This window comes from Caulobacter sp. 1776 (assembly GCF_040545685.1).
Lineage (GTDB): Bacteria > Pseudomonadota > Alphaproteobacteria > Caulobacterales > Caulobacteraceae > Caulobacter.
The window spans coordinates 109,821-163,120 of the sequence record NZ_JBEPMI010000009.1 but is presented as its reverse complement, the minus strand read 5'-3'; the positions used below and the strand labels follow the sequence as shown (position 1 = coordinate 163,120).

The window sequence follows — 53,300 nt, the reverse complement described above, 5'->3', positions numbered from 1 at the left end:
GCGTCGCGCCGGATCCGGCGCTCGCGCACGTCTACATCACGGACGAACTGGCGTCCCGTCCGGTCAAGCCGGCCGACCACCTGCGCGAGAAGCACGCCGTCCAGGAACTGGCCATGCGCATGGCCGATCAGCCCGAGCAGGTGTTGCCCCGCTTCGTCGACCTGGCCATGGAATTGACGGGCGGCGTCTCGGCGGGCCTCAGCCTCTACGAGCCCGACCCGCCGGGCCCCGGCGTCTTTCGCTGGCGCTATCTGCGCGGCAGCCTGGCCGCCTTCGAGCACGCCACGACGCCCCGCGAGTCCAGTCCCTGCGGCGTCACGCTGGACCTCAACGGCCCGGTGCTGGCCCGCCATCCCGAGCGGGTCTATGGCTGGATCGATGAGGCGGGGATCGTCGTGCCCGAGGTGCTGCTGGTGCCGCTGCGCTTCGGCGGCGAGCTGCCGATCGGCACGCTGTGGATCGTCTCGGACAAGGAAGGCTGGTTCGATGGCGGTCACGCCCGCTCGATGACCGAACTGGCGGCCTTTGTCGGCATCGCCCTGCGGATGCTGCACGGCGAGCGCCAGCTCCAGGACGCCCTGGAGGAACAGGAGCTGCTGACCAAGGAGATGAGCCACCGGGTCAAGAACCTGTTCGCCATCACCGACGGCATGATCCGCGGCACGGCCCGCGGCGCCGTCGACAAGGCGGACATGGCCCGGTCCCTGTCGGGCCGGCTGCACGCCCTGGCCAGCGCCCACACCCTGGTCAGCCGCAAGCTGCACGAGGTGGGGCGCGCGCCGCGCACCGGCGACATCGGCGCCCTGATCGCGGCGGTGGTCGCCCCGCACGAGCATACCGATCTCGCGCTCCCGACGCGATTCGTGATCGAGGGACCGCACGTGCCCTGCGGCGACCACGCGATCACGGGCGTGGCTCTGGTCTTCCACGAGTTGACCACCAACGCGCTCAAGTACGGCGCGCTGTCCGACGAGCATGGCCGCGTCGCGATCAGCTGGACCGCCGACGACGAAATCCTGAGCTTGCGATGGGTCGAGCAGGGCGGTCCGCGAGTCGTCGCGGCGCCTGAGACCAAGGGCTTTGGCAGCACCCTGGTGCGCAACACCGTCGTCAGCCAGTTCGGCGGCGCGCTGGACTATGACTGGGCCCCCGAGGGCCTGCGCGTGGACATGCGCCTGCCGATGGCCAAGGTGGCGCTGTAGGCGCCGAGTGGCGCCCCTGAATTCCCCGGGAGTGGCGCCTGACGCCGCGAAGTTCTACCTCCCATCTGCAAGCTGCTGACAGAATCCGGTCGCCGATCCGCAAGTTTCGGGCGGCGTCGCGTCTGAACGCGGCCTATGGCGCAAAGACGTCACCCGGGGAGAGATCATGAGTTCGACCATTCGCCGCGCCGCCCTGATGGCGGCGGCCGCCTCGGCCCTGGCCGCGCCCGCCTTCGCCAGCTCCGAGGCGCCGCGGCGCCAGAGCCTGGACGAGGCCTGGTGGACCGGTCCTCTGCTGGCCTCGGGCGCTGGCACCCTGCCCACGGGTCACATTCTGTTCGAACCCTATCTCTATGACGCCAAGCCGTACGGAAGCTTCGACGCCGACGGCAAGCGCCACAGCGCCCCGGACGCCGACAACATCGGCTCGTCGGCCTACATGCTGTACGGCGTCACCGACACCCTGACGGCCGGCTTCATCCCGCATCTGGGCTATCGCCGGGCCGGCGGGCGCTGGAGCCAGGGGCTGGGGATCGGCGACCTGACCGCCCAGGCCCAGTACCGCCTGATGCAGTACGAGGAAGGCAAGCGGCCGACCCTCTCGGTGATGCTGCAGGAGAACCTGCCGATCGGCCGCCACGACCATCTGGAAGGCCGCCCCAACGACGGCTTCGGCAGCGGGGCCTACGCCACGACCGTCGGCCTCAATTCGCAGTACCTGTTCTGGATGCCGAACGGCCGGATTCTGCGCACCCGCCTGAACGCGCAGTACACCCGGTCCGACAACGCCAAGGTTCGCGGCGCCAGCGTCTACGGCACGCCCACCGGCTTTACCGGCAAGGCCCAGCCGGGCGACAGCTTCCTGGTCAACCTGGCCTTCGAGTACAGCATCACCAGGAACTGGGTGGCGGCCATGGACCTGGCCTGGCAGCGCGACGACTCGACCAAGGTGACCGGCAGGTTGGGCGGCGGCGGCTTCGAGCGCCGCTATCCGGTCAGCAAGGCGCTGATCCTGGCGCCGGCGGTGGAGTACAACTTCAATTCCAGCGTCGGCGTGATCGTCGGGGCGCGGATCGTGCCGGCCGGCCGCAACGTGACGGCCTCGGTGACGCCGGCGATCGCGGTGAACTACGTGCGGTGACGCTCCCTCCGGCCCTCCGGGCCACCTCCCCCGCGGGCGGGGGAGGAGGGGCGGATTTCCTCCTCCCTCGTGAAACGGGGGAGGTGGCGCGATGCGAATACGCATCGTGACGGAGGGGGCGCTGCGTTCGCCGGGCCTTGATCCTCCGACCATGATCCCCCCACACTCCGCCCCATGGCCGGCAACCCGCTTCGCACGCTCGATTCCTTCGAACTCCTGAAGCTGGGCAAGGCGTCGGTGACGGTCGGCGGGCTGGCGGCCGGGATCCTGATCGTCGTCGTCGCCATCGTCGCCGCGCGCCTGACCTCCACCGGCCTGCGCAAGCTGCGCGAGAAGGCGGCTGGCAACGCGGCCTCGCTGTACATCGTCGAGAAGGTCGTCACCTACGGCCTGGTGGTCATCGGGGTGGTGGCGGGCCTGTCGACCATGGGCGTCGACCTGACCTCGCTGACCGTGTTCGCCGGCGCCCTGGGCGTCGGCGTGGGTCTGGGCCTGCAGGGCATCATCAAGGACTTCGCGTCGGGCGTCAGCCTGGTGTTCGAGCGGCTGGTGGCGGTGGGCGACTTCGTCGAGCTGCCCAATGGCGGCCGGGGCGTGGTCCACGAGATCGGTCCCCGCGCGACCCGCATCCGCACCAACGACAGCACCGACATCATCGTGCCCAACTCGGTGCTGGTGAACGACCAGGTGATCAACTGGACCCTGCGCAACACCAACCGCCGCATCCGGGTGCCGTTCGTCACCGCCTTCGGCGCGGACAAGGACCGGGTGCGCGAGGCGGTGCTGAAGGCCGCCAAGGCCGCGCCCTACACCTCGCCCGACGACGCCACCCGCCGGGCCCAGGTCTGGCTGGTCGGCTATGGCGAGAGTTCGCTCAAGTTCGAGCTGATCGTCTGGCCGACCGTCGAGGCCGTGCGCCGGCCGGCGGCGATCTTCGCGGCCTATACCTGGCTGATCGACGACGCCCTGCGCGGGGCCGGCATCGAGATCCCCTATCCGCAGCGCGACATCCGCGTGCGCGCCCTGTTCGGCGAGGAGGGCGAGGACGCCCTGACCAGCCTCAAGCTGGAACCCGCCGCCCGTCGCCGCAAGGCCAAGGCGGTCCGGGCCGGCTCCAGCAACGACGCCGCCGCCGATCTGGAACGCGAGGATCCGGAAGAGATGCCTAACCCGCCGCCTTCGCCTTCCCCGCCCAAGACTGAACGTTGATAACCTTGGCGGGTTGACGAGATTGCTGCGTCGCCGCAATGTTCTCGCAAGTGCAAAAGCGCACCCCTCTATCGCTCATCCCCGCGAAAGCGGGGACCCAAGCTGAATCAGCAGTTTCGCGGACGGCTTCGCCAGATTCCGAGCCTCTGCTTGGGTCCCCGCTTTCGCGGGGATGAGCGGGGGGAGGGAGGTCAAAAACGGGGAGATAGCGGATGAAAACCGCGCGCGGCTTTTTCAAACCCTTGGCCATCGGCGCGCCGACGCCCTGGCGCGAGCCGCCGGCCCGGGTCGAGCGGATGATCCACTTCGTGCCGCCGCACCTGGACAAGGTCCGCGCCAAGGTCGCCGAGATCGCCCCGACCGTCGACGTCATCCTGGCCAATCTGGAGGACGCCATCCCCGCCGACGCCAAGGGCGCGGCCCTGGCCGGCCTGGTGGCGATGTCGCGCGAGGTCGACTTCAAGAAACTGGGCGTCGGCTTCTGGACGCGGATCAACTGCCTGAACTCGCCCTGGCACCTGGACGAGGTTGCGACCATCGTCGAGAAGGCCGGCGACAAGATCGACGTGATCATGGTCCCCAAGGTCGAGGGGCCGTGGGACATCTTCTACATGGACCAGCTCCTGGCCTCGCTGGAGGCCAAGCACGGCGTCACCCGGCCGATCCTGCTGCACGCCATCCTGGAGACGGCCGAGGGCGTGATGAACGTCGAGCAGATCGCCGGCGCCAGCCCGCGCATGCAGGGGATTTCGCTGGGCCCGGCCGACCTGGCGGCCAGCCGCGCCATGAAGACCACCCGGGTCGGCGGCGGCCATCCGGGCTACCGCGTCATCGAGGATCCGCATGCGGACGGTTCGGCCCGCGCCTCGGTGCAGCAGGATCTGTGGCACTACACCTTCGCCAAGATGGTCGACGCCTGCGCCGCCCACGGCATCAAGCCGTTCTACGGCCCGTTCGGGGCGATCGACGACCCGGTGGCCTGCGAGCAGCAGTTCCGCAACGCCTTCCTGATGGGCTGCGCCGGCGCCTGGAGCCTGCACCCCAGCCAGATCGCCATCGCCAAGGCGGTGTTCAGCCCGGCTCCGGACGAGGTCGCCTTCGCGCGCAAGATCCTCGAAGCCATGCCGGACGGCACGGGCGTGGCGATGATCGACGGCAAGATGCAGGACGACGCCACCTGGAAACAGGCCAAGGTGATGGTCGACTGCGCCCGCCAGATCGCGGGCAAGGACGCGGAATATAGGGCGCTGTATGGGCTCTAGTCACTTGCCCCCTCCGCGCCTTCGGCGCTCCTCCCCCGGAGGGGGAAGAAGGATCCTTCCGCCCCCTCCGGGGGCGGACGACCTCGCGGAGTGAGGTCAGGTGGGGGCCTGCTGAGGTGGAAGGCTTGGCTCAGTTCCCGCCCACCGTCGTCACCACCCGCGCCCCCGCCGTCAGCAGCTTGTGGATCGGGCACTTCTCGGCGATTTCGAACAGGCGCTCGATCTGCTCGTCATTCAGGTCGCCCTCGATGGTGATCACGCGCTCGAAGCGGTCGTGCGGGGTCTGGTCGGGGTCGGCGTGGTGGAAGACCTCGACATGCATGGCCGCGATGTTCCAGCCCTTGCGGTTGGCGTAGAGCCGCACGGTCATGCTGGTGCAGGCCGCCAGGCCCGCGCAGACCAGCTCGTGCGGGTCGGGGCCCAGGTCCAGCCCGCCTTGGGCCACCGAGACGTCGGCGACGATCGTCGACGGGCCGGCCGTGACGAAGGTCTGCAGGCCGCCGTGGCCGCTGTCGTCGGCGGTGGCGAACGGGCGGGTGTGGACGGCGTCGGTCATGGAAGAGGTCCTTGAGTCGGTCGGCGGAAGCTGGCGCTTCCTACCACCCCCCTCAAGGGCGCGCTTGCACGATCGGGCTCAGCCGGAAGTCCGGCTCGTGGTCGGGCCCCAGGGTGATCGAGGCCTTGGGCAGCACCGGTCGATCGCCGGCCATCGTCAGCTGGAACCGGTCCAGCAGGCTGGCCAGGATGATCTGCGCCTCGGCCAGGGCGAAGCCGGCGCCGATGCAGACCCGCGGGCCGGCCCCGAACGGCAGGAACGCCTCGACGCCCCATGGATGCGGTTGATCCAGGAACCGCTCGGGCCGGAAGGCGGTCGGGGCGTCCCACAGCTTGCGGTGCCGATGGATCAGCCAGGGACTGATGGTGACCATGCAGCCGGGGACTACCTCGTGGCCCAGCACGGCGTCGGCGCCCTGCGCCTGACGGGCGATCATCGGGGCGGCGGGATAGAGCCGCGGAGTCTCGAACAGCACCGCGCGCAGCAGCGGCCAGGCCTTCAAGTCGTCGAGGCTGGTCACGCGTTCGGCCGGAAAGGCGTGGACCTCGGCGCGGACGCGCGCCTGGGCGGCGGGATCCAGGGCCAGCAGATAGGCGGCCCAGAACAGCAGGCGCGAAGTGGTCTCGAACCCCGCCGCCAGCATCGAGCCGCACTGGTCGCGGATCTCCTGGTCGGCCAGCGGCGCGCCGGCCTCGTCGCGCGCGGCCAGCAGGCGGTCGAGCATGTCGAGCACATCGGCGTGAGGCTGCGCCCGGCGCTCGGCGATCAGCGCATCGACCGCCGCCAGCCAGCGCGCGCCCAGCCGCCGCCGGTCGCCGTCCGCGAACGTCAGGTCGTCGGCGCCCTTGGCCATGAAGTCGAACAGCTTGAAGTGGGCCGGCCCCTCCATGTAGCGGCGGACCAGCTCCGCCAGCAGCGCGCCTTCTGTGTCGGCGCGGCGCGAGAACAGGGCGCGCAGCACGGCGTCCAGGGTGGCGTGATGGAAGGCCTGGGCCAGATTGGCGTGGCTTCCGCCGTCCAGCGTCTCGGTCAGGCCCGCGCCGGCGGCGACGAAGTGAGGCAGCAGGCCGCCCGTCGCGGCCGGGGTGAAGACCGGGGCCAGGCTCTTGCGCTGGCGCCTCCAGGTCTCGCCTTCGCTGAGCAGCACGCCCTCGCCGACCAGCGGCCGCAGCGGCCGGCGGGCCTTCACGGGGCGAAGATAGTTGAGCGAGGTCAGGATCTGGCGCGCGGCGGCCGGATCGCTGACCACCAGGCCCGGCTGGCCCATGAAGACGTAGGGCGTGACCAGGCTGTCGAAGTCGTCCTCGCAATAGGTCCCGACCAGGTTGCGGCCCATCTCCCAGGCGACGCGCAGCTCACCCAGCGCCGAACCGCCGAGCGGACGGGCGTGGACCTTGGGCGCGGGCGGAATGAGGGGAGGCGCGGGGCGGACGTCTTCAACGAGGTCCATGGAGGGCGGCCTTCCGGCAAGCGGGACCCGTTTTGGATCCCATCCGGAAGCAGAGGCTATAGCCGCTCAGATCGCCGCGCAATAATTCATCGAGTCAGGAATTTCAGACTCAGGCGGCGACGGCGTGGGCGGTCACGTCGAAGACGCGTTGCGAACCGCGCCACACTTCGACGAAGTCGCAGCGATTGTGCATGTCCAGCAGTTCGAAAGCTCTGGCGCGCGCCGCATGATCGTCCGCGCAGGGCGTGACGTCGAAACGCGGGACCGAGCCGTCGGACTCGACACAGAAGAAGGTGAACACCTGCATGGGAACTGTGCGCTCTCATCAGGCGGGGCCGCGCATATTCGATGCCGGGGCCCGCGGGGGCGCAAGTCGGCTTCCGCGACCTGCTACAAATTCAACATAGGACTCTATGTCGCGATTCACCAGAGGAGAGAGTCTCGATTCGAGACTCACCTGGGGATCGCCACATCGCAGCCTGTGGATAAAACACGTCCGATTCGGGGCGGTTCCGCGCCGGAATCTCGCCTCTTTCCCTCGACGGATTCCGCCACTAGGTTCGCACCCTTTCATTAACGGCGACGTTTAAGAGTCCATGGCCGCCCATTATCTCGATTTCGAACGCCCAATCGCTGACCTGGAAAGCAAAATCGAAGAGCTGTCCCGGCTCTCCGAAACGGCTGGACCGGGGGCGTTCGACGCCGAGATCCAAGCTCTTCGTGACAGAGCCCAGGACCTCCGCAAGGAGGCCTACGCCAATCTGGACGCCTGGCAGAAGACGATGGTCGCCCGGCACCCCCAGCGGCCGCACCTGCGCGATTATGTCGCGGGCCTGATCGACGAGTTCGTCGAGCTGCGCGGCGACCGCAAGTTCGCCGACGACCAGGCCATCGTCGGCGGCCTCGGCCGCTTCCGGGGCCAGCCGGTCGTGGTCATGGGCCACGAGAAGGGCCACGACACCACCACGCGCTTGAAGCACAACTTCGGCATGGCCCGCCCCGAGGGCTACCGCAAGGCCGTCCGCCTGATGGACATGGCCGAGCGCTTCAGCCTGCCGGTCCTGACCTTCGTCGACACCGCTGGCGCCTATCCGGGCCTGGGCGCCGAGGAGCGCGGTCAGGCCGAGGCCATCGCCCGCTCGACCGAGCGCTGCCTGACGCTGGAAGTGCCGATGGTCGCCACGATCGTCGGCGAGGGCGGCAGCGGCGGGGCCATCGCCCTGGCCGGCGCCAACCGCGTGCTGATCCTGGAGCACTCGATCTATTCGGTGATCTCGCCGGAAGGCGCGGCCTCGATCCTGTGGCGCGACGGCGCCCGGGCCAAGGACGCGGCGACGCAGATGCGCATCACCGCCCAGGACCTGATCAAGCTGGGCATCGTCGATCGGATCATCGAGGAACCGGCCGGCGGCGCTCATTCCGACACCGAGACGGCGATCCAGGCGGTCGGCGACGCGGTCGAGGATGAGCTGAAGGCCATGGCCGCCATGAGCGCGGCCGAGCTGAAGAAACAGCGCGCCGAGCGCTTCTACGCCATCGGCCGCGCCGGCCTGCAGTAGGATTTTCTGGTCGCCGACGTCACAACGGCGGCGTTAGCCTCGTCCTGTTCCCGAAGGGCCGATCGCGGCCCGACAGCAAGGAGCAAGACCATGGGCGACACCGCCGCCTTCCGCCACGACCTGAACGTTCCCGAGATCTACAAGGCCTTCATCGCCGCCGAGGGCGCGGTGGTCGCCTCTGGCCTGCCGGCTGGCCTGATCCATCTGGTCAAGCTGCGCGCCTCGCAGATCAACGGCTGCGCCTTCTGCGTGAAGATGCACTCGAAAGAGGCCCGCGACGACGGCGAGACCAACGAGCGCCTCGACCGCCTGACGGTCTGGAGCCACGTCAGCGACTACACCGCCGCCGAGAAGGCGGCCCTGGCCTGGACCGAGACCCTGACCCAGCTGCCGACCCATTCCGACCTGGCGCCGCTGCGCGCGGCCCTGCGCGATCACTTCGACGACCAGCAGGCCAGCGCCCTGACGGCCTGTATCGGAATGATCAACCTCTGGAACCGCCTGGGCGTTTCGGCGCATTAGACGACTAGAGCGTGGCGGCCGCCACGCTCTGAATGTTTGAAAAAGAGCGGCGGCGAAGGGCCCCGTCTTGCTGGAGCCTCAGATGACCCGTCTCTTCGCCGCCGTGCTGCTGTTGACCGCCGCCGTCGCCCCAGCGGCCCATGCCGAGGACCCAAAGTACTCGCCGGCCTACGACCGCTGCCTGGCCGCGCCGAGCGGGCAGAGCACCATGGGCATGATCGAGTGCATCGGGATCGAGTTCGAAGCCCAGGACGCCCGGCTGAACCGCGCCTATCGGACGGCGATGAAGCGGATGGAGCTGCCGCGCCAGAAGGCGGCGCTGCAGAAGGCCCAGCGCGCCTGGATCGCCTTCCGCGACGCCGACTGCGCCAGCCTTTACGACCAGGACTGGGGCACGATCAGCCGGGTCGAGGCCGCCAACTGCCGGCTGGACCGCACCGCGCGCCGCGCCGATGCGCTGGAAGACTTCCGCAAGCAGGGCTGAGAACGGCGTTCGCTGGCGTTCGGCGGCGGACACGCTAAGGTGGCGCTCCAAGGTGGAGCTTGCCCGATGATCCGATCCCTCGCCGTCGTCGCGGCCGTCCTGGCGGTCGCGCCCGCCCAGGCGGCTCAGCCGGCCAAGGCGCCGCTGTCCGCCTATGACCGCTGTCTGGCCGGGCCGGCGGCGCGCGCCCAGGCCGGCGCCATCGCCTGCGTGGACGCGGAGATCCGACGCCAGGACGCCGCGCTGGAGCGCGACTACCAGGCGGTCCTCAAGGACATGATCGATCTCGAGAAGGATCGCGACCCGCCCGAAGCCATCGCCTCGGACCCCGTGCGCGCGGCCCAGCGGGCCTGGGCCGCGTTCCGGGACGCCGATTGCCGCCTCGCCGCCAGCCCGACCTGGGGCGCGCGGGCCGAACTCGACGCGCGCCAGTGCGTGCTGGAGAACACCATCGACCGCGCCGAGTCGCTCGCTGCAGAGGCCAATCCGTCGGCGGAGCCACCCCCTGGGGCCGTGATCGCTCCGCCGTCTCCCTGCGAGAAGCGGGCACATACCGCCCGGGACATGGGGGTGTGCGCGCTGAACGACCTCGCGCGCTCGGACGCCCGGTTGAACCGGACCTACAAGGCCCTCCTGGCGCAACTGGTCCCGGGGGACAAGGACACCCTGCGCGCGGCGCAGCGCCTGTGGATCGCCTACCGGGACGCCGCGTGCGACCGGTATATGGACGACCGGCTGTGGGGGCGGGACGGGGGCTACCAGGCCACGACGTGCGCCGACGCGATGACGTCCGCCCGCGCCGACCAGCTGGAGGCGTTCTTCAAGTCCCATGGTCCGCGCGCCGCACGCTGACGACCTCCCGGCTCACCGCCCCGTCCCGATCGCCCGCGCCAGGGCCGTCAACCGTGTGCGGATCGGGCCCGGCGGCAGGTTCAGGAACGCTTCGGCCAAGGCGGGGCCCTCGGGCGCGGCGACCATCTCGGCGACCAGGTCGCGACCGCGGCCGTCGTCGGGGTTCTCCGGCTCGGCCAGGCCGTCGAAGAACCGCGCCACCGGCAGGTCCAGCACCAGCGACAGGCTGTGCAGCGCCGAGGCGCTGATCCGGTTGGTCCCGCGCTCGTACTTCCGCAGCTGCTGGAAGCTGACGCCCAGCGTCCGGGCGACGGCCGACTGGCTCAGCTGCAGGGCCCGGCGGCGGGCGCGGAGCACCTGGCCGACATGGCGGTCGACGGGGTGGACACCGCCACCCGAACTGGCTGTTTGACGACCCATACGTGCACCCCTCCACCTCGGCGCGAAAAATACACACTGAAGGTGTGTAGATGCGCGGAGCGACCAAGGCAAGGGTCGCGCGTGTCCGATGATCCCGACCTGACCGCCCTGGGGCGAGAAATCCGCGACCGCCGCAAGGCCCGCAATCTCAGCCAGGAAGCCCTGGCCGAACTGGCGGGGCTGCACCGCAACTATGTCGGCCTGCTGGAGCGCGGCGAGCGCAACCCCAGCGCCACCACCCTGTTCCAGCTGGCGCGAGCCCTGGAGATCCGCTTGGCCGAGCTGGTCGGGCGGCTGTGAGCCAACACCGCTCATCCCCGCGAAAGCGGGGACCCAAGCCGAGTCTAATATTCTAGCTTGGCGCTCCACGCTCCACCGCCGCTTGGGTCCCCGCTTTCGCGGGGATGAGCGGAGAGGGGGCGAGCCCTAAGCTTCTCCGTCCTCCATCGCCGCCAGCAGGGCCCCGACCGAAACCCCCAGCGCCCGGGCCAGCCGCGTCAGGGTCAGGTAGTCGGGGTCGCGCCGCCCCGCCTCGATCGCCGCCAGGGCCTCCTCGTCCAAAGCCGCCGCCCGCGCCAGGGCGGCCAGCGTCCATCCCGCCGCCTCCCGCCGCGCGCGGATCCCTCCGCCCAGCTTTCGCAGTGGAGACGGCGTGTTCATGGATTGTTCTAGCCATGGTGGAGCCGCGCCGTCAACTCGCGCGATGGGCGGCGCGGCCCGGAACCGGCGAATGACCGCGAATTCACGGGACAGCGGGGGCCGGCCGACGCGACAGTCGTTCCGCCGCACCGGAGCCCCCGATGATCCTGCCTGTCCTGCTCGCCGCCCTGGCCCTGCCGCCGATCCCGTCCGGCCCCGCCCTGGAGCAGGCCATAGCGGCGCGCGACGCGGCCCTGTTCGGCGTGATGTTCGAGCAGTGCGACCCGGCCGCCCTGACCGACCTGGTGACCGGCGACATGGAGTTCTACCACGACAAGGGCGGCCTGATGGCCCACGACGCCTTCCTGGCCGACTACGCCAAGACCTGCGCGGCCAAGCGCGCGCCCGACGCCTGGCGCTCGCGCCGCGCGCTGGTCGCCGGGACGATGAAGGTCTACGCCATCCCCGGCTTCGGCGCGGTCGAGGAAGGCGCCCACCTCTTCTACGAGCGCAAGGGCGAGGGCCCCGAGCGCCTGGCGGGCCGGGCGCGGTTCTCCATCCTGTGGAAGCTGGACGCCGACGGCCGCTGGCGCATGGCCCGCGCCTTCAGCATCGACCACGCCCCCGTCCCCTGAGCGCCGCCTACAGCGTCACCCGGAAGTGGAAGGCGTCCACCGCCAGGCCCTCGCGGAAATAGAACCGGTGGGCGCCTTCGCGGACGACGTTGGAGATCAGCTCCAGATGCCCGCAGCCCTCGCGCTGGGCCTCGGCCTTCAGCCAGTCCAGCAGCGCCTTGCCGTGGCCCCGCGAGCGCGCGGCCGGGTCCGAGACCAGGTCGTCGACGCTGAGGAACCGGCCGCAATACAGCATGTCCAGCAGCCGCCACCCGGCCACGGCCCGGACTTGGCCGTCCTCGACGATGGCGGTGAGCCGGTAGCCGTCCGAGGCCATCAACTGACGGATCCGCGCGACATAGGCGTCGCGGGTCAGCATGGGACGCAGGTGGGCCATGACCTCGAAGGTGGCGAGGATCTCGGCGTCGGTGGCGGGGTGGAGGATCACTCGTTAGGCTAATCAAACTTTGGTAGAGGTTGAGGAGTTTTCACAGCGGAAAGCTCCCTATAAAGGGCCTTCGCACTATGCATATTCTCGGCGCTTGCCTTTTCTGATTTCAGAGCGCTTACGCGCTCCCAAGGCATTTCCTCGCCTCCGGCAGCAAGGAACGCGGCTGTAACTGCCAATTCCAGTACAACAGAGTTTGCGTTTGCCGCTCGCAAGATAAGCGCCTCCTTGAGGGGGTCGGGATTTCCAATCTTTGCGGCGTGGAAAATAGAATAGCGCCCGCCCCAGGTCGCAACTTTCTCATCCTCTTCAATAAGTCCGAGCAGAATGGCCCTATCAACAGCAGAGCTCAATTCCTCGCTATAGGGACCGAAGAGATGGTACGAAAATGTGAAGCCAGCGCCCAATCCAGCGAGTTCGAGTATGGCAGCTGTCTTTTGGAGTTTGGTTCGGCCAACAAAATCGCCAACGTACCCCACTATTTCTGCGGCGTCTTTCGCGGTTGGATTGCTCATTTTGTGACTTCCCCCACAATCTGATCTATCAGTTTTTTTCCAGCTTCATCTCTATAGTACAGGCGGTAGGCGTGGTATTGGCCGAGCTCATCGACTGCGCTCGATATGTTCGCCAGGTCGTGCAATTTTTCGTCTGCGCCCATTAGATATATTGAAGAAATCTTTCCATCTCTCTTATAGGCGTCGCGTTTCGCTTCGTCTTCAAGAATTAGAGGAATGCCTTGATCTCGCCTTTGAAGTAATTTCCGCTCTTTAATCAGTTCAATCGCCTCGGCTGTTTTGACGCGAGCGGTTTTGCGCGCTTCTGCGCGTTTCGCGGAATCGGGATCGTCGGGTGCTTCATACGTGGCGGCCATATACTTCGAAACGTCAAAGCATCTATATGGTTTCCTGTCGCGAATCCGGCAAGAAAGCTCAGAAAGAGCGTGGTCTTTACTGTCGCAAAGCTGGGAAAGGGCCCCGTACACAACTGTGTCGTCGAGGCGGAGGAATTCTTCGACTCCGTCAGGATTTCTCAGATATCGAACGATAGGGTGATTCGCCGGGAGGCCGCAGGTTTTGCCGCCAATTACCCTGTGCGCGATATTCTCCATGAGGGCTGTGAATAACTTCTCGAATCCTCTGGTAGTTTTGTGAAAATAAACGTTTATGTATAAGTAGAATAAACTTAAGGCGTACCCTTCTGCAGCGACGGATGCTTTTCGATCTAAAACGAATGTTTCGACCTTCTTGATGTTTGTATCATCGACGCCGACGTCTATTTTTCCGACCTTTAGGTTCTTTAAGAGCCACTCATAGTCTATTGCTGATTGTTGTGTGCCAGACATAATTCTGTCGCGCCGCATGTAGTCGAGCCGGTCTGCGTCGAACTGGCTGGAAACCATTGAGGCATAGATATCGGCAGGGTATCTACTAAGTATTATATTTGATACTTCGTCCGGAAAGTCTGAATCAAAAGCATCTTCGAAGATTTTTGATATCTCCGTTCCATTTATGATAGCTTGTGTTCTAGTTTCGTGCTTTCTCGATAGTTTAACCCCATCCAGCGCATGTTCGAATGCGTGACTAAATGGTCCGTGTCCGATATCGTGAATCAGTGCGGCAGCTATAGCAACGTGAGCTTTTCGGGTGTTAAATCGACCTGATGGGCCGCCTACTCGATCGGATATAACTTCCGACAATTGCCGAGCGGTGTGAAACACTCCTACGCTATGCACTAATCGCGAATGTGCTGCGCCCGGATACACGTAATCGGAAAACCCAAGTTGCTTAACTCTTCTCAAGCGTTGAAGAGGGCGGGTGTTCAGAACATTCCAGCATGTCTGGTCTATATCGTTGTCACCAAACTGGATTAGGTTATGTAAAGGATCGCGTACTCGCTGAACCTTGCGCGTCATCCGATTCCCCCCTTTGTTGTGGGTAATCATCATGCGCCCTGTAGGGTTGAGCAAGCGGCAGAAGGTTCCTCAATGCGAACAAAGCATGAACCTCTGTCGACATCAAGACGATTTTACCGCCCCACCCACCTCACCGCCGCCGCATCGCTATCATCCGGCCGCGTGTTGAACGCGATCCGCGCCCCCGGCGCCCCTCGGTGCACCGCGTTCACCACCGTCTCGAACAGCCCAAGACTGGGCGGCGGGTTCCTGATCCCCGCGCCGATCACCACCACGTCGTAGGTCGCGCCGGCCAGCTGGGCCTCGATCTCGGCCTCGGCGACGACCGGGTCGGGCTGGACCTGCAGCATGTCGACGTGATGGCCGAGGGCCTCCAGGGCGGCCTCGGCCTGGGCGAGGCCGGCCAGGACCTTCTCGGCGGTCATGCCGGGCGGCAGGGCCGGGCTCGTATAGTCGACGGTGTTGACGTCCTGGCCCAGGACCAGGATCCGCTTCGAACTGTTCATGGTCGGCGCTCCCTTCGGGTCGGCGGCGCTCTCGCCTGGATTGCGCGCGCGGACCGACGCCCTCTAAGCTGCGCCATGACCCAAGGCGTGTCCATGCCCCGTTCCCCGTCTCGTCGCGTCCCCCGCCTGCTGGTCGCCGTCCTGGCCGCGTCCCTGAGCCTGGCATTCATGAGCCTGGCGCCGCTGGCGACCGCTCGGGCGGCCGAGCCGTCCGAGCCGCTGCCCGCGCCGGCCCAGGCCAAGGTCGACGCCTTCCTGGCCCAGCTGAAGGCTGGCAAGGTCAAGGAGGCCTATGACGGCGCGTTCGCCGGCACGCTGATGAGCAAGAAGCAGGCGGAGGTCGAGCAGGCGATCGCCGGGACCGAGACGGGGCTGCGCTACTACGGCGCGGTGCGCGACTGGCAGCTGATGGAGACCGCGCGCCCGGCGGCCGGTTTCGCCGTCGCGATCTATATGGTCCGGCTGGAGAACGCGCCGCTGTTCGTGCGCTTCCAGCTCTACGACAACGGCGCGCGCTGGATCGTCTACAACGTCACCTTCAGCGACAGCCACGACACGGCCAAGACCTGGTGAGGCCAGCGCCGCTCAGCGGCTGAGCAGGGTCCGCAGCGCCGCCCGCTGGGCGGGGGCGAGGCCGCGGTCGAAGTGGTCCAGGCAGGCGGCGTCGACGCTGGCGAAGCGCGGCACGGCGCGGGCCCGCAGGCTCTGGTCGATGGGCGTGAGGCGGGCCAGCAGCGGGCCGAGGTGCTTGGTGTCGCGGATCAGGCTGGCCTCGCGGCCGCTGGGAAAGGCGACGTCGTAGTTCAGGGCGGGCTGGCCTTCCCGAGCGTCATCGGGAGAGGTCTTGGCGCAGGCGACGCCGACGCTGGTCGCCGCGCCCCAGGACCAGTGCTCGCGCGGCTTGCCGTCGCGCAGCCAGGCCGCGCCGAACGGGGTGGCGACGACGAGCTCGGGCTTGTTGACGGCCGCCTCCAGGCCGACGCCGGCGGCGACGAAGGCCGCGGCGATGGCGACCATCCGCCAGCGCCAGGCGGGGGGGAGGACGGGCGTCAGCGACTGTCCGCGCACGCCGAACGCGCCGGGGATCAGCAGCATCGGCGGCAGCATGATCAGCAGGAAGATCCAGAACTGGCCCGGGGCGGGCTCGCGCCAGGTCACCAGCACATCGGGGATGGTGCGCAGGATGGCGGTGTCGCGGCGCTCCAGCAGGGCCTGGACGCCGACCAGGCCGGCCAGGCCCGCCGCGGTCAGGCCGATGGCGATCAGCGTTCCCAGCAGCTTGGCGGCCATGCCCGCCTCAACGGTCTCCTCGGGGCTTTCGGTCATGCGGTCGTCCACGCTGGCGCTGGTCATGGCCTACCGCGTGGAGGCAGGCAGGGGAAGGGGAGGCCCCCTCCGCGCTGCGCGCTCCTCCCCCGGAGGGGGAAGACGGAGCCGCCGCCTACCGCCGCTTCTTGCGGAACTCCTCGGCCTTTTCCTGGCGGATCTCGGCGCGCAGGCGCTTGGGCGCCGACTTGTCGACCTCGTCGCCGGTCGCGGCCAGCACCTCGTTGGCGAACTCCAGGTCCATCAGCTTCATGCGCTTGATCTCGTCGCGCAGGCGGGCGGCGGTCTCGAATTCGAGGTTGGCGGCGGCCTCGCGCATCTTGGCCTCCAGGTCCTTCAGCGCGGCCTTGAAGTTGTCGCCGCTGAACGGGCGGTCGTCGGTCTCGGACAGGCCCATCGGCACCAGCACGCGGTCGCCGCGCTCGTAGGGGCTGTTGAGGATGTCCTTGATGTCGCGCTTGACGCTCTCGGGCGTGATGCCGTGCTCGAGATTGTAGGCGTGCTGCTTCTCGCGGCGGCGGGCGGTCTCGGCCATGGCCCGCTCCATCGAGCCGGTGATCCGGTCGGCATAGAGCACCACCTTGCCGTCGACGTTCCGCGCCGCCCGGCCGATGGTCTGGATCAGCGAGGTCTCCGAGCGCAGGAAGCCTTCCTTGTCGGCGTCGAGAATGGCCACGAAGCCGCACTCGGGGATGTCCAGGCCCTCGCGCAGCAGGTTGATGCCGACCAGCACGTCGATATTGCCCATCCGCAGCTCGCGGATGATCTCGATGCGCTCCAGGGTGTCGACGTCCGAGTGCATGTAGCGGACGCGGATGCCCTGTTCGTTCAGATATTCGGTCAGGTCCTCGGCCATCTTCTTGGTCAGGACGGTGACCAGGGTGCGGTAGCCCTTCTTGATGGTCTGGCGGATCTCGTCGACCACGTCGTCGACCTGGGAGGCGTTGTCCTTGCTGACCGGGCGAACCTCGACCGGCGGATCGATCAGGCCGGTCGGGCGGATGACCTGCTCGGCGAACACGCCGCCGGCCCGCTCCAGTTCCCAGCTCGCCGGCGTGGCCGAGACGTGCACCGACTGCGGACGCATGGCGTCCCACTCCTCGAACTTGAGGGGGCGGTTGTCGAGCGCGCTGGGCAGGCGGAAGCCGTACTCGGCCAGGGTCCATTTGCGGTTGCGGTCGCCCTTGTACATGGCGCCGATCTGCGGAACCGTCTGGTGGCTCTCGTCGGTGAACAGCAGGGCGTTGTCGGGGATGTATTCGAAGAAGGTCGGCGGCGGCTCGCCCGGCCGGCGGCCCGACAGATAGCGGCTGTAGTTCTCGATCCCGGCGCACGAGCCGGTGGTCTCGATCATCTCGAGATCGAAGGTGGTGCGCTGCTCCAGGCGCTGGGCCTCCAGCAGCTTGCCGTTGGCCACCAGCCATTCCAGCCGCTCCTTCAGCTCCTGGCGGATGGCGATGATCGCCTGGCGCAGGGTCGGGCGCGGGGTGACGTGGTGGCTGTTGGCGTAGACCTTGATCGTCTCCAGGTCGGACGTCTTCTTGCCGGTCAGGGTGTCGAATTCCGAGATCGCCTCGACCTCGTCGCCGAACATCGTGATCCGCCAGGCGCGGTCCTCGTAGTGGGCGGGGAAGATCTCGATGGTGTCGCCGCGGCGGCGGAACGTGCCGCGCTCGAAGGCCTGGTCGTTGCGCTTGTACTGCTGGGCGACGAGGTCGGCGATCAGCTGCTTCTCGTCGACCCGGTCGCCGACCGTCAGGGTGAAGGTCATGGCGGTATAGGTCTCGACCGAGCCGATGCCGTAGATGCAGCTGACCGAGGCCACGACGATGACGTCGTCGCGCTCCAGGATCGCCCGGGTGGCCGAGTGGCGCATCCGGTCGATCTGCTCGTTGATGGACGAGTCCTTCTCGATATAGGTGTCCGTCCGCGGCACATAGGCCTCGGGCTGGTAGTAGTCGTAGTAGCTGACGAAGTACTCGACCGCGTTCTCCGGAAAGAACGACTTCATCTCGCTGTAGAGCTGGGCGGCCAGGGTCTTGTTGGGCGCCAGGATCAGGGCCGGACGCTGGGTCTCGTTGATGACCTGGGCCATGGTGAAGGTCTTGCCCGAGCCCGTGACCCCCAGCAGCACCTGGTCCTGGTCGCCGTTCTGGATGCCCTCGACCAGCTCGCGGATCGCCGTCGGCTGGTCGCCGGCCGGCTTGTACTCGCTGACCAGCTTGAATTTCTTGCCGCCCTCGGACTTGTCCGGCCGCGCGGGGCGGTGCGGGGTCCACAGCATGGGCATGACGCCGACCGATACGTCGCCTACGGCGCCGCCGAGGTTATCCCCATGGCTGTCCATGACGAAGGGCGTCGAGACGTCGGAGACGCCGGAATTGTCGCGAGAAGGCATGGCCCCAAGTTAGGCATGCGCGCGGGTCTCGGCTAGGGGGCCTGCTGACGGGGAGTGGCAGCAGTGTGGCGGCAGGGGCGGCGATCAGCCCTCGACCACCCCCGAACAAGCCTGGCCGTGGCCCCAGGCGACGCCGCGCGAGGTCTCCAGCTGGGCCTGGCGACGGCGGGTCAGGGCGCGGAAGAAGTCGATGCCGGTCTCGTCCTCGATGTCGGCGATCGGCACGACGTACGTCTCCAGCTCGGCCTTCTTCAGCTTGACGTTCGGCAGCTTGAAGCCGACGGCCCGGCCCGAGCGCACGTCGTAGACGATCTTGTAGTAGGCGGCGGGGCCCCAGATCTTGCGCGGACCGAACCGTTCGACGCTGTCGCCGTAGATCGGGCCGGTCATCACGATGATGTCCTCGCGGCCGCCGCACAGCACCCAGGCGCGCACGGCCTCCTCCAGATACTTCCACTGGCCGCGGTTGAAGCCGATGCCGACCTGCGGCGACATGTTGGTCATGGCGAAGCTGTCGTCCATGACCGGCTGGCTGAACTTGGCGTCGGCGGCCGGCGCCTGATGCCCGCGGTCGCGGCCGGTGTTGGTGTAGTCCTCCGGCGTCGGGCTATCCGGGACGAGGTCGTCCTTGTGGAAGTTGTCGCGCCGCTGGGCCGTGCCGATCAGCTCGGCCTTGGTCAGGCGCTCGATCACCCAATCGGGGTTCAGCGTCTTCTTGTTGAAGGACAGGGCGTAGCCGCGCCGGCAGACGACTGGCGCCTGCTCGGCCTGGGCGCTCTCGGAGCGGAGATGGGGCAGGCCGACATCCTTGAACCGGGCCAGGCAGGCGGCCTGGACGGCGGGATCGACGACCGGCGGCGGCGGCGGCGGCGTTGGCGGCGCCTGGGCCAGGACGGGCGCGGCCAGCAGCAGTCCGGCCAGGGTCAGGAAGGGGAGGGCGCGCATCACGCGGCTCCTAGCGGCGGCGCGGCGCGGCGGGCGGCGGCGGGTCCTCGGCTGGCGGCGGCTGGGCGACGGCCTGGGCGGTGCGGACATTGGCGTCGGCCTCGGTCTTCTTGACGTCGGCGTTGGCGGTGATGCCCTTGGCCAGCACGTAGCTGCCGCCGCTGATGCCCAGCAGGGCCAGGACGCTGGTCGGAATTTCGACGAACGTGCCGCTCTCGATCGACAGCAGCAGGAACAGGCCCGCGACCACGAAGGTGAAGATCAGGAACTGGAAGCGCGAGAGGCTGGCCTTGTTGGCCTCGCCGGGCTCGGCGATCAGGAAGTCCAGCGGGATCTTGCCGGTGAACATCTTCCACAGCACCAGGGCGGCGATGCCCAGGATGACGAGCACGATGGCCACGCCGACGAGGATGGGCAGGTCGTACCAAGGCTTCATCACGTCCCCCTCTCGCGCTCCGGGCGCGTCATTTCAGTTTCCGAAAAAGCTTTCCCGACAGGTAGATGGACTGGCCGCCCGCCATCAGCGCCAGCAGGGCCGGATCGGCCTCCGGCAGACTGCGCAGGGGCTCGGCGGAGGCGTGCATGGCGTGGACGGTCTGGATCAGATAGCCGCCGATCGTGACGGCCGCGACCATCAGCAGCTGAATGCGGTCGGCCTCGCCCGCGCCGCTCGCCTCGCTGGCGAACAACCCGTTCAGGCGGCCTGGATCGGTGATCAGCTTCTGGAAAACGACGCCGGCCAACAGGGCCAACCAGATGATCAGACCGATCTCCGCGTAGCGCGCGAGATCATCGAAGACCATGGCCCATGGACGCGCGAAGCTCGACCGATGTCAACCCACGGGTGCATGAAGCTTTTTCGACGGTGGCTCAAGGCCGTCGCTTGCGGGTTGTCGCGTCGGAAGTTCTTATATATGAAGCATATACGAATCGTATAGTGCGGAGCGGCCAATGGGCATCGTCAATATCGAGGACGAGCTGCACGAGCAGCTGCGTCGGGCCAGCAAGGCGTCATACCGGTCGATCAACGCCCAGGCCGCGTTCTGGATCAGGATCGGCATGCTGTGCGAGCTGAACCCGGGCCTCACCTTCCAGGCGCTGGTGGCGCGCGAGCTGAAGGCGGCGGGGGTCGACGACGTCCTCCCGACGGCGGAGGCGCGGCCATGACCATCGAGAACGAGCACCAGCTGGAAAAGCTACGGACCATCGGCAACCTGGTGGCCCGCACGCTGGCGGCGATGGGCGCGGCGCTGGAGCCGGGCATGACCACCAAGGAGCTGGACGATTTCGGCCGCGCCCTGCTGGAGAAGGAAGGCGCGCGCTCGGCGCCCGAGCTGACCTACAACTTCCCGGGCGCGACCTGCATCTCGGTGGGGCCGGACTGCGCGCACGGGATCCCGGACGGCACGGTGATCAAGGCCGGCGACCTGATCAATATCGACGTCTCGGCCGAGCTGGACGGCTATTTCGGCGACACCGGCGCCAGCTTCGCGACGCCGCCGGTCAGCAAGCGCGTCGAGCGCCTCTGCCGCGATGGCCGCCGGGCGATGTGGGCCGGCATTCGGGCGGTGAAGCCGGGCGGCCGGCTGAACGAGGTCGGGCGGTCCATCGAGGCCTTCGCTCGCAAGAACGGCTACAGCCTGGTCCGCAACCTGGCCAGCCACGGGGTCGGCCGCTCGCTGCACGACGAGCCGAGGGAGATCCCAACCTGGTACGAGCCACGCGACCGCCGGGTGATCCCCGAGGGCCTGGTCTTCACGATCGAGCCGTTCCTGTCGCTGGGCGCGGACTGGGTCGAGGAAGGCGACGACGGCTGGACCCTGGCCCCGCCGGGACGCCAGCCCACGGTGCAGTACGAGCACACCCTGGTCGCGACCCGCGGCGGACCGCTGGTGCTGACACTGGTCTAGGGGCGACGTTCAACGCTGGCCGCCTTTCAAATCCGCTCATCCCCGCGAAAGCGGGGATCCAAGCCAAGTCAGCGGATGGATACTGGGCCGAGCATACCGAGAGTCAGCTTGGGTCCCCGCTTTCGCGGGGATGAGCGGCGTTTGGGGCTGAATGTCGATTGGCTTTAAAGGTCCTCGATCGTCTCGCGATCAGGCCCCCGTCGCGTCCACGACGACGAACACGGTCTTGCCGCGCGAGTGCGGCTCCCATCCGGCCGCGATGGCGGAGAGGATGGCGTTCTTGACCAGCTTGAGATCGATCCGCGAGGCCTTCAGCAGCGGCGCGCCGTAGCGCGGCTCCGGGCCGGGCGGGAACTCGACCACGGCCTCGCGCTGCCCTTCCTTGTGGCGCACGGCGATCGCCATGCCGTGCCGCTCGGGCGCTTCGCTCGACCAGCCGGGCTGGCGATGCAGCCGCCAGAGGTAGAGCTCGTCTTCGACCTCGATCTCGAGCTCGGCGCTTTGTTTGGTTCGTGCCATCTATTGCAGTTAGCCCAGCACGCGCGCCCAGGCCACCCCGGCCGGGCCCTCCCGAGGAAAGGACCCCTGCATGATCACCGTCTTCGGCGAGGGGAGAGGCTTCCGGGTCGTCTGGCTGCTGGAGGAGATGGGCCTGCCTTACCGGCTGCGACCGGTCGACATGCTGGCCGGGGTCGAGAACGATCCAGAGTTCCTGGCCATCAACCCCGCCGGCTTCATCCCGGCGATCCAGGACGGCGACGACATCATGGTCGAGTCGATCGCGATCATGGAATATCTGATGGCGCGCTACGGGCCGACGCCGCTGGCGACAGGCCCGCGCGATCCGGCCTTCGCCGCCTATCAGCAGTTCCTGCACTTGGGCGAGGCCGGCCTGGCCACCCCGATCTTCTTCGTCATCGTCAGCCGCATGCTCGCGCCCGAGGCCGAGCGGGACAACTGGGGATCGCGCAAGGCGCGGTCGGTGTTCGAGAGCCGCCGGGGCATCGTGGCCCGGCGGCTGGAGCAGGCGCCCTACATGGCCGGCGACATCTTCACGGCGGCCGACATCTCGATCACCTACGCCCTGGAGCTGGCCCAGCGGGCCGGCGGCGTGGTCCTCACCGATGCCGAGGAGGCCTATGTGGCGCGGACCAGCGCCCGCGAGGCCTATGGGCGGGCGATGGACACCTGCCAGGCGACCAAGGCCTGGGCGGCGGCGGTGAAGGCCGCGCTGGGGGCGGGTTAGGGACGCCCCCTCCGTCACGTCGCCTATCGGCGCCGCGCCACCTCCCCCGCAAGCGGGGCAGGAGGAGTGAAGCTGCCTTCTCCTCACCCGTGAAACGGGGGAGGTGGCGCGCTGCGGATACGCAGCGGGACGGAGGGGGCGCTCAAGGCGCGACCTAAGCTTCCGCCAAAGCCGCCTTCAGCACCGCGAACACCTTCGGGTCCTGCATCTGGCCGACGTTGAAGCGCATGTGGTCCGAGGCGTCCTGGGCGACGCTGAAGACGTCGCCGGGGGCCAGGATCACATCCTGCGCCAAGGCGGCGCGGGCGACGTCCGAGGCGTCCCGCCCGTCGGGCAGGCGGCCCCACAGGTAGAAGCCGCCGCGCGGGGTGACCCAGGTCCGGATCCCGAGGTCCGCCAGCCGGCTCGTCGTGTCGCGCCGCGCGGCCGACAGCCGCCGCCGCAGGGCCTCGACGTGGCGGCGATAGCCGCTGTCGCGCAGGCTGTCGAAGACCAGCTGGGCCGCCACCGGGCTGGCGCCGCCGAAGTTGGTGGCGACCTGCAGGTCGACCATCGCCTCGATCCAGTCCGGCCGGGCCGCGACATAGCCGCAGCGCACGGACGCCGACAGCGTCTTGGAGAAGCTGCCGATGCGGATCACGTTGACCAGGCCGTCGAACGCCGCCAGGCGCGGGGAGGGCTCCGGCTCGAACTCGGCGAAGATGTCATCCTCGACGATGACCAGGCCATGGGCCGAGGCGATGGTCAGCAGCCGGTGCGCGGTCTGGGCCGACATCGTCGCGCCGGTCGGATTGTGGATCGCCGAATTGGTGATGTAGAGACGCGGCCGCTCCTCGGCGAGCACCTCGGCGAAGCGCGCCGTGTCCGGGCCGACGGGGGTGTAGGGGACGCTGACTACCCGGATCTGGTGGGCGCGCAGCAGGGCTCGGAAGTTGAAGTAGCAGGGATCGTCGACCAGCACGGCGTCGCCGGGGCGCAGCAGGAACCGGCAGATCAGGTCGATCGCCTGGGTGCCGGACGCGGTCAGCATCAGCTGCTCGGGCCCGATCTCCAGGCCGTCGGCGGCGCAGCGGCGGGCCAACAGCCGCCGCAGATCCAGCAGGCCGCGCGAATGGCCGTAGTCGCTCAGCAGGGCGTCGTCGGCGCGGGCCAGGCCGCGCATCGCGCGTCGAACGATGGCGTTGGGCATCCAGTCCGGCGGCAGCCAGCCGCAACCCGGCTTCAGCGCCTCGGGCGCGGCGTCCAGCGACTGGCGCGACACCCACAGCGGATCGATCGCCCGGTCGGTCCGGGGGCGCAGGGCGTTGACGACGGGCGTCGCGATCCCGGCCGAGACGTAGAACCCCGAGCCCGGCCGCGACAGGACCACGCCCTCCGAGACCAGGCGATCATAGGCCTCGGCCACGGTCGAGGGCGAGACCTTCAGGGTGGCGGCCAGGCCGCGGATCGACGGCAGCCGATCGCCCTGGGCCAGGGCCCGGCTGGCGATCCGGGCGCGGATCGCCTCCATGACGTCGTCGGTCCTGCTCATCGCCCGCCTCAACTGTACGGCTCTTCGTAACATACAGTTCGATCGAAATTGTACTGATTGTCCCTGGGCTGGCCGCGCTCGCGCCGCCTATGACCGCCGCTCACTTTTCAGCGGACGGGCGGATGGAACAGACATCGAAGGGTTGGGGCAGCGGTCTGCTCGGGGTGATCATCTTCAGCGGCTCGCTGCCGGCCACGCGCGTGGCGATCGGCGGGTTCGAGCCGGTGTTCCTGACCTCGGCCCGCGCGGTGATCGCCGCCCTGATCGGCGCGGTGCTGCTGTTGGCGCTGAGGCAGAAGCGCCCCGCCCCGTCCGATCTGCGTCCGCTGGCGGTGGTGGCGCTCGGCGTGGTGGTCGGCTTTCCGCTGCTGACGGCCCTGGCGCTGCAGCGCGTCACCTCGGCCCACTCGATCGTGTTCATCGGCCTGCTGCCCCTGGCGACAGCCACCTTCGGCGTGCTGCGCGGCGGCGAGCGGCCCAGGCCGGCGTTCTGGCTGTTCTCGATCGTCGGCGGCCTGTCGGTGGCCGGCTTCGCCTTGACGCGCGGCGGAGCGGGCTCGCTGGTCGGCGACCTGCTGATGATCGCGGCCGTGATCGCCTGCGGCCTGGGCTATGCGGAGGGAGCGGTGCTGTCGCGAAGGCTAGGCGGCTGGCAGGTGATCTGCTGGGCCCTGGTCCTGGCCTCGCCGGTCATGGCGATCCTCGCGGTCGCCACCTTGCCGTTGAGCTGGAGCGGCATAGGCGCGCCGGCCTGGCTGGGCCTGGCCTACGTCTCGGTGTTCAGCATGCTGGTCGGCTTCGTGTTCTGGTACCGCGGCCTGGCCCTGGGCGGCATCGCCAAGGTCGGCCAGCTGCAGCTGCTACAGCCGTTTTTCGGCCTGACCCTGGCCGGCCTGCTGCTGCACGAGCCGGTCGCCCCGGTGATGGTGGCGGTGACGGCGGTGACCGTGCTGTGCGTGGCCGGGGCGAAGCGGTTCGCTTGATCCGTTTCCTTCGCCCCGCCGGAAGAGGGACGTTACTTCGCCTTGTCCATCAGGCCCGCGAAGCGCTCGAACAGGTACAGGCTGTCGGTCGGGCCCGGCGAGGCTTCCGGGTGGTGCTGCACCGAGAACACCGGCTTGTCGGCCAGCTGGATGCCGGCGTTGGTGCCGTCGAACAGCGAGACATGGGTCTCCTGCACCGGGGCCGGCAGGCTGGCGCTGTCCACGGTGAAGCCGTGGTTCATCGAGACGATCTCGACCTTGCCGGTGGTCAGGTCCTTGACCGGGTGGTTGGCGCCGTGGTGGCCCTGGTCCATCTTCACGGTCTTGGCGCCTAGCGCCAGGGCCAGCATCTGGTGGCCCAGGCAGATGCCGAACACCGGCTTGCCGCTCTCGACCAGCGTCTGAATGACCGGAACCGCGTATTCGCCCGTGGCGGCCGGGTCGCCGGGGCCGTTGCTCAGCAGCACGCCGTCCGGGTTGCGGGCCAGGATGTCCTCGGCCGAGGTGTTGGCCGGCACCACCGTGGCGCGGGCCCCGACGTGGGCCAGGGCGCGCAGGATGTTGCGCTTGACGCCGTAGTCGATGACCACGACGTCGTACTTGGGCTTGTCCAGCTTGGCGTAGCCTTCCGGCCACGACCACAGGCCCTCGTCCCAGGTGAAGGTCTGGGTGGTCGAGGCGTCCTTGGCCAGGTCCAGGCCCTCGAGGCCGGCCCAGGCCTTGGCCTTGGCCACCAGGGCGGGCAGGTCGAACTTGCCCTCGGGCGAGTGGGCGATGACGCCGTGCGGCATGCCGGTCTCGCGGATCTTGCGGGTCAGGGCGCGGGTGTCGATCCCGGCCAGGCCGATGACGCCCCGGGTCTTCATCCAGGCGTCGAAGTCGCTGTTGGCGCGCCAGTTGGCCTGCTGCGTCGGGACCTCGCGGAACAGGGCGCCGCGGGCGGCGGTCTCGGCCACGCCGGTGACCTGCTCGACGTCCTCGACATTGGTCCCGACATTGCCGATGTGCGGGAAGGTGAAGGCGACGATCTGGGCCATGTAGGACGGGTCGGTCAGGATCTCCTGATAGCCCGTCATGGCGGTGTTGAAGCACACCTCGCCGACCGCGTCGCCGACCGCGCCGCAGCCCACGCCCTGCAGGATCGTGCCGTCGGCCAGGGCCAGAACGCCGGTGACGCCGGGAAGAAGGTCTTGGGACATTCTGTAGAGCGCCTCCTGAACGCGATGGGAGCCCGAAAAGGGCCGCCTATTGTCGCAAAAAGGCGGGCGAGGAGTAACCCCTGCCCGCCGCGCAAACGGCGGGGTGTCTAGGGGGTATGAAGGAGGGGGTCAACCCCTCGTGGGCCTTTGGCGATCACGCGATTTTCGCTTGGCTCCACATTCCCGTGATATGCGAACGCGCCCCCTCGCGCGGCGCCGGCAAAAGCCCTTATGGTGCAAGGCTTCCAAGCAAAGAAACCCCTAGGCGAAAACTGGGCGAACACGGGAGGACGGCCCCATGCTCGAACTGCGCCCCAATTGCGAGTGCTGCGACCGCGACCTGCCCCCGGGCAGCGACGCGGCCCGAATCTGCACCTTCGAACACACCTTCTGCGCCGACTGCGCCGACCTGCGCTTCGACGCGGCCTGCCCCGACTGCGGCGGCGGCCTGGTCGCGCGCCCGATCCGGCCCGAGAGCGAACTGCACCGCTATCCGGCCTCCCTGCGCCGGGTGGTCAAGGCGCACCGGACGACGGTGGTCCGGCGGGACCCGGAGCGCGAGCGGCCGGCGGGGTGGGCGTAGGGGCACCCTTGACCGGTTGTAACGGACAATCTGTCGCAACGCCGCGCGCGGCCAGGATCGAGGATCGTTAACCCTCCAAGCTTAAGCTCATGAGCGTGCAAGGAGCACCGCCATGACCCCCGCCGCCGCGCCCACGTCAGTCAAGGTTCCCAGGTCCAACCGCTCGGTGTACGGGCTTGGCGAGAGCCTTCTGCACATGGCGCTTTCGGCCGCGATCCCGATCAGCGCGGTCGTCTTCGTGGTGCTGACCTTCTAGGTGTGGAGACCGCCTGAAGTGGCATAAGGATGTCCTTATGTCATGTCCGGTGTTAGGCTCCGCCCCATGAATACAATCACCACCGTCGGCGTCGACGCCGACGACACCCTCTGGCACTGCGAGAGCCTGTTCCGTCTGTCGCACGCGCGCTTCCTGGACCTGCTGTCCGAGCACGGCGACGCCGAGAAGATCGAGGCCCAACTGCTGGCCGTCGAGAAGCGCAACCTGCGGGTCTATGGCTACGGGGCCAAGGGCTTCACCCTGTCGATGATCGAGACGGCGCTGGAGGTCACCGACGGGGCGGTCGACACCCGGGTGATCCGCGAGATCCTGGCCGTGGGCCGCGAGATGCTGACCGAGCCGATCGAGCCGCTGCCCGGCGTCGAGACGGCCCTGGCCACGCTGTCGGACCGCTACCGTCTGATCCTGATCACCAAGGGCGATCTTCTTCACCAGGAGCAGAAGCTGGCCTCGTCGGGCCTGGGCGACTACTTCGTGGCCGTCGAGATCGTGTCCGAGAAGGACGCGGGCACCTACCGCCGGGTGTTCGACCGCTATGGCACGGGCGCCGATCAGGCGGTGATGGCCGGCAACTCGATGAAGTCCGACATCCTGCCGGCGCTGGAGGCGGGGTGCTGGAGCGCCTTGATCCCGTACCCGCTGGTCTGGTCGCACGAGGCGGCCGAGGCCCCGGTGGGCCATGAACGGTATGTGGAGCTGGGGAATATCGGCGAGCTGCCGGGGTGGGTGGATCGGATCGCCCAATCCTGAGCTGGCGGTGTTGAAACCCTCTCTCTTAGAGAGAGGGAGGGGCCCGCCGCGAAGCGGTGGGAGGGTGAGTGGTTACGCCGGTTGACGGCGTGCCGGCACTCCGTCGAACGCCGTAACCACTCACCCCAACCCTCTCTCTAAGAGAGAGGGAGCTCTTCAGGGCGCCACCGACGGCCCCAGGGACTTCGGCGCCTTCGCCTTCCCCAGCCCCGCCACCCAATCCCGCGCCGGCCGCTCGAACGCCGCCAGCGACAGGTAGGCGATCGGGATCAGCAGGATCAGCCACAGCAGGCACCACAGCCGCATGGCGTCGCCGGAGAGGCCCCACAGGCCATGGCCGACCCAGTTCAGCGCGATCTTCAGCGCGATCGGGTGCAGCAGATAGAGGCTGAAGCTGAGCTGGGCCCACGGCGCCATGGCTCGGCTGACCCCGCCCTGGACGCCGGCCGCGTCGGCCGCCACCCCGGCCAGGCCGACGGCGTAGATCAGGAGCAGCAACGCCGTCCGCGAGGCCCCGGCGAACGAGGCCGCGAAGAACGCCGCCAGCAGGGTCCACATCACGAACCGCGCGAAGGGCAGCTTGGCCAGGATGTCCTTCAGCTGGAAGGCCAGCACGCCGAGCATGAAGCCGGGCACGGCGCGGGCGACGCCGAAGTCATAGGTCCACTGCGAGAAGGTCTCGCCGGTGCGCGAGATCCAAAGCAGAAAGGCCAGGCTCCCAAACGCCACGGCGGCGGTGGCCCAGCGGCCCAGGGCGGTGACGCGAAAGATCAGCGGCAGGGCGATGTAGAGCCCCATCTCGGCGCTGATCGCCCAGCTGACGAAGTTCCAGGTCTGGGCCTTGCAGGTCCCCCAGGCGTGGACGAACAGGACGTTCTGGGGGATGCAGCCGACGTCGTAGCGCGACGGGTCGTGCTCGTTCAGCACCCCGGCCCAGCCCAGCGCGGCGATGGCCACGAACACCAGCATCGTCGCCCAGTGCAGCGGTCCCAGGCGGGCCACGCGCTTCTGCAGGAAGTCGCGGTACTTGGCGACGGTCGTGATCCGACCGGTATAGATCGCCGCCATCACATAGCCGGAGATCAGGAAGAACAGATCGACGATCAGGCTGAAGCTCTTGACCGTGTCGTCCACCGCCTGCCAGCGGCCGTCCAGATTGATGAACCGGTTGAAGTGAAACACCACGATCATCAGCGCCCCGACGATGCGCAGGGCGTCGAGGTGAAGCATCTGGTCGGAGTCGGGCTTCAGGGGCGGCAGCTTCAGCATGGTGAAGTGGTGGCACACGCGGATGCTCCCCCGCAATGCGGGGAGGAGAGCATCATCCCGCCCGTCGCCACGCCCCCGGCGCCTTGCCGGTCAGCGCCTTCACGTCGCGGGTCATGTGAGCCTGGTCGGTGAAGCCGGTCTCGGCCGCGATCGACGCCAGCGTGTCCATCGTCCCGGTGATCAGCGCCCAGGCCCGTCGCGCCCGGGCCTCGACCCGCCGGCGACCCCGCTCCCCGGCCTCCTCATAGCCGCCGTCCAGCACCACGGCCGCGTAGGGCGCGGCGTGCAGGTGACGCGGAATGGCGTCGGGCGACAGGGTGTGCCGGAGCGGGGGATGCATGGGAGCAGGTTTAGCGGGGCGCGGAGACGAGCCAGTTAAACCGACGTCATGGGGAGAGCGGGATTCACCTCTCCTCCCCCTCTGGGGGAGGGGGACCGGCGAACGCCGGTGGAGGGGCCTTGTGAACTGGCCAACACACGACCGCTTCGCGGACCCCTCCGTCTCGATGCGTATTCGCATCGATCCACCTCTCCCTAATGGGAGGAAAGATCAGGCGTCTCCCTAGATCGCCACCCGCTTGGCGATCGCGTTGCGTCGGGCCTTGGTCTCCTGCTGGGCGCGCTGCACCGCCTCGGTTTCGGTCGCGTGCAGCAGGTGGTCGATCACCCGCTCCAGGTGGTCGCGCATCGCCTGGCGGGCCGCCGCCGGGTCGCGGGCCTTCAGCGCGTCGACCACGCGGCGGTGCTCGACGATGCGAGGCTCCAGGCCCATGCCGCGGGCGCGGCTGAGGATGTTGCGGGCCAGGGGCGAGCGGTTGCGCCAGTCCCACAGGTTCTCGATCGTGGCGATGATCGCGCCGTTGCCGGTCGAGCGGGCGATGGTCAGGTGGAATTCGCGGTCGGCGTCCTCGCCGCTGATCTCTTCTTCCTCGTGCATCCGCCGCAGCAGGCCTTCCAGCGTCGCGATCTGCTCGTCGCTGATCGAGGTGGCGGCCAGGGCGGCGGCCTCGCCCTCGAACAGGCGGCGGGCCTCGATCAGCTCGAAGGCGCCGATCTCGAAATCCATCTCGGGCGAGGGCGGGACGGGGCGGACATTGCCGGTGACGTAGATGCCCAGGCCGTGGCGGGCCTCGATCATGCCCAGCATTTCCAGGGCGATCATCGCCTCGCGCAAGGTCGGACGGCTGACGCCGAACTGCTCGGCCAGCTCGCGCTCGGTCGGCAGGCGGTCGCCGATCTTGTACTGGCCGCCCTCGATGGCGTCGGCCACGGAGTCGGCGATCTTGCGGTAGAGCTTGACGTTGTCTGACATGGCTGAAGGCGGCTCGAGGACGCGGGGCGTCAAGGTGGGCAAATGTTAGATCCGTGATTCCCTAACATGGGGACCGGCGTGATTTGTCCTACTTTCTCGCGCTCGCCTGCCGATTGGTCAGAGTTTGCCGCCCCTCGTGGCCAGATGTTGGGCGCCGCGGTGGGCGACCACTGGCCTCACCAGTCGTGCATCGAGCCGTCGAGACGGCGGGCGACCGGCAGATAGGCGCGCTTGTATGGGTACTTGGCGGCCAGATCCTCGTCGATGTCGACGCCCAGGCCCGGCGCGTCGCCCGGGTGCAGCATGCCGTCCTTGAAGGTGTAGGCATGCGGGAAGACCGCGTCGGTCTCGGGCGTGTGGCGCATATATTCCTGGACGCCGAAGTTCGGGATCGACAGGTCGAAGTGCAGGGCCGCGCCCATGCAGACTGGCGACAGGTCGGTGGCCCCGTGGCAGCCGGTGCGCACGTGATAGAGGTCGGCGAAGCTGGCCAGCTTCTTCAGGTGGGTGATGCCGCCGGCATGGACGACCGTGGCGCGGATGTAGTCGATCAGCTGCTCCTCGATCAGCTGCTTGCAGTCCCAGACCGAATTGAAGATCTCGCCGACGGCCAGCGGGGTGGTGGTGTGCTGGCGCACCAGGCGGAAGCTGGCTTGGTTCTCGGCCGGCGTGGTGTCCTCCATCCAGAACAGGCGGTAGGGCTCGAGATCCTTGCCCAGCCGCCCGGCCTCGATCGGCGACAGGCGGTGGTGGACGTCGTGCAGCAGGTGCAGGTCGTCGCCTAGGCGCAGGCGAGCGGCCTCGAACAGGGCGGGCGTGCTGCGCATGTAGCGCTCGGTCGACCAGACGGTCTCCTTGGGCAGGTCGCTGTCGGCCGGTTCGTAGAAGAACTTGTCCTTGGAGACGCCGTAGGTGCCGCTCATGCCCGGCACCCCGGTCTGCAGGCGGATGGCCTTGTAGCCCTGCTCGGCGTAGTGGGCCGCGTTGTCGAGGGTCTCCTCGATCGTCTCGCCATTGGCGTGGCCGTAGACCATGACCCCGGCGCGGCAGGCGCCGCCCAGCAGCTGGTAGACGGGCAGGCCGGCGATCTTGCCCTTGATGTCCCACAGCGCCATGTCGACCGCGGCGATGGCGGCCATGGTCACCGGGCCGCGCCGCCAGTAGGCGCCCTTGTACAGGTACTGCCAGATGTCCTCGATCTGGTGGGCGTCGCGGCCGATCAGGCAGGGGATGACGTGCTGGGTGAGATAAGCCTCGACCGCCAGTTCGCGGCCGTTCAGCGTGGCGTCGCCGATGCCGTACACGCCCTCGTCGGTGACGATCTTCAGCGTGACGAAGTTGCGCCCCGGGCACGTGACGATGGTCTTGGCGGCGATGATCTTGGGCATGGGACGCTTTGGCTGGGACGGCAAGGAGCGGGCCGAAGATCACGGCGCGCCGTTGGCGAACGCGACGTCCATCTTCCTCCCTGAATTACCGGTTTACCGCTACCATGAGGGTTGTCAATGCAGTGGTCTGACCACTATGCATAAGTGTCCCGACCTTTAGGGTGTCGTCGGAGAGCGGCGGCGTCTGGCGCGGGCGGAGCGTAGAAAACCGCTCTTCTCGGCGAAAGCCGGGACCCAGATCGTAAGGCAGAGCTTGAGCGTTCCTGGCGCCTCGGAGCCCCTTCAACTGGGCCCCGGCTTTCGCCGAGGAGAGCGGACTTTAGGGTAGGAGTGAAACGGATGCGTCTACTGGCCTTGATCCTGGGTCTCGTCCTCGTCGCCCCGGCCGCCCGGGCCGAGGACGGTTACGACCTGTGGCTCCGCTACAAGCCGGTCGAGGCCTCGGCCAAGGCGCCGTACGCCGCCCGCGCCGCCGCCATCGCGCCCACCGCCGACACCCCGACGATGAAGGTCGTTCGGGCCGAGCTGGAGCGCGGCCTGACCGGCCTAGTCGGCAAGCCGGCTTCGGCCGCCGCCGGCTCGCGCGATGGAGTGATCCAGCTGACCGTCGCGCCGCAGGCGGGCCTCGGCGACGAGGGCTACCGGATCCGCACCATCTCGGTAAACGGCAGGAAGACCACGGTCATCGCCGCCGGCAAGGACATCGGCGTCCTCTACGGCGTGTTCCGCTATCTCGAGCTGATCCAGACCCGCCAGAGCGTCGAGGCCCTCGACATCGCCAGCGCGCCCAAGGTCAAGCTGCGCATGCTGAACCATTGGGACAACCTGAACCGGACGGTCGAGCGCGGCTATGCCGGCCAGTCGATCTTCGACTGGTGGCGGCTGCCCGGCCATGTCGATCCGCGTCTGGTGGACTACGCCCGCGCCAACGCCTCGATCGGCATCAACGGCGCGGTGCTGAACAACGTCAACGCCAAGGCCGACAGCCTGACGCCGCCGTTCATCGCCAAGGCCGCGGCGGTGGCCGACACGCTGCGGCCCTACGGCATCCGGGTCTATCTGTCGGCCCGGTTCTCGGCCCCCATCGAGATCGGCGGCCTGAAGACCGCCGATCCGTCCGACCCCGCCGTCGCCGCCTTCTGGAAGGCCAAGGCCGACGAGCTTTACAAGGCCATCCCCGACTTCGGCGGTTTTCTGGTCAAGGCCAATTCCGAAGGTCAGCCGGGGCCGCAGGACTATGGCCGCACCCACGTCGACGGCGCCAACATGCTGGCCGACGCAGTGGGCCCGCATGGCGGCGTCGTGATCTGGCGCGCCTTCGTCTATTCGCACGAGCAGCCCGACGACCGCGCCAAGCAGGGCTATAACGAGTTCAAGCCGTTCGACGGCCAGTTCCGCGACAACGTGGTCATCCAGGTCAAGAACGGCGCGATCGACTTCCAGCCGCGCGAGCCGTTCCACCCGCTGTTCGGGGCCATGCCGAAGTCGAACCTCGGCATGGAGTTCCAGATCACCAAGGAATATCTCGGCTTCTCGACCCACCTCGTCTATCTGGGCCCGCTCTACGAGGAGACGCTGAAGTCCGACACCCTGGCCCACGGCAAGGGTTCGACGGTGGCCAAGGTGATCGACGGCCAGCTCGATAACCGCAAGCTGACGGTGATGGCCGGCGTCGCCAATATCGGCTCGGACCGCAACTGGTCGGGCTCGCAGTTCGACCAGGCCAACTGGTACGTCTTCGGCCGCCTGGCCTGGGATCCGGAGGCGTCGACCCGGGAGATCGCCACGGACTGGGCCAGGATGACCTTCACCAACGACCCGCGCTTCGTGAAGCCGGTGGTCGAGATGATGATGGGCTCGCGCGAGGCGGCGGTGAACTACATGACCCCGCTGGGCCTGCACCACCAGATGGGCCGCAGCCATCACTACGGCCCGGGGCCGTGGGTCAGCGGCGGGCCGCGCGCCGACTGGACCAGCGTCTACTACGCCAAGGCCGGCCCGGACGGCCTGGGCTTCGATCGCACGCCCTCGGGCAGCAACGCCACGGCCCAGTACGCGCCGGCGGTCGGGGCCTGCTTCGCCGACCTCAAGTGCGTCGACGAGAAGGACCTGCTGTGGTTCCACCACCTCTCGTGGGACTACCGCCTGAAGTCCGGCGACACCCTTTGGGACGGCCTCGTCAAGTCCTACGGCCGCGGGGTGTCGTACGTCGACGGCATGAACCGCACCTGGGCGTCGATGGCGCCGTATGTCGACGCCGGCCGCCATGCCGAGGTCGCCGACTATCTGAAGATCCAGCGCGACGAGGCCCAATGGTGGCGCGACGCCTCGGTGGCCTGGTTCGGCAGCTTCTCGAAGCGGCCGCTGCCGGCGGGAGAAAAGCCCCCGGCGAAGAGCCTGGAAGCGTACGAAGCAGAGGAGTTCCCCTGGGCGCCGGGGGGCTGAGGGGAAGGAACTCTCTCCTCCCCATTAGGGGGAGGTGGATCGCCGCGGATACGCGGCGAGACGGAGGGGGTCCGCGAAGCGGTGGTGCGGTCGCCGCCTCACAGGGCCCCTCCACCGCCGTTCGGCGGTCCCCCTCCCCCAGAGGGGGAGGAGAGGGGAAATTGGCGCGACGAGTGTAGCGGTTGAGCTAAGCTCGCCCGTCAGTCACCTGACACCACACACCTCGGGGCCGCCGCATGAACCTCCTCCTCGCCACGGCTGTGGCCGCCGTCCTCGCCACGGCCGCCCAGGCCGCGCCGCCCGCCACGCTGAAGGCCATCGACGCCCAGCTGGACCGCGACTACCCGGCGCTGGAGGCGCTCTACAAGGACATCCACGCCCATCCGGAGCTGGGCTTCCAGGAGGTCGAGACCGCCGCCAAGCTGGCCAAGGAAATGCGCGCCCTGGGCTTCACGGTCACCGAGGGCGTCGGCAAGACCGGACTCGTGGCGGTGCTGAAGAACGGCGACGGGCCCAAGGTCCTGGTCCGCACCGAGTTGGACGGCCTGCCGATGCAGGAGAAGTCGGGCCTGCCCTGGGCCAGCCAGGCCACCGCCACCTGGAACGGCGAGAAGGTCTTCGTCGCCCATTCGTGCGGCCACGACATCCACATGGCCGCCTGGATCGGGACCGCCCGCCAACTGGTCGCCCAGAAGGCGCGTTGGAAGGGCACGCTGGTCTTCGTCGCCCAGCCGTCCGAGGAGACGGTCAGCGGCGCGCGGGCCATGCTGGCCGACGGCCTGTGGGACAAGATCGGCGGCAAGCCCGACTATGGCTTCGCCCTGCACGTCGGGCCGGGCGCGGCGGGCGAGGTCTATTACAAGGCCGGCGTGCTGACCTCGACTTCGGACGCGCTGGACGTGACGTTCAACGGCCGCGGCGGCCACGGCGCGATGCCGGCGGCGACGATCGACCCGGTGCTGATGGCGGCCCGCTTCACCGTCGACGTCCAGAGCGTGATCAGCCGCGAAAAGGATCCCGCCGCTTTCGGCGTCGTCACGGTCGGCTCGATCCAGGCCGGCAGCGCCGGCAACATCATCCCCGACAAGGCTCGGGTGCGCGGCACCATCCGCACCCAGGACAACGCGGTGCGCGACAAGATCCTGGCCGGGGTCGAGCGCACGGCGAAGGCCGTCGTCGACATGGCCGGCGCGCCGCCGGCCGACCTGAAGATCACGCCGGGCGGCAAGATGGTGGTCAACGACGCCAGCCTGACCGACCGCACCGGGGCGGTGTTCAAGGCCGCGTTCGGCGCCCGCGCCGTGCTGCAGACCACGCCCGGCTCGGCGTCCGAGGACTATTCGGAATTCGTCCTGGCCGGCGTGCCGTCGGTCTATTTCGGCATCGGCGGCTACGACCCCGCCGAGATCGCCAAGGCCAAGGCCGAGGGCCGCCCCTTGCCGGTCAACCACTCGCCGTACTTCGCGCCGACCCCGGGCCCGAGCATCCGGACCGGGGTGGAGGCGATGACCTTGGCGGTGATGAACGTGGTGGGGAAGTAGGGGGAGAGCGCCCCCTCCGTCACGATGCGTATGCATCGCGCCACCTCCCCCGTTTCACGGGTGAGGAAGATGTTCTCCTCCCCTGCGTAGCGGGGGAGGTGGCTCGGCGCCGATAGGCGACGAGACGGAGGGGGCGTCCAGGCCTCGGCGCGCGCGGATCCGATCGACGCACGTGTCCCAGATGCCATCGGCTATGGCCGTCGGATCGCTCATCACATCGGCGGCGGCATAGCGAATGACCATGAGGCCCTGATCCGTCATCCAGGCGTCCCGGCGCTCATCGCGTGCGGGCTGGCTGCCCATGCTATGACCCCAGCCGTCGATCTCGATCACCAGCCTAGCCTCCGCGCAGTAGAAGTCCGCGACATAAGGGCCGATCGGGTGTTGGCGGCGAATGCGCGTAGCGTCCGGTTGACGCGGTCGGAGCCGAACCCACAGCACGACTTCTGGTGGGGTCATGGCGCGGCGCAGGGCCCTGGCGCGCGTGTGGGTTCTGGTTGTTGACCTCATAGGTTGAGTTTACATGCGGACGCCCCCTCCGTCACGCCGCGTATTCGCGGCGCGCCACCTCCCCCGTTTCACGGGTGAGGAGGAACCCCTCCTCCCCTGCGCAGCGGGGGGGGGCGACGAGACGGAGGGGGCGTCCTTCACCTCTCCGCCGCACAGTTCTCCCGAATAAACGCCATGTGGTCCGGCATCACCTCGGCGGACTTGGCGATCACGGCCTTGATCTCGACCATCCGGGCCCGGAACGTGGCCTCGTCCATGGCGTCGGCCATCGGGTCCCAGCCCTCGGGGATGATCCCCTGGCCGATGAAGACCGCGAACCACGAGGTGTCGTTGAACAGCTCCTCGTTCTCGCGGAACACCCGGCCCGAGCCTTTGAACAGCTCGATCTTGTCGGCCAGGTAGTCGGGGATCGGCATCTCGCGCAGATAGTCCCAATAGGGCGTGTCGTTCCGCTGCGTGGCCTTGAAGTGGAGGATCAGGAAATCCCGGATCTTCTCGTATTCGAAGGTCATGGTCCGGTTGTAGCGGTCGGTGTCGGCCTGGCGGAAATGGCGGTCGGGGAAGTGGGCTAGCAGGCGCGAGATGCCGACCTGGATCAGGTGGATCGACTGGCTCTCCAGCGGCTCCATGAAGCCGGCCGACAGGCCGATCGAGACGACGTTCCTGTCCCAGCTCTTCTTGCGGCGGCCGGCGGTGAAGCGCAGCAGGTTCGGCTCGGCCAGGGGCTCGCCGTCGAGGTTGGCCAGCAGGTCGGCCGTGGCCTCGTCGTCGCTGACGAAGCGGCTGCAATAGGCGTAGCCGTTGCCCAGTCGGTGCTGCAGCGGGATCCGCCATTGCCAGCCATAGGGGCGGGCCGTGGCTCGGGTCACCGGAGCCATCGAGCCGGCCAGCGTGCAGGGCATGGCCACCGCGCGGTCGTTCAGCAACCACGGGCTCCAATCCTCGTAGCCGGTCTTCAGGGTCTGCTCGATCAACAGGCCCCGGAAGCCCGAGCAGTCAATGAACAGGTCGCCCTCGATGACGGCTCCGCTTTCCAGCGTGACGGAGGTGACGAAGCCGCTCTCGCCATCCTGCTGGACCGAGGCGATCTTGCCCTCCCGCCGGGCCACGCCCCGCGCTTCGGCGTAGTCGCGCAGGAACCGGGCATAGAGCCCAGCGTCGAACTGGAAGGCGTAGGCGATCTGGCCCAGCGGCGAATTGGCCTGGCCGTTGGGGCGCATGAACTTGCTCTGGCGCGAACCCAGGGTCTGCAGGCTGTAGGCGCCGAGGTCGTCGGTCAGGCCCTGGGCGCGCGCCTTCAGCCAGTAGGCGTGGAACGACACCCCCTCCATGTCGACGCCGTAGGGACCGAACGGGTGGTGGTAGCTGTGGCCGATCCTCAGCCAGTCGACGAAGTCGATGCCCAGCTTGAAGGTGGCCTTGGTCTTCCGGACGAACTCGTTCTCGTCCAGCCCCAGCATCCGGTTGAAGATGTTGATCTGCGGGATGGTCGACTCGCCGACCCCGACCGTGCCGATGGCCTCGGATTCGACCAGGGTGACCTTGGTGTAGCCGTCCTTCAGGAAGCGGCCGAGGGCGGCGGCGGTCATCCAGCCGGCGGTGCCGCCGCCGACGATGACGACGCGGCGCAGGCGAGGGTTCTCGGTCATCGGACGAACTCGGGGGCGGCGCAGTAGCGGGCGATGAAGTCTTCGTGGCTGGGCATGGCGCGGCCGGTCTGTTGGATCAGCGCGCTCAGGCGAGCCATCTGGGTCCGGACGAAGGCCTCGTCGTACTGGTCGACCAGAGGGTCGTGGCGCTGGGGCATGACCCCCTGGCCCAGCAGCACGGCGATCCAGCTGGGCTCGGCGAACAGGTCGTAGTCCGACTGGAACAGCCGGCCCGAGGCGCGGAACAGGTCGATCTTGCGCTTCAAGTCGGGCGGGATCTCCATCTCGCGCAGCGCCTTCCAGTACGGTTCGTCGCGCCGGTTGGCGTGGAAGTGCAGGATGATGAAGTCGCGGATCAGCTCGACCTGCAGGATGGTCAGGCGGTTGTATTCGGCGATCTCGACCGGATCGAAGCCCTTGTCCGGGAACAGGGCCAAGAGCTTGGTGATGCCGGCCTGGATCATGTGGATGCTGGTGCTCTCCAGCGGCTCCAGGAAGCCCGACGACAGGCCGATGGCCACGACGTTCTTGTTCCAGATCTGTTTGCGGCGGCCGGGGCGGAACTTGATGAAGTTCGGGTCCTGGGTCGGCTTGCCGTCCAGCGCGCCTTGCAGGGTCTTCAGCGCGTCCTCGTCGCTGATGTGCTTCGACGAATAGACATAGCCCGTGCCGATCCGGTGCTGCAGCGGGATGCGCCAGATCCAGCCGGCTTCGTGGGCAGTGGCGCGGGTGACCGGGGTCAGGCCATCGCCGCCCATCTCGCACTGCAGGGCCACGGCGCGGTCGTTGGCCAGCCAGTGGCCCCAGTCCTCGAAGCCGGTCTTCAGGGTCTGCTCGATCAGCAGGGCGCGGAAGCCGGTGCAGTCGACAAACAGGTCGGCCTCCAGCCCCTGGCCGCCTTCCAGGGTCACGCCCGTGACGAAGCCGGTCTCGCCGTGCTGCTGGACGCTGGCGACCTTGCCCTCGACCCGCGTCACGCCGCGCTTTTCGGCATGGGCCCGCAGGTAGCGGGCGTAGAGGCCGGCGTCGAAGTGGAAGGCGTATTTCAGGCTCGACATCACCTGGCCGGGGTCCTTCGACGGCAGGGCGAACTTGCCGAGGTTGGCGGCGGTGGCCGGCAGGTTGAAGTCGTCGATCGGCGCGGCCCAGCCCTCGTGATGAGCGCGCAGCCAGAACTGGTGGAACTTCAGCGCCTCGATATCGAGGCCGAAATTGCCGAACGGGTGCAGATAGCGATGGCCGGGCCTCAGCCAGTCGCGGAACTCGATGGCCAGCTTGAAGCTGCCCTTGGTGGCTCGCATGAACTCGGCCTCATCGATGCCGAGGATCTGGTTGAAGGTGGTGATCGGCGGGATCGTGGCCTCGCCGACCCCGACCGTGGCGATGGCGTCGGACTCGACCAGGGTGACGGCCACGCCCTTGGCGTCCAGCACCTTGGCGAGGGCGGCGGCGGTCATCCAACCGGCCGTGCCACCGCCGACGATCAGGACCTTGCGGATGGGGTTGGGGGTCATGAAATCACCGAGCGAAACTTGCCGAGGCCACAGGCCCCCACCGGACCTGCTCCGCAGGTCGTCCGCCCCCGGAGGGGGCAGAGGGATTCTTCTTCCCCTCCGGGGGAGGAGCGCGAAGCGCGGAGGGGGCCTGCCGGACGAGACTAAACACTCGGCATCCCCTCCGCCGTCCGTTCCATCATCGCCCGCATCCGCGCCAGCATCTCCCGTGTCCGCGCGATCGGCATGCGTTCGACCAGCGGATCCCAGCGCTTCGGAACGATCCCTCGCGCCAGCAGCGCGTGGACCCACGCCCCCTCGGGCCAGGTCTCCTCGTCGTACATCACCACGCGGCCGCGGCTTTCGAACTGGGCCAGCTTCCAGGCCAGTTCCTCGGGCGGCGCGTCCAGCACGCCCCAGCGCAGGATGGCCATGTCGCGGGCGCGGTCGAGGGCGGCGGCGGTCAGGCGGTTGAACTCGGTGATCGCCGCCGGGGTGGTCGGCAGCAGGGCGACCAGGCGCGAGACGGTGGTCTGCAGCAGGTGCAGGTCGCCGCCGTCCGCCGCGCCGATCGCGCCCAGCGCCGCGCCGATCGCCACGACGTTGCCGGTCACGGCCTGGGCCCGGCGGCCGGCCTTCAGCGGCGCGTCGTGGGCGAAGGTCGCGACCAGGCCCTCGACGCCGGTGAGCCGCGCGCCGGTCGGCAGCCAGGCGCTCCAGTCGATCCAGTCGTCGGCCTGGCCGGACGCGTCGACGACCAGGTCGGCGTCGGGGCGGCCCTCGACCTGTGTGGCGCCGGCCTGCAGCGCGACCGCCTTCAGCGTGTCGGCATAGGCCTTGGCGTCCAGCAGCAGGCCGTGGTCCAGGGTCGAGAGCGGCGAGCGCGGATCGGGGCTGCGAGGCGCGAAGCGGCCGCGGGCGGCGGCCTGGGCGTTCAGGCTCCAGGCGGCCAGCGGCCCCATCTCGCGCGCCCGTAGCCAGTGCTGGTGGAAGGCCAGGCCGTCCAGGGTCGCGCCGGTCTCGCCGAACGGCTCGACGGCGGCCCCGTGGCGCAGGCCCAGCAGCGGCGTTCCGGTCTCGATCCCAAGCCGGGCGTGCAGGCCGCGCAGGGCGGGGAGGGCGACGAGTTGGCCGGCCGCTGCCGGGCCGGTCTCGGCCACGGCGATCGCGGCGGCGCCCTGGCCCGCCGTCGCCAACACGGCCGCCGTCATCCAGGCGTCGACGCCGCTTCCGACGATCAGGATCCTCATGCGGACACCCGGGCGTCGGCGACCGAGCGCAGATAGGCTTCGTGCTCGGGCATGGCGGCCACCGTCCGGGCGATGGCGGCTTTCAGCTCGGCCAGCACCCGCGCCGAGTCGGCCGGATCGATCGCCGCCAGCAGCGGGTCATGGCCGTCGGGCATGACGTTCTGGCCCAGATAGACCGCCAGCCACGAGGGCTCCTTGAAGAAGCCATCCTTGTAGGCGGCCACCACGCCGCGCTCGCGGAACAGGGCGATCTTGTCGGCCAGGCTATCGGGGATCGGCGCGGCGGCGCGGTCGCGCCAGAACGCGGAATCGTCGCGCTGGTTGGCGTGGTAGTGCAGGACCAGGAAATCGCGGATCCGCTCGAACTCCAGGTCCATGACCCGGTTGTACTCGTCCTGGTCGGCCCGGTCGCAGCCCTGGTGCGGGAACAGCTCCAGCAGGGTCGAGATCGCCACCTGGATCAGGTGGATGCTGGTGCTTTCCAGCGGCTCCAGGAAGCCCGACGACAGGCCGATGGCCACCACGTTCTTCAGCCACTGCGTCTTGCGCCGACCGGTGACGAAGCGGAGGAAGCGCGGGTCCGCTTGCGCCTGGCCATCCAGCTTCGCGAGCAGGACGCGGGCGGCCTCGTCGTCGTCGATATAGCTGGAGCAGTAGACATAGCCGTTGCCGACCCGGTGCTGCAGCGGGATGCGCCAGCGCCAGCCGGCGGCGTCCGAGGTGGCGCGGGTCAGGGGCGTGGCGGGCTCGACCGAGTCGCACGGCACGGCGGCGGCGCGATCGCAGGGCAGCCAGCGGGTCCAGTCGTCGTAGCCGGCGTTCAGCGCGCCCTCGATCAAGAGACCCCGGAAGCCGGAGCAGTCGATGAACAGATCGCCTTCGATCACCTGGGCGCTTTCCAGCGTCACGCCCGTGACGAAGCCGTCCTCGGGGCGCTGTTGGACGCTGGCGATCCTGCCTTCGGTGCGGACCACGCCCCGCGCTTCCGAATAGGCGCGCAGGTACAGGGCGTAGAGGCCGGCGTCGAACTGGTAGGCGTAGTTGAAGGTCGAGCCCAGCGCGCGCGGGTCGGGGGAGGGCGGGGCGAACTTGCCCGCCAGGCCGGCCATGATCGGCAGGCTGTAGGCCTGGATCGCATCGGCCTGACCCAAAGCGCGGGCCCGCAGCCAGTGCTGGTGGAACGGGACGCCGCCGATCGGATGGCCGAACGCCCCGAACGGATGGACATAGGCCTGGCCCTGGCGGCCCCAGTCGCGGAACTCGATGCCCAGCTTGTAGGTCGCCTGGGTCTTGCGCATGAAGTCGGCCTCGTCCAGGCCGAGGCGGGCGTTGTAATTGCGGATGTGCGGCACCGTGGCCTCGCCGACCCCGACCGTGCCGATCTCGGCCGATTCGACCAGCTCGATGGCGATCGGCAGGCCGTTCAGCACCGCGACCAGGCCGGCGGCGGTCATCCAGCCGGCCGTGCCGCCGCCGACGATGACGATCTTGCGGATGGGGGTCATGGGCACGTTCTGTCTGTCATCCCGGACGTAGCGTAGCGGAGATCCGGGACCGCCAGAAACGCCAGCGCCTGTCGCGGTCCCGGCTCTGCGCGCTTCGCGCTCCGGCCGGGAAGACAGTTTTCAAGGTGCGTCAAACCGACGCGTCCCACTTCTGTCGCCAAGCCGCCGGCGCGAACGTTTTCGTCCGTCATCCTGTCTCCTCCCCCGGTCGCCGGCGTACCGGACCTTCGACAAAGCGCCGCGGTCCCCGCCGGTCATAATTGACAACGCTGTCTGTCGTTGTCATCGTTAGCTTCGCTGGACCTCGAAAATCCAGCGCGCCGTGGCCAGGCCACGGATTGGGGGATTGCCAGGTAGAGGGTTCGGTGTGCGGAAACCGCGTAGCGGTCACCGCCTCTACCTAAAATGGTAACGTTCCCAATCCTTATGGCTAAACGAACCTGGTGTCGGTGACAACGCTTGACGGCGGATCGTCTGTCATGTGATCTGACAACAATGGTCACGGTAACATTGACCAAAATGGTAGCGCTACCGGCGCTGCCAAATGAAAAAAGGGGAGGTAGACGACATGGGCACGGCCAAAGGGCCGTCCGCGCAGCGCGGACGCAATTTCATACCGAATAATCTGAAATACGGGGTTTCGATGCTGGCGCTCGGGGCGCTGGTCATCGGCATGCCTGCCATGGCTCAGACCGCGCCGGCCAAGTCCGACGCCCAGACGGTCGACGAAGTCATCGTCACCAGCATCAAGCAGAGCCTGAAGAGCAGCCAGCAGCTGAAGCAGTCGTCCGAGATCATCGGCGACTCGATCACCGCCGAGGACATCGGCGCCCTGCCGGACCGCTCGGTCACCGAAGCGCTGTCGCGCGTCCCTGGCGTGTCCATCAACCGTTTCGCCGCCGGCGTCGACCCCGACCACTTCTCGGTCGAGGGCTCGGGCGTGGTCGTCCGCGGCCTGAACTTCGTCCGTTCGGAACTGAACGGCCGCGACACCTTCACGGCCAATAACGGCCGCATCCTCAGCTTCGCCGACGTTCCCTCGGAACTGATGGGCGGCGTCGACGTGTTCAAGAGCCCCTCGGCCGACCTGATCGAGGGCGGCATCTCGGGCACGGTGAACCTGCGCACGCGCCTGCCGTTCGACAGCAAGAAGCGCATCCTGTCGCTGTCGGTTGAGAACAGCTACGGCGACCTGGTCAAGGAATGGAAGCCGACCTATTCGGTGCTCTACAGCGACCGCTTCGACACCGCCATCGGCGAGGTCGGCATCCTGGCTAGCTTCGTGAACTCCAAGCTGGCGACCCGCAGCGACGCCATCCAGGCGTCGAACTTCGGTTGCCGCACCAATCTGGGCCAGGCCGTCGCCAACTGCGGCAATGGCGCGAAGGGCCTCTGGTTCCCGCGCGGCGCCGCGTTCCGCTCCACCGAAAGCGACCGCAAGCGTGAAGGCCGCGCGGCGGCCGTGCAGTGGAAGAGCAACGACGGCTCCATGCAGGCCGCGTTCCAGTACCTGCGGTCGAAAGCGACCAGCAAGTGGACCGAGCACGCGATCGAAATCGCCACCGACAACGTCGTCGGCAACGGCGACTCGCGTCCGGCCGCCGGCACCAGCTTCACGTTCGACGACAGCGGCGTGTTCACCAACGGCGTGATCACCGGCACCACCGGCTGGCGCGCCGACCAGCAGGGCTCGGACCCGCGCACGCCGATCGACGGCCTGCAGTCGAACAACGTCCGTCGTGACGAGAACAACACCAACATCACGACCGACTACGGCTTCAACTTCAAATGGACGCCGAACGAACACTGGGGCCTGCTGTTCGACGCCCAGCACGTCGACTCCAAGGCCGACGGCATCAGCATGGGCCTGTGGGGGTCGACGTTCCAGAACGCCTCGATCACCTTGCACGGCAAGGACCTGCCGGACGTGGCCTTCACGGCGCCGTCCAATGGCACGACCGTGTCGAACTGCGCGCCGTTCAACAACAACTGCCCGTCCTACGCCCGTGGCGCGCACAGCAGCCTGAGCGATCCGTACAACAGCTTCTGGCGCTCGGCGATGGACCACATCGAGCAGTCGGAAGGCACCGAGGACGCGGTCAAGTTCGACGTCGAATACAAGTTCAACAACGACACCTGGTTCGACTCCGTGAAGGCCGGCGTGCGCTGGTCGGAACGCGATCAGACCACCCGCTTCTCGACCTACAACTGGGGTGTGCTCTCGGAAATCTGGGGCAGCGGCGGCCCGGTCTGGTTCGATGACCCGATCAACGGCAACCCCAACACCGCCGGCGGCGAAACCAGCGCGCGGGTGACCGAGACCTTCGCCTTCGACAACTTCCTGCGCGGCAAGACCGCCGTCCCGACCGGCTCGGATCCGCGCCTGTTCTTCTCGCAGAATCTGGTCGACAACTACGGGGCCGTCTCGCGGTTCGCTCTGTCGGTCGGCGACGAGTGGCGCGACCGCCTGTCGGGCAGCTGCCCGCAGAACTGGGTGCCCTTGGCGCAGCGTTGCGACGTCGTCGCCGGTACGCCGTTCAAGCCGGGCGAGATCAACCCGGTCAACGAGAAGACCAAGTCCGCCTATCTGATGACCCGCTTCAAGGGCGACATGGGCGACCTGCGCGTCAGCGGCAATATCGGCGTGCGCTACACCAAGACCGACCGCGTGGCGGATGGCCTTCTGACGTTCCCGAACTCGACCAGCCTGGCCACCGACGCCGACTGCGTGAAGGCGTTGACCGACTGGCAGGCCCTGCCGGACCCGAAGGCGCCGTTCATCCCCTCGTCGTTCTGCGGTCTGACGCCGCAGGTTCGGGCCGCGGCCCGCGCCTGGCAAAATGGGGCCACCATCCCCAGCTCGGCCAAGGCCTCGTTCGAATATTGGCTGCCCAGCTTCAACCTGAAGGTCATGGCGCCGCACGGCCTGCAGTATCGCTTCGGCCTGTCCAAGACGCTCACCCCGCCGGACATCGGCCTGACGCGCAACTATTATAATCTGGCGCTGAACACGAACGCCGACGGCATCACCAATGGCCGGCCGTCGGGCAATGTCACGGTCGGCAATCCCTTCCTGAAGCCGACCCAGTCCAAGAACATCGACGCCTCGGTGGAATGGTACTTCGCGCCGGTCGGCTCGCTGACCGTCGCGGCCTTCTACAAGGAGCTGACCAACGTCGCGACCAACACGACCGCCCGCGTGCCGTTCACCAACAACGGCGCCACGTTCGACGTGCTGGTCACCACGCCGGGCAACTCGGACCAGACCGCCAAGGTCAAGGGCTTCGAAGTCGGCTACCAGCAGTTCTACGACTTCCTGCCCAAGCCGCTGGACGGCCTGGGGATCAACGCCAACTTCAGCTACATCGACAGCAAGGGCGTGCCGCAAAGCACCCTGTCGGCGACCGACCCCGACGTGGCCGCCGGCCGCGTCACCACGGTCGACACCAGCAAGCTGCCGCTGCAAGGCCTGTCGAAGTACAACGCCAACTTCGCGCTGATCTACGAGAAGAAGAAGATCTCGGCGCGCCTGGCCTACAACTGGCGCTCGGACTTCCTGCTGACGGTCCGCGACGTGATCGTGCCGTTCGCGCCGATCATGAACGAGGCGACCGGCCAGCTGGACGGCTCGTTCTTCTACACGATCAACGACAAGATGAAGGTCGGGGTACAGGGCGTGAACCTGCTCAACGAGACGACCCGGACGACGCAGGTGCTGAACAACGACCTGCTGAAGACCGGCCGTTCCTGGTTCATGGCCGACCGTCGCTATACGGTCGTGCTGCGCGCCAGCTTCTAGGTTCGAAGGTTCGCGGCCCGGGATCCTCAGCCCGGGCCGCGGAAACCTGGCTATCTCTGTCACGTCTCGGCGCGCATCGTCTTCCTTGGGCGGTGCGCGTTTTTCTTGGAGCTTCCCGATGCGTCCTTCCCGTCGAGACCTTCTGGCCGCGGGCGCCGCCGCGGCGTTCGCCGGCCCCGTCTTCGCCGCGCCGGAACAGGATGGGGAGACGCCCCTGCGCGACCTGGCCAAGGCCAAGGGCCTCTATTTCGGCAGCGCCGTCGGGGCCGGCCCCAAGGGCGAGCTCACCGGCTCGCTCGACGATCCGAAATACCGCGAGATCATCGCCCGCGAGTGCGGCGTGCTGGTCCCCGAGAACGAGCTGAAGTGGTACGTGGTCCGCCAGGGCGGGCCCAAGCCCTTCCACTTCGAGCGCGCCGACCGCATCGCCGCCTTCGCCAAGGCGCACGGCCAGGCCATGCGCGGGCACACCCTGCTGTGGCACCATCCGAAATGGTTCCCCCAGTGGCTGACGCACTACGACTTCGGCCCCAAGCCCGCCGACGCGGTCGCCAAGATGCTGACCGAGCACATCCGCACGGTCTGCGCGCGCTATCCGCAGATGATCTCGTGGGACGTGGTCAACGAGACCGTCGATCCCAAGGACGGCTCGCTGCGCAGGACGATCTTCTCCGACGCCATGGGCCAGGAACCGGTGCTGGACCTGGCCTTCCACGTCGCCCGCGAGGCCGCGCCGAAGGCCCGCCTCGTCTACAACGACTATATGGGCCAGGAGGTCGGCAACGAACAGCATCGCGCCGGCGTGCTGAAGCTGCTGGAAGGCTTCAAGAAGCGCGGGACGCCGGTCGACGCCCTGGGCGTCCAGAGCCACATCGGGGCCGAGAACGCCGACAGCTTCACCGGCTTCGGCAAGCCGCAGACCAAGGAATGGACCGCCTTCCTCGATGAGGTCACCGGCATGGGCTACGACCTGCTGGTCACCGAGTTCGACGTCCACGACAAGGGCCTGCCCGCCGCCTTTGGCCCGCGCGACGCCGAGGTCGCCGCCTACGCCAAGGCCTATCTCGACCAGATGTTGAGCTATCGCCAGACCAAAGAGGTTCTGGCCTGGGGCATGGTCGACAAATATTCGTGGCTGCAGGGCCTGTGGCCGCGCGAGGACAGGCTGCCCAAGCGCCCGACGCTCTATGACGACGACTACAGGCCCAAGCCCCTGCGCGAAGCGGTGGCCGCGGCGCTACGGGCGGCGCCGGCGCGGTAGATGCGGTGAACGCCCTTCCGTAGGAATAAAATTTCGCCTCGGGCTCGAGAGCGTTGGACATGGCAAAGGTTAGATGACGTCGTGGCGCTGGTAAGATCAATCACCCGATGGGCCTGTCTGGCGGCGTTGGCGATCGCGACTCCGTCCCTGGCCCAGCTGCCGCAACGCGACGTCGCCGCCGGCCGAGCCGAGCACGCGCGGATGCTGAAGGCGCTCGGGATCAATACGCCGCTGCGCCCAGGCGTCGACGGCTACGACAAGGGCGCGCCCAATGCGGTGAACTACGACGAGGCCAAGGCCGGGCCGTTCAGCCTGTTGCCCGATCCACTGCGCCTGCCAGACGGCGCGCCGGTGGCCGACGCCGAGACCTGGTGGAAGATCCGTCGCCCGCAGATCGTCGAACTCTACGCCCGCGAGGAGCACGGCCGGGTTCCCCGCCACGCGCCGAAGATCGCCTGGCGGGTGGTCAAGGAGACCCGCGCGGTCCGGGCTGGCGTTCCGGTGGTCGAAAAGCGTCTGGCCGGTGTCGCCGACAACCGCCGGGTCCCGTCGATCCCGGTCTCGCTGGACATGCTGGTGGTGGCGCCGGAGGGCAGGACCGGCGTCCCGCTGATCCTCGAGTTCGGCTTCCCCGACGGCGCGCCGTGGATGCGCGGGCGTCCGGCCCCACCGGGACCGGACTGGCGCGATCTGGTCATCGCCCGAGGCTGGGCCTACGCCATCCTCGACCCGACCAGCGTCCAGGCCGACGACCCGGCCAAGCTCTCGCAAGGGATCATCGGCCTGGCCAACCGAGGCCGGCCGCGCAAGCCCGACGACTGGGGCGCCCTGCGCGCCTGGGCGTGGGGCGCCAGCCGCGCCGTCGACTATTTCGAGACTGACCCGGCCGTCGATCCCAAGCGGATCGGCGTCGAGGGCCTGTCGCGCTACGGTAAGGCCGCGCTGCTGGCCATGGCCTACGAGCCGCGCCTGGCCGTGGGCCTGATCGCCTCGTCCGGCGAAGGCGGCGCCAAGCTGCATCGGCGCCGGCGCGGCGAGCAGGTCGAGAACCTGGCGGCCGAGGGCGAGCATCACTGGATGGCCGGGAGCTTCCTGAAATACGCCGGCCCGCTGACCGCCGACGATCTGCCCGTCGACGCCCACGAACTGATCGCCCTGGCCGCGCCGCGCCCGCTGTTCATCAGCGTCGGCAACGACGAGGCCGACGCCTGGATCGACTCGCGCGGCATGTTCATGGCCGAGGTCGCGGCCGGGCCGGTCTATCGGCTGCTGGGGGCCAAGGACCTCGGGGTGACGACGTTCCCCGCGCCCCTGACCCTGATCGCCGATGGCGACCTGGCGTTCCGGCAGCACGAGGGCGGCCACACGCCCGGTCCGAACTGGCCATTCTTCCTGGACTTCGCGGCGCGTTATTTCGAGGGCAAGCGATAGTCGCCATAGCGTCCCCTTCGTCATGGCGCGTATCCGCGGCGAGACGGAGGGGGCGTCCCCCAAATTTCGCCGCGAAGTTCCGCTCAAGGATCGCTACGGTGCGTCACCGGAATCGAACCTCGAAAGACCCCATGCGCTTCATCGCCCCCCTGACCCTGGCCATCACGCTCGCCGCCGGCGCCGCCCACGCCCAGGTGCAACCCTCGGCCCCGCCGCAGCTGAACGCCGGCCCCTCGGCCGCCGCCGTCGCCGGCAAGGCCTTCCTGGAAAAGAACGCCAAGGCTCCGGGCGTGATCACCCTGCCGTCGGGCCTGCAGTACAAGGTCGTGACCAGCGGCCCCAAGACCGGCCCGTCGCCGAAGCTCGGCGACATCGTCAAGGTCCACTACGAGGGCAAGCTGCTGAACGGCACGGTGTTCGATAGCAGCTTCGCGCGCGGCAAGGCGGCGATCATGCCCGCCGACGGCCTGATCCCGGGCTGGCTGGAGGCGCTGCCGCTGATGAAGGTCGGCGACGAGTGGACCCTCTACATCCCGTCCGAGCTGGCCTACGGCTCGCGCGACATGGGCGAGATCCCGCCGGACAGCGTGCTGGTGTTCCGCCTGCAGCTGCTGGGCATGCTGGCGGTGGACTAGGGGCCGACTTGCCCCCTCCGGGCCTTCGGCCCTCCTCCCCCGGAGGGGGGAAGAGGGATCACCTTCCGCCCCCTCCGGGGGCGGACGACCTGCGGAGCAGGTCAGGTGGGGGCAAGTGACCGTCTCTACTGCTTCCGGCTCTTCATCAGCGGCTGGATCTTCTCTCCAAAGTCCTCGACGCCCTTCACGAAGTCGTCGAACGTCAGCAGCACGCCGGCCGTGCCCGGCACGGCGGCGATCTCGTCCATCATCCGGGCGATGCTCTCATAGCTGCCGACCAGGGTGCCCATGTTCAGGTTCACCGCCGATTCCGGCGCGGCCAGCTGGGTGGTGTTGGTGGTGGCGCCGGCCTTGGCGTTGGGGGCCGCCTGGTTGGTCAGCCAGGCCAGGGCCTCCTGGTCGGCGCCCGCGCGATAGGACTGCCACTTGGCCATGGCCTTTTCGTCGGTCTCGTCGGCGATGATCATGAACAGCAGGAACGACTGCACGTCGCGGCCGGTCTTCTCGGCGGCCGCCTCCAGCCGCTTGTTGACCGAGGCGAAGGCGGTCGGGGTGTTGACGCCCTTGCCCAGGGCGAAGCTGTAGTCGGCGTATTGCGCCGTGAAGGCCAGGCCCTCGTCGGACGAGCCGGCGCAGATCAGCTTGGTCTCCTTCGGGTGCGGGCTGACCCGGCAATCGTCCATGGTGAAGTACTTGCCCTTGAAGTCCGAGACGCCGGTCTCCAGCAGCTCCTTCAGCACGGTCGTGTATTCGGCCAGGTAGTTGTAGCGGTCGGTATAGTGCTCCTCGCCCGGCCACAGGCCCATCTGGCTGTACTCGGCCTTCTGCCATCCGGTCACCAGGTTGATGCCGAAGCGGCCCGGGGCGATCGAGTCGATGGTCGAGGCCATGCGGGCCACGATGGCCGGCGGGATGGTCAGGGTGGCGACGGTGGCGAAGATCTTGATCTTCGAGGTCACGGCCGCCAGGCCCGACATCAGGGTGAAGCTCTCGAGATTGTGCTCCCAGAACTGGGTCTTGCCGCCGAACCCGCGCAGCTTGATCATCGAGAGCGCGAAGTCGAAGCCGTACTTCTCGGCCTTTTGGGTGATCTCCTTGTTCAGCGCGAAGCTGGGCATGTACTGCGGCGCGGTCTCGGAGATGAGCCAGCCGTTGTTGCCGATGGGAATGAAGACGCCGACCTGCATGGGTAGGGTTCCTGTTCTAGTTCCTTAAATCCGCTCTCCCCGGCGAAAGCCGGGGCCCAGATTCATCCAGAGAGTTTTGGGTGTTCGCGCCAGCCGCCCGCCCCGTCGCCGAGAAGCTGGGGTTCGATCTGGGCCCGGCTTTCGCCGGGGAGAGCGGTAAAAAGTGCTCACGCCCCCTCCAAAAACTTCACCAGACCTTCGTTGAAGGTCTCGGGATCCGTCACCGTGAACCCGTGCCCGCCCCAGGCGACCATCTGAAAGTCCGCGTTGGGGAGCCGTCCGGCCATCCGCTGGGAACAGCTCATCGGCACCAGCATGTCGTCGGCGCTGGCGCTGATCAGGACGCGGTGGGGGATCTCCTCCAGCCGCGCGTCGACGTCGAAGGCCAGGAGGGCGTTGATCCGGGCCAGCACCACCTCGCGCGGCGGGAAGCCGGCCACGTGGTGGGCCTCCTCGGCCTGCAGCCGGGCGTGGTTCCGCGAGATCCAGTCGGCCGGGTAGAGGAAGATCGGCTGGGCGTGGACATAGGCCTGCGGCCCGGTGTCGTTCAGCAGGTGGATGCGGGTGTCGAAGCAGCGCCTGATGTGCGGGTCGGGCCGCGACCAGCCGTTGACCACCACCAGCTTGCCGAGACGATCGGGGTGGGACAGGGCCAGGGCCAGGCCCGCGTTGCCGCCCGCCGCGTGGCCGACCACATGCGCTTTCGCCAAGCCAAGGGCGTCCATGACCTTGACCATGTCGTCGGCCATGTCCTGGACGCTGTAAGGGGAGGGGAGCTCGCGGACGCTGCGCCCCGTGCCGCGATGGTCGTACAGCACCACCGGCCAATGCTCGAGCAGCGCCTGCATCTGCGGGGCCCAGAACGCGCCCGACCCGCCCAGCCCCGACGACAGCAGCACGACCTCGCGGCCGGCCACGGGGCCGCCGTGCAGCTCGTAATAGAGGCCGTCGACAAGGCCAGAATTCATGACCGCACCCCCAACCGCTCATCCCCGCGAAAGCGGGAACCCAAGCTGACTCTTGGGGATTGGCGCGGCCGAGCCATGGTCCGCCGACCCGGCTTGGGTCCCCGCTTTCGCGGGAATGAGCGGGGGAGGAGACGCATCAGCGCTTGCCGATGTGGGCGACCGAGGCGATCTCGACCACGAAGCCGGGCTTCACCAGGCCGCACTGGATGCAGTAGCGGGCCGGTTTGTCGCCGGGGAAGTACTCGGCATAGACCTTGTTCATCGGCGCGTAGTGGGCCCAGTCGGTCAGGAAGATGTGGTTCATGGTCACGTCTTCCAGCGTCCCGCCGGCGGTCTCGATCACCGACTTGATGGTCTCCAGCACCTGGCGGGTCTGGGCCTCGGCGTCGTCGGGATTGGCGACATTGTTGTCCTTGTCGAAGGCCAGGGTGCCCGAGACGTAGACGATCCCGTCGGCCAGCGTGCCGGGCGAGAACGGGGCGATGGGCGTGCCCGTGCCGGGCGGGGTGATGACGGTCTTGGGCATCTGAAATCTCCCTCTAAATCCTCATCAATCCGCTCTTCCCGGCGAAAGCCGGGACCCAGATTCACCCTGGGTGTCGGACCAACTTGGCGCTTCTCAGCCTTACGATCTGGGCCCCGGCTTTCGCCGGGGAGAGCGGGGTTATTTGGACGGCGCCAGCTGCCCGAACGCCCCCTTGAAGTCGGCCGTGGTCGAGACCCAGCCGAAGAAAGTCTCGATGTTGAACAGGGCCGCCTTCTGGAGGAATTCGGGCCCGGCCTGGTGGGTGGCGTCCTCCAGCACGGTCCCGAAATATTCCAGCATGAAGCCGTCGCGCAGGGTCGATTCCACGCAGACGTTGGTGGCGATGCCGACGAACACCAGGTGGCGGATGCCGCGCGCCCGCAGCACGCTGTCCAGCTGGCTGTTGAAGAAGCCGCTATAGCGGGTCTTGTGCAGCCGGATGTCGCCTGGCTCGGGCGTCAGCTCGTCGACCAGCTCGTAGTCCCACTGGCCGCGCGCCAGCAGCTTGCCCTGCAGCTCAGGCTTGGCGCGCATGGTCTTCAGGGCGTTGGACTTCCACCAGTTGGGCGAGCCCGGACCGCCGGCTTCCACATACTGGTCGTCCCAGCCGTTCTGGAAATAGATCACCTGCATGCCAGCCCCGCGGGCCACCGTCAGCACGCCCTTGATCTGCTGGATCACCGCCGCCGCGCCCGAGATGTCGAAGCCGGCCAGGTCCAGATAGCCGCCGGGCGAGGCGTAGGCGTTCTGCATGTCGATGACGATCACCGCCGTGGTCTTGGGATCGACCGGGATCGGCTCGGGCCGCGCCGGCAGCATGACGGCGTTGGGGGAGAGCGGGGTGATCGTGGACGTCATCGACGTCGGCTCCCTTGTGGTTTGCGAGAGGCATGGAATACCATCCCGCGTAACGTTGCAATCCGAACCGTTCGGTCCATGTTTGACCAAATGGTCCAAGTTCGAGATGTGATGACCGCTCCCGTGGCCAAGACCGTCAAGCCGCCGCGCAAGACCGGGCCCCGCGCCGTCGCCAAGGATGCGTCCGGCGCCCGCAAGCTGGTCAAGGCCGCCCAATCGGCGGGCGATGGCGCGCCCTCCGAAACCCCCAAGGGCCCTCGGGCGAAGGCCGGCGAGGCGCGCAAGGCCGCGATCCTCAAGGCCGCCCTGGCCGTGTTCGCGCGCCAGGGCCTGGACGGCGCCAGCGTCG

Annotated in this window: 54 protein-coding genes and 5 pseudogenes (2 of these 59 cut by a window edge); 27 read left to right on the top strand and 32 right to left on the bottom strand. The window is 68.1% G+C overall.

Translation table 11 applies throughout. From position 1 onward, the window contains the following. The 5 genes and pseudogenes from ABIC66_RS23255 to ABIC66_RS23240 form a co-directional block, all read left to right on the top strand. Positions 1-1,202: the 3' portion of a sensor histidine kinase gene (locus ABIC66_RS23255; RefSeq protein WP_354073584.1), read on the top strand. The gene continues 31 nt to the left of window position 1, outside the view; 1,202 of the gene's 1,233 nt are visible here — the last part of the coding sequence; its start codon lies off the left edge, out of view; the stop codon is at positions 1,200-1,202. Between the two features lie 166 nt (positions 1,203-1,368). Further along, positions 1,369-2,343, top strand: a complete 975-nt coding sequence (locus tag ABIC66_RS23250) for a transporter (protein ID WP_354073583.1) — start codon at positions 1,369-1,371, stop codon at positions 2,341-2,343. Positions 2,344-2,364: 21 nt separating this feature from the next. After that, positions 2,365-2,484: pseudogene (locus ABIC66_RS24305) on the top strand (hypothetical protein); the annotation flags it as partial. 33 nt (positions 2,485-2,517) lie between these two features. Continuing rightward, positions 2,518-3,552: a mechanosensitive ion channel family protein gene (locus tag ABIC66_RS23245; RefSeq protein WP_354073581.1), complete on the top strand. Its 1,035-nt coding sequence runs from the start codon at positions 2,518-2,520 to the stop codon at positions 3,550-3,552. Between the two features lie 212 nt (positions 3,553-3,764). After that, entirely contained in the window at positions 3,765-4,814 is a 1,050-nt protein-coding gene (locus ABIC66_RS23240) for an HpcH/HpaI aldolase/citrate lyase family protein (RefSeq protein ID WP_354073579.1), read from the top strand. A 130-nt stretch (positions 4,815-4,944) separates the two neighbouring features. Here the strand turns inward: ABIC66_RS23240 and ABIC66_RS23235 are convergent, their stop codons facing one another. The 3 genes from ABIC66_RS23235 to ABIC66_RS23225 all read right to left on the bottom strand — a co-directional run bounded on the left by ABIC66_RS23235 (position 4,945) and on the right by ABIC66_RS23225 (position 7,127). Continuing rightward, entirely contained in the window at positions 4,945-5,370 is a 426-nt protein-coding gene (locus tag ABIC66_RS23235; protein ID WP_354073577.1) for an OsmC family protein, read from the bottom strand. A gap of 52 nt (positions 5,371-5,422) precedes the next feature. Then, positions 5,423-6,820, bottom strand: coding sequence for a cytochrome P450 (locus tag ABIC66_RS23230; protein WP_354073576.1), 1,398 nt, complete (start codon positions 6,818-6,820; stop codon positions 5,423-5,425). Positions 6,821-6,929: 109 nt separating this feature from the next. Next, on the bottom strand, positions 6,930-7,127 hold the full coding sequence (locus ABIC66_RS23225) for a hypothetical protein (RefSeq protein ID WP_354073574.1): 198 nt from the start codon (positions 7,125-7,127) through the stop codon (positions 6,930-6,932). Positions 7,128-7,416: 289 nt separating this feature from the next. Here ABIC66_RS23225 and ABIC66_RS23220 point away from each other — a divergent pair, with 289 nt between their 5' ends. The 4 genes from ABIC66_RS23220 to ABIC66_RS23205 all read left to right on the top strand — a co-directional run bounded on the left by ABIC66_RS23220 (position 7,417) and on the right by ABIC66_RS23205 (position 10,237). Then, positions 7,417-8,379: an acetyl-CoA carboxylase carboxyltransferase subunit alpha gene (locus ABIC66_RS23220; RefSeq protein ID WP_354073572.1), complete on the top strand. Its 963-nt coding sequence runs from the start codon at positions 7,417-7,419 to the stop codon at positions 8,377-8,379. Positions 8,380-8,469: 90 nt separating this feature from the next. Continuing rightward, on the top strand, positions 8,470-8,901 hold the full coding sequence (locus ABIC66_RS23215; RefSeq protein WP_354073570.1) for a carboxymuconolactone decarboxylase family protein: 432 nt from the start codon (positions 8,470-8,472) through the stop codon (positions 8,899-8,901). Positions 8,902-8,983: 82 nt separating this feature from the next. Then, positions 8,984-9,385 carry a lysozyme inhibitor LprI family protein gene (locus tag ABIC66_RS23210; RefSeq protein ID WP_354073569.1) on the top strand — a complete coding sequence of 134 codons (402 nt, stop codon included), beginning with the start codon at positions 8,984-8,986 and terminating at the stop codon, positions 9,383-9,385. Positions 9,386-9,451: 66 nt separating this feature from the next. Beyond that, entirely contained in the window at positions 9,452-10,237 is a 786-nt protein-coding gene (locus ABIC66_RS23205) for a lysozyme inhibitor LprI family protein (protein ID WP_354073567.1), read from the top strand. A 12-nt stretch (positions 10,238-10,249) separates the two neighbouring features. Here ABIC66_RS23205 and ABIC66_RS23200 read toward each other — a convergent pair whose 3' ends face one another. Then, a complete protein-coding gene (locus ABIC66_RS23200) occupies positions 10,250-10,657 on the bottom strand; it encodes a helix-turn-helix domain-containing protein (RefSeq protein ID WP_354073565.1) in 408 nt (135 codons plus the stop codon). A gap of 81 nt (positions 10,658-10,738) precedes the next feature. Here ABIC66_RS23200 and ABIC66_RS23195 point away from each other — a divergent pair, with 81 nt between their 5' ends. Further along, entirely contained in the window at positions 10,739-10,957 is a 219-nt protein-coding gene (locus tag ABIC66_RS23195; protein WP_354073563.1) for a helix-turn-helix domain-containing protein, read from the top strand. Positions 10,958-11,083: 126 nt separating this feature from the next. Here the strand turns inward: ABIC66_RS23195 and ABIC66_RS23190 are convergent, their stop codons facing one another. Next, on the bottom strand, positions 11,084-11,317 hold the full coding sequence (locus ABIC66_RS23190) for a helix-turn-helix domain-containing protein (protein ID WP_354073561.1): 234 nt from the start codon (positions 11,315-11,317) through the stop codon (positions 11,084-11,086). A 140-nt stretch (positions 11,318-11,457) separates the two neighbouring features. Here ABIC66_RS23190 and ABIC66_RS23185 point away from each other — a divergent pair, with 140 nt between their 5' ends. After that, the gene (locus ABIC66_RS23185) at positions 11,458-11,931 is read left to right on the top strand and encodes a nuclear transport factor 2 family protein (RefSeq protein ID WP_354073559.1); all 474 of its coding nucleotides are present in this window, start codon (positions 11,458-11,460) and stop codon (positions 11,929-11,931) included. A 7-nt stretch (positions 11,932-11,938) separates the two neighbouring features. Here the strand turns inward: ABIC66_RS23185 and ABIC66_RS23180 are convergent, their stop codons facing one another. From ABIC66_RS23180 to ABIC66_RS23165, 4 genes are all read right to left on the bottom strand, one after another. Then, the gene (locus ABIC66_RS23180) at positions 11,939-12,358 is read right to left on the bottom strand and encodes a GNAT family N-acetyltransferase (protein ID WP_354073557.1); all 420 of its coding nucleotides are present in this window, start codon (positions 12,356-12,358) and stop codon (positions 11,939-11,941) included. 8 nt (positions 12,359-12,366) lie between these two features. Next, positions 12,367-12,873 carry a hypothetical protein gene (locus ABIC66_RS23175; RefSeq protein ID WP_354073555.1) on the bottom strand — a complete coding sequence of 169 codons (507 nt, stop codon included), beginning with the start codon at positions 12,871-12,873 and terminating at the stop codon, positions 12,367-12,369. Next, a complete protein-coding gene (locus ABIC66_RS23170; protein WP_354073553.1) occupies positions 12,870-14,270 on the bottom strand; it encodes an HD domain-containing protein in 1,401 nt (466 codons plus the stop codon). The genes ABIC66_RS23175 and ABIC66_RS23170 overlap by 4 nt, the downstream gene beginning before the upstream one ends. Before the next feature lie 113 nt (positions 14,271-14,383). Continuing rightward, positions 14,384-14,776, bottom strand: coding sequence for a hypothetical protein (locus tag ABIC66_RS23165; RefSeq protein WP_354073551.1), 393 nt, complete (start codon positions 14,774-14,776; stop codon positions 14,384-14,386). Positions 14,777-14,869: 93 nt separating this feature from the next. Between ABIC66_RS23165 and ABIC66_RS23160 the strand changes: the two genes are divergently transcribed. After that, positions 14,870-15,349 (top strand): hypothetical protein, encoded by a 480-nt coding sequence (locus tag ABIC66_RS23160; protein ID WP_354073549.1) that lies wholly within the window; start codon positions 14,870-14,872, stop codon positions 15,347-15,349. A 12-nt stretch (positions 15,350-15,361) separates the two neighbouring features. Here ABIC66_RS23160 and ABIC66_RS23155 read toward each other — a convergent pair whose 3' ends face one another. From ABIC66_RS23155 to ABIC66_RS23135, 5 genes are all read right to left on the bottom strand, one after another. After that, positions 15,362-16,129: a hypothetical protein gene (locus ABIC66_RS23155; protein ID WP_354073547.1), complete on the bottom strand. Its 768-nt coding sequence runs from the start codon at positions 16,127-16,129 to the stop codon at positions 15,362-15,364. Between the two features lie 88 nt (positions 16,130-16,217). Then, positions 16,218-18,500, bottom strand: a complete 2,283-nt coding sequence (gene uvrB, locus ABIC66_RS23150; RefSeq protein ID WP_354073545.1) for an excinuclease ABC subunit UvrB — start codon at positions 18,498-18,500, stop codon at positions 16,218-16,220. Positions 18,501-18,584: 84 nt separating this feature from the next. Further along, complete coding sequence (locus tag ABIC66_RS23145; RefSeq protein WP_354073543.1) at positions 18,585-19,445, bottom strand: DNA/RNA non-specific endonuclease; 861 nt, start codon at positions 19,443-19,445, stop codon at positions 18,585-18,587. Positions 19,446-19,455: 10 nt separating this feature from the next. After that, entirely contained in the window at positions 19,456-19,881 is a 426-nt protein-coding gene (locus ABIC66_RS23140) for a hypothetical protein (protein WP_354073541.1), read from the bottom strand. Between the two features lie 28 nt (positions 19,882-19,909). Then, positions 19,910-20,248: a hypothetical protein gene (locus tag ABIC66_RS23135; protein WP_354073539.1), complete on the bottom strand. Its 339-nt coding sequence runs from the start codon at positions 20,246-20,248 to the stop codon at positions 19,910-19,912. Positions 20,249-20,396: 148 nt separating this feature from the next. On the opposite strand from ABIC66_RS23135, the gene ABIC66_RS23130 reads away from it, so the two are divergent. Beyond that, positions 20,397-20,612: a ParD-like family protein gene (locus ABIC66_RS23130; protein WP_354073538.1), complete on the top strand. Its 216-nt coding sequence runs from the start codon at positions 20,397-20,399 to the stop codon at positions 20,610-20,612. Continuing rightward, positions 20,609-21,355: a type I methionyl aminopeptidase gene (gene map / locus ABIC66_RS23125; RefSeq protein WP_354073536.1), complete on the top strand. Its 747-nt coding sequence runs from the start codon at positions 20,609-20,611 to the stop codon at positions 21,353-21,355. Before ABIC66_RS23130 ends, map begins: the two co-directional genes overlap by 4 nt. Before the next feature lie 189 nt (positions 21,356-21,544). Here map and ABIC66_RS23120 read toward each other — a convergent pair whose 3' ends face one another. Then, on the bottom strand, positions 21,545-21,874 hold the full coding sequence (locus tag ABIC66_RS23120) for a hypothetical protein (RefSeq protein WP_354073534.1): 330 nt from the start codon (positions 21,872-21,874) through the stop codon (positions 21,545-21,547). A gap of 70 nt (positions 21,875-21,944) precedes the next feature. On the opposite strand from ABIC66_RS23120, the gene ABIC66_RS23115 reads away from it, so the two are divergent. Continuing rightward, positions 21,945-22,601, top strand: a complete 657-nt coding sequence (locus ABIC66_RS23115) for a glutathione S-transferase family protein (RefSeq protein WP_354073532.1) — start codon at positions 21,945-21,947, stop codon at positions 22,599-22,601. A gap of 23 nt (positions 22,602-22,624) precedes the next feature. Here the strand turns inward: ABIC66_RS23115 and ABIC66_RS23110 are convergent. Both ABIC66_RS23110 and ABIC66_RS23105 read right to left on the bottom strand, forming a co-directional pair. Then, positions 22,625-22,757 (bottom strand): annotated as a pseudogene (locus ABIC66_RS23110) (hypothetical protein); the annotation flags it as partial. Further along, complete coding sequence (locus tag ABIC66_RS23105; RefSeq protein WP_354073530.1) at positions 22,756-24,132, bottom strand: aminotransferase-like domain-containing protein; 1,377 nt, start codon at positions 24,130-24,132, stop codon at positions 22,756-22,758. The pseudogene ABIC66_RS23110 and the gene ABIC66_RS23105, both read right to left, overlap by 2 nt. Positions 24,133-24,254: 122 nt before the next feature. Between ABIC66_RS23105 and ABIC66_RS23100 the strand changes: the two genes are divergently transcribed. After that, positions 24,255-25,115: a DMT family transporter gene (locus tag ABIC66_RS23100; protein ID WP_354073528.1), complete on the top strand. Its 861-nt coding sequence runs from the start codon at positions 24,255-24,257 to the stop codon at positions 25,113-25,115. Positions 25,116-25,147: 32 nt separating this feature from the next. Here the strand turns inward: ABIC66_RS23100 and carA are convergent, their stop codons facing one another. Next, a complete protein-coding gene (gene carA, locus ABIC66_RS23095; RefSeq protein ID WP_354073526.1) occupies positions 25,148-26,314 on the bottom strand; it encodes a glutamine-hydrolyzing carbamoyl-phosphate synthase small subunit in 1,167 nt (388 codons plus the stop codon). A gap of 298 nt (positions 26,315-26,612) precedes the next feature. Between carA and ABIC66_RS23090 the strand changes: the two genes are divergently transcribed. From ABIC66_RS23090 to ABIC66_RS23080, 3 genes are all read left to right on the top strand, one after another. After that, positions 26,613-26,897 (top strand): DUF1272 domain-containing protein, encoded by a 285-nt coding sequence (locus tag ABIC66_RS23090; RefSeq protein ID WP_354073524.1) that lies wholly within the window; start codon positions 26,613-26,615, stop codon positions 26,895-26,897. A 112-nt stretch (positions 26,898-27,009) separates the two neighbouring features. Next, complete coding sequence (locus ABIC66_RS23085) at positions 27,010-27,153, top strand: hypothetical protein (RefSeq protein ID WP_354073522.1); 144 nt, start codon at positions 27,010-27,012, stop codon at positions 27,151-27,153. Positions 27,154-27,219: 66 nt separating this feature from the next. Then, complete coding sequence (locus ABIC66_RS23080) at positions 27,220-27,924, top strand: HAD family hydrolase (RefSeq protein ID WP_354073520.1); 705 nt, start codon at positions 27,220-27,222, stop codon at positions 27,922-27,924. A gap of 25 nt (positions 27,925-27,949) precedes the next feature. On the opposite strand, the gene ABIC66_RS23075 is transcribed toward ABIC66_RS23080, so the two are convergent. The 5 genes from ABIC66_RS23075 to manD all read right to left on the bottom strand — a co-directional run bounded on the left by ABIC66_RS23075 (position 27,950) and on the right by manD (position 31,893). Beyond that, entirely contained in the window at positions 27,950-28,084 is a 135-nt protein-coding gene (locus ABIC66_RS23075) for a hypothetical protein (RefSeq protein ID WP_502910407.1), read from the bottom strand. Beyond that, positions 28,081-29,211 (bottom strand): acyltransferase family protein, encoded by a 1,131-nt coding sequence (locus ABIC66_RS23070; protein WP_354073518.1) that lies wholly within the window; start codon positions 29,209-29,211, stop codon positions 28,081-28,083. Before ABIC66_RS23070 ends, ABIC66_RS23075 begins: the two co-directional genes overlap by 4 nt. 34 nt (positions 29,212-29,245) lie before the next feature. Next, entirely contained in the window at positions 29,246-29,533 is a 288-nt protein-coding gene (locus ABIC66_RS23065) for a helix-turn-helix domain-containing protein (protein WP_354073516.1), read from the bottom strand. A gap of 222 nt (positions 29,534-29,755) precedes the next feature. After that, positions 29,756-30,505, bottom strand: a complete 750-nt coding sequence (locus tag ABIC66_RS23060) for a FadR/GntR family transcriptional regulator (RefSeq protein ID WP_354073514.1) — start codon at positions 30,503-30,505, stop codon at positions 29,756-29,758. Between the two features lie 176 nt (positions 30,506-30,681). Beyond that, positions 30,682-31,893: a D-mannonate dehydratase ManD gene (manD, locus tag ABIC66_RS23055; protein WP_354073512.1), complete on the bottom strand. Its 1,212-nt coding sequence runs from the start codon at positions 31,891-31,893 to the stop codon at positions 30,682-30,684. Positions 31,894-32,232: 339 nt separating this feature from the next. Here manD and ABIC66_RS23050 point away from each other — a divergent pair, with 339 nt between their 5' ends. The 3 genes and pseudogenes from ABIC66_RS23050 to ABIC66_RS24300 all read left to right on the top strand — a co-directional run. Continuing rightward, entirely contained in the window at positions 32,233-34,338 is a 2,106-nt protein-coding gene (locus ABIC66_RS23050) for an alpha-glucuronidase family glycosyl hydrolase (protein ID WP_354073510.1), read from the top strand. Between the two features lie 236 nt (positions 34,339-34,574). After that, a complete protein-coding gene (locus ABIC66_RS23045) occupies positions 34,575-35,879 on the top strand; it encodes an amidohydrolase (RefSeq protein ID WP_354073508.1) in 1,305 nt (434 codons plus the stop codon). A 5-nt stretch (positions 35,880-35,884) separates the two neighbouring features. Next, positions 35,885-35,995: pseudogene (locus ABIC66_RS24300) on the top strand (hypothetical protein); the annotation flags it as partial. 67 nt (positions 35,996-36,062) lie between these two features. Here ABIC66_RS24300 and ABIC66_RS23040 read toward each other — a convergent pair. The 5 genes and pseudogenes from ABIC66_RS23040 to ABIC66_RS23020 form a co-directional block, all read right to left on the bottom strand. After that, positions 36,063-36,389, bottom strand: a pseudogene (locus ABIC66_RS23040) (endonuclease domain-containing protein); the annotation flags it as partial. Positions 36,390-36,526: 137 nt separating this feature from the next. Next, positions 36,527-38,038, bottom strand: coding sequence for a tryptophan halogenase family protein (locus tag ABIC66_RS23035; protein ID WP_354073504.1), 1,512 nt, complete (start codon positions 38,036-38,038; stop codon positions 36,527-36,529). Next, positions 38,035-39,552: a tryptophan halogenase family protein gene (locus ABIC66_RS23030; protein ID WP_354073502.1), complete on the bottom strand. Its 1,518-nt coding sequence runs from the start codon at positions 39,550-39,552 to the stop codon at positions 38,035-38,037. Before ABIC66_RS23030 ends, ABIC66_RS23035 begins: the two co-directional genes overlap by 4 nt. A gap of 143 nt (positions 39,553-39,695) precedes the next feature. Next, entirely contained in the window at positions 39,696-40,781 is a 1,086-nt protein-coding gene (locus ABIC66_RS23025; protein ID WP_354073499.1) for a tryptophan 7-halogenase, read from the bottom strand. After that, complete coding sequence (locus ABIC66_RS23020) at positions 40,778-42,286, bottom strand: tryptophan halogenase family protein (RefSeq protein WP_354073497.1); 1,509 nt, start codon at positions 42,284-42,286, stop codon at positions 40,778-40,780. Before ABIC66_RS23020 ends, ABIC66_RS23025 begins: the two co-directional genes overlap by 4 nt. Before the next feature lie 568 nt (positions 42,287-42,854). Between ABIC66_RS23020 and ABIC66_RS23015 the strand changes: the two genes are divergently transcribed. The 4 genes and pseudogenes from ABIC66_RS23015 to bamJ all read left to right on the top strand — a co-directional run bounded on the left by ABIC66_RS23015 (position 42,855) and on the right by bamJ (position 49,412). Next, a complete protein-coding gene (locus ABIC66_RS23015; RefSeq protein ID WP_354073495.1) occupies positions 42,855-46,085 on the top strand; it encodes a TonB-dependent receptor in 3,231 nt (1,076 codons plus the stop codon). Positions 46,086-46,177: 92 nt separating this feature from the next. Continuing rightward, a pseudogene (locus ABIC66_RS23010) lies at positions 46,178-47,346 on the top strand (glycoside hydrolase family 10 protein). Positions 47,347-47,472: 126 nt separating this feature from the next. Continuing rightward, complete coding sequence (locus tag ABIC66_RS23005) at positions 47,473-48,777, top strand: alpha/beta hydrolase family protein (protein ID WP_354073493.1); 1,305 nt, start codon at positions 47,473-47,475, stop codon at positions 48,775-48,777. Positions 48,778-48,908: 131 nt separating this feature from the next. Continuing rightward, positions 48,909-49,412, top strand: a complete 504-nt coding sequence (bamJ, locus tag ABIC66_RS23000; protein WP_354073491.1) for a BamJ family beta-barrel-assembly machinery protein — start codon at positions 48,909-48,911, stop codon at positions 49,410-49,412. Between the two features lie 125 nt (positions 49,413-49,537). Here the strand turns inward: bamJ and rutA are convergent, their stop codons facing one another. The 4 genes from rutA to rutB form a co-directional block, all read right to left on the bottom strand. Continuing rightward, on the bottom strand, positions 49,538-50,599 hold the full coding sequence (rutA, locus tag ABIC66_RS22995; protein WP_354073489.1) for a pyrimidine utilization protein A: 1,062 nt from the start codon (positions 50,597-50,599) through the stop codon (positions 49,538-49,540). A 167-nt stretch (positions 50,600-50,766) separates the two neighbouring features. Then, positions 50,767-51,567, bottom strand: a complete 801-nt coding sequence (gene rutD, locus ABIC66_RS22990; protein ID WP_354073487.1) for a pyrimidine utilization protein D — start codon at positions 51,565-51,567, stop codon at positions 50,767-50,769. A gap of 136 nt (positions 51,568-51,703) precedes the next feature. Beyond that, on the bottom strand, positions 51,704-52,093 hold the full coding sequence (gene rutC, locus ABIC66_RS22985) for a pyrimidine utilization protein C (RefSeq protein WP_354073485.1): 390 nt from the start codon (positions 52,091-52,093) through the stop codon (positions 51,704-51,706). Between the two features lie 138 nt (positions 52,094-52,231). Continuing rightward, positions 52,232-52,951, bottom strand: a complete 720-nt coding sequence (gene rutB, locus ABIC66_RS22980; RefSeq protein WP_354073483.1) for a pyrimidine utilization protein B — start codon at positions 52,949-52,951, stop codon at positions 52,232-52,234. Between the two features lie 111 nt (positions 52,952-53,062). Here rutB and rutR point away from each other — a divergent pair, with 111 nt between their 5' ends. Further along, positions 53,063-53,300 carry the 5' portion of an HTH-type transcriptional regulator RutR gene (gene rutR / locus ABIC66_RS22975; protein WP_354073481.1) on the top strand. The gene runs 515 nt beyond the window's last position, so only the first 238 of its 753 coding nucleotides appear in the window; it begins with the start codon at positions 53,063-53,065; the stop codon falls past the right edge of the window.

What these genes read in the sequence shown, in the direction of transcription:
- ABIC66_RS23115 (WP_354073532.1), top strand. Translation starts at nt 21,945, where the DNA reads ATGATCACCGTCTTCGGCGAGGGGAGAGGCTTCCGGGTCGTCTGGCTG.
- ABIC66_RS23085 (WP_354073522.1), top strand. Translation starts at nt 27,010, where the DNA reads ATGACCCCCGCCGCCGCGCCCACGTCAGTCAAGGTTCCCAGGTCCAAC.
- ABIC66_RS23080 (WP_354073520.1), top strand. Translation starts at nt 27,220, where the DNA reads ATGAATACAATCACCACCGTCGGCGTCGACGCCGACGACACCCTCTGG.
- carA (WP_354073526.1), bottom strand. Translation starts at nt 26,314, where the DNA reads ATGTCCCAAGACCTTCTTCCCGGCGTCACCGGCGTTCTGGCCCTGGCC.
- bamJ (WP_354073491.1), top strand. Translation starts at nt 48,909, where the DNA reads ATGCGCTTCATCGCCCCCCTGACCCTGGCCATCACGCTCGCCGCCGGC.
- rutB (WP_354073483.1), bottom strand. Translation starts at nt 52,951, where the DNA reads ATGACGTCCACGATCACCCCGCTCTCCCCCAACGCCGTCATGCTGCCG.
- ABIC66_RS23105 (WP_354073530.1), bottom strand. Translation starts at nt 24,132, where the DNA reads ATGAGCAGGACCGACGACGTCATGGAGGCGATCCGCGCCCGGATCGCC.
- ABIC66_RS23235 (WP_354073577.1), bottom strand. Translation starts at nt 5,370, where the DNA reads ATGACCGACGCCGTCCACACCCGCCCGTTCGCCACCGCCGACGACAGC.
- ABIC66_RS23135 (WP_354073539.1), bottom strand. Translation starts at nt 20,248, where the DNA reads ATGGTCTTCGATGATCTCGCGCGCTACGCGGAGATCGGTCTGATCATC.
- ABIC66_RS23215 (WP_354073570.1), top strand. Translation starts at nt 8,470, where the DNA reads ATGGGCGACACCGCCGCCTTCCGCCACGACCTGAACGTTCCCGAGATC.
- ABIC66_RS23165 (WP_354073551.1), bottom strand. Translation starts at nt 14,776, where the DNA reads ATGAACAGTTCGAAGCGGATCCTGGTCCTGGGCCAGGACGTCAACACC.
- ABIC66_RS23170 (WP_354073553.1), bottom strand. Translation starts at nt 14,270, where the DNA reads ATGACGCGCAAGGTTCAGCGAGTACGCGATCCTTTACATAACCTAATC.
- ABIC66_RS23030 (WP_354073502.1), bottom strand. Translation starts at nt 39,552, where the DNA reads ATGACCCCCAACCCCATCCGCAAGGTCCTGATCGTCGGCGGTGGCACG.
- ABIC66_RS23240 (WP_354073579.1), top strand. Translation starts at nt 3,765, where the DNA reads ATGAAAACCGCGCGCGGCTTTTTCAAACCCTTGGCCATCGGCGCGCCG.
- ABIC66_RS23025 (WP_354073499.1), bottom strand. Translation starts at nt 40,781, where the DNA reads ATGAGGATCCTGATCGTCGGAAGCGGCGTCGACGCCTGGATGACGGCG.
- ABIC66_RS23205 (WP_354073567.1), top strand. Translation starts at nt 9,452, where the DNA reads ATGATCCGATCCCTCGCCGTCGTCGCGGCCGTCCTGGCGGTCGCGCCC.
- ABIC66_RS23050 (WP_354073510.1), top strand. Translation starts at nt 32,233, where the DNA reads ATGCGTCTACTGGCCTTGATCCTGGGTCTCGTCCTCGTCGCCCCGGCC.
- ABIC66_RS23145 (WP_354073543.1), bottom strand. Translation starts at nt 19,445, where the DNA reads ATGCGCGCCCTCCCCTTCCTGACCCTGGCCGGACTGCTGCTGGCCGCG.
- ABIC66_RS23175 (WP_354073555.1), bottom strand. Translation starts at nt 12,873, where the DNA reads ATGAGCAATCCAACCGCGAAAGACGCCGCAGAAATAGTGGGGTACGTT.
- ABIC66_RS23035 (WP_354073504.1), bottom strand. Translation starts at nt 38,038, where the DNA reads ATGACCGAGAACCCTCGCCTGCGCCGCGTCGTCATCGTCGGCGGCGGC.
- uvrB (WP_354073545.1), bottom strand. Translation starts at nt 18,500, where the DNA reads ATGCCTTCTCGCGACAATTCCGGCGTCTCCGACGTCTCGACGCCCTTC.
- ABIC66_RS23130 (WP_354073538.1), top strand. Translation starts at nt 20,397, where the DNA reads ATGGGCATCGTCAATATCGAGGACGAGCTGCACGAGCAGCTGCGTCGG.
- rutA (WP_354073489.1), bottom strand. Translation starts at nt 50,599, where the DNA reads ATGCAGGTCGGCGTCTTCATTCCCATCGGCAACAACGGCTGGCTCATC.
- ABIC66_RS23185 (WP_354073559.1), top strand. Translation starts at nt 11,458, where the DNA reads ATGATCCTGCCTGTCCTGCTCGCCGCCCTGGCCCTGCCGCCGATCCCG.
- manD (WP_354073512.1), bottom strand. Translation starts at nt 31,893, where the DNA reads ATGCCCAAGATCATCGCCGCCAAGACCATCGTCACGTGCCCGGGGCGC.
- rutD (WP_354073487.1), bottom strand. Translation starts at nt 51,567, where the DNA reads ATGAATTCTGGCCTTGTCGACGGCCTCTATTACGAGCTGCACGGCGGC.
- ABIC66_RS23160 (WP_354073549.1), top strand. Translation starts at nt 14,870, where the DNA reads ATGCCCCGTTCCCCGTCTCGTCGCGTCCCCCGCCTGCTGGTCGCCGTC.
- ABIC66_RS23225 (WP_354073574.1), bottom strand. Translation starts at nt 7,127, where the DNA reads ATGCAGGTGTTCACCTTCTTCTGTGTCGAGTCCGACGGCTCGGTCCCG.
- ABIC66_RS23230 (WP_354073576.1), bottom strand. Translation starts at nt 6,820, where the DNA reads ATGGACCTCGTTGAAGACGTCCGCCCCGCGCCTCCCCTCATTCCGCCC.
- ABIC66_RS23020 (WP_354073497.1), bottom strand. Translation starts at nt 42,286, where the DNA reads ATGACCCCCATCCGCAAGATCGTCATCGTCGGCGGCGGCACGGCCGGC.
- ABIC66_RS23100 (WP_354073528.1), top strand. Translation starts at nt 24,255, where the DNA reads ATGGAACAGACATCGAAGGGTTGGGGCAGCGGTCTGCTCGGGGTGATC.
- ABIC66_RS23140 (WP_354073541.1), bottom strand. Translation starts at nt 19,881, where the DNA reads ATGAAGCCTTGGTACGACCTGCCCATCCTCGTCGGCGTGGCCATCGTG.
- ABIC66_RS23060 (WP_354073514.1), bottom strand. Translation starts at nt 30,505, where the DNA reads ATGTCAGACAACGTCAAGCTCTACCGCAAGATCGCCGACTCCGTGGCC.
- ABIC66_RS23015 (WP_354073495.1), top strand. Translation starts at nt 42,855, where the DNA reads ATGGGCACGGCCAAAGGGCCGTCCGCGCAGCGCGGACGCAATTTCATA.
- map (WP_354073536.1), top strand. Translation starts at nt 20,609, where the DNA reads ATGACCATCGAGAACGAGCACCAGCTGGAAAAGCTACGGACCATCGGC.
- ABIC66_RS23045 (WP_354073508.1), top strand. Translation starts at nt 34,575, where the DNA reads ATGAACCTCCTCCTCGCCACGGCTGTGGCCGCCGTCCTCGCCACGGCC.
- ABIC66_RS23155 (WP_354073547.1), bottom strand. Translation starts at nt 16,129, where the DNA reads ATGACCAGCGCCAGCGTGGACGACCGCATGACCGAAAGCCCCGAGGAG.
- ABIC66_RS23220 (WP_354073572.1), top strand. Translation starts at nt 7,417, where the DNA reads ATGGCCGCCCATTATCTCGATTTCGAACGCCCAATCGCTGACCTGGAA.
- ABIC66_RS23245 (WP_354073581.1), top strand. Translation starts at nt 2,518, where the DNA reads ATGGCCGGCAACCCGCTTCGCACGCTCGATTCCTTCGAACTCCTGAAG.
- ABIC66_RS23120 (WP_354073534.1), bottom strand. Translation starts at nt 21,874, where the DNA reads ATGGCACGAACCAAACAAAGCGCCGAGCTCGAGATCGAGGTCGAAGAC.
- ABIC66_RS23190 (WP_354073561.1), bottom strand. Translation starts at nt 11,317, where the DNA reads ATGAACACGCCGTCTCCACTGCGAAAGCTGGGCGGAGGGATCCGCGCG.
- ABIC66_RS23090 (WP_354073524.1), top strand. Translation starts at nt 26,613, where the DNA reads ATGCTCGAACTGCGCCCCAATTGCGAGTGCTGCGACCGCGACCTGCCC.
- ABIC66_RS23210 (WP_354073569.1), top strand. Translation starts at nt 8,984, where the DNA reads ATGACCCGTCTCTTCGCCGCCGTGCTGCTGTTGACCGCCGCCGTCGCC.
- ABIC66_RS23200 (WP_354073565.1), bottom strand. Translation starts at nt 10,657, where the DNA reads ATGGGTCGTCAAACAGCCAGTTCGGGTGGCGGTGTCCACCCCGTCGAC.
- ABIC66_RS23065 (WP_354073516.1), bottom strand. Translation starts at nt 29,533, where the DNA reads ATGCATCCCCCGCTCCGGCACACCCTGTCGCCCGACGCCATTCCGCGT.
- ABIC66_RS23250 (WP_354073583.1), top strand. Translation starts at nt 1,369, where the DNA reads ATGAGTTCGACCATTCGCCGCGCCGCCCTGATGGCGGCGGCCGCCTCG.
- rutC (WP_354073485.1), bottom strand. Translation starts at nt 52,093, where the DNA reads ATGCCCAAGACCGTCATCACCCCGCCCGGCACGGGCACGCCCATCGCC.